The 56,362-nt window shown below is 63.6% G+C and carries 52 protein-coding genes and 2 pseudogenes; 20 read left to right on the forward strand and 34 right to left on the reverse strand.

Going from position 1 to position 56,362, the window contains the following annotated elements; all coding sequences use genetic code 11:
* Window positions 1–98: 98 nt before the first annotated feature.
* The 3 genes from CCR96_RS15610 to CCR96_RS25115 all read right to left on the reverse strand — a co-directional run bounded on the left by CCR96_RS15610 (window position 99) and on the right by CCR96_RS25115 (window position 2,778).
* The gene (locus CCR96_RS15610) at window positions 99–1,031 is read right to left on the reverse strand and encodes a hemolysin family protein (protein ID WP_201221052.1); all 933 of its coding nucleotides are present in this window, start codon (window positions 1,029–1,031) and stop codon (window positions 99–101) included.
* The gene (locus CCR96_RS15615; protein ID WP_201221053.1) at window positions 1,024–2,364 is read right to left on the reverse strand and encodes a hemolysin family protein; all 1,341 of its coding nucleotides are present in this window, start codon (window positions 2,362–2,364) and stop codon (window positions 1,024–1,026) included. The genes CCR96_RS15610 and CCR96_RS15615 overlap by 8 nt, the downstream gene beginning before the upstream one ends.
* Before the next feature lie 282 nt (window positions 2,365–2,646).
* A complete protein-coding gene (locus tag CCR96_RS25115; RefSeq protein WP_274601137.1) occupies window positions 2,647–2,778 on the reverse strand; it encodes a response regulator in 132 nt (43 codons plus the stop codon).
* A gap of 278 nt (window positions 2,779–3,056) precedes the next feature.
* Between CCR96_RS25115 and CCR96_RS15620 the strand changes: the two genes are divergently transcribed.
* Complete coding sequence (locus CCR96_RS15620; RefSeq protein ID WP_201221054.1) at window positions 3,057–3,368, forward strand: hypothetical protein; 312 nt, start codon at window positions 3,057–3,059, stop codon at window positions 3,366–3,368.
* Window positions 3,369–3,646: 278 nt separating this feature from the next.
* Here CCR96_RS15620 and CCR96_RS15625 read toward each other — a convergent pair whose 3' ends face one another.
* From CCR96_RS15625 to CCR96_RS15640, 4 genes are all read right to left on the reverse strand, one after another.
* Window positions 3,647–4,444, reverse strand: a complete 798-nt coding sequence (locus CCR96_RS15625) for a BON domain-containing protein (protein WP_201221055.1) — start codon at window positions 4,442–4,444, stop codon at window positions 3,647–3,649.
* Between the two features lie 226 nt (window positions 4,445–4,670).
* Window positions 4,671–5,132, reverse strand: coding sequence for a DUF4168 domain-containing protein (locus CCR96_RS15630; protein WP_201221056.1), 462 nt, complete (start codon window positions 5,130–5,132; stop codon window positions 4,671–4,673).
* 314 nt (window positions 5,133–5,446) lie between these two features.
* Window positions 5,447–6,940 carry a sigma-54-dependent transcriptional regulator gene (locus CCR96_RS15635; protein ID WP_201221057.1) on the reverse strand — a complete coding sequence of 498 codons (1,494 nt, stop codon included), beginning with the start codon at window positions 6,938–6,940 and terminating at the stop codon, window positions 5,447–5,449.
* A 22-nt stretch (window positions 6,941–6,962) separates the two neighbouring features.
* On the reverse strand, window positions 6,963–8,474 hold the full coding sequence (locus CCR96_RS15640; RefSeq protein ID WP_201221146.1) for an ATP-binding protein: 1,512 nt from the start codon (window positions 8,472–8,474) through the stop codon (window positions 6,963–6,965).
* Between the two features lie 190 nt (window positions 8,475–8,664).
* Here CCR96_RS15640 and CCR96_RS15645 point away from each other — a divergent pair, with 190 nt between their 5' ends.
* The 3 genes from CCR96_RS15645 (at window position 8,665) to CCR96_RS15655 (ending at window position 11,976) form a co-directional block, all read left to right on the forward strand.
* Window positions 8,665–10,794: a SulP family inorganic anion transporter gene (locus CCR96_RS15645; RefSeq protein WP_242519129.1), complete on the forward strand. Its 2,130-nt coding sequence runs from the start codon at window positions 8,665–8,667 to the stop codon at window positions 10,792–10,794.
* Window positions 10,795–10,801: 7 nt separating this feature from the next.
* On the forward strand, window positions 10,802–11,176 hold the full coding sequence (locus tag CCR96_RS15650) for an Mth938-like domain-containing protein (RefSeq protein WP_201221059.1): 375 nt from the start codon (window positions 10,802–10,804) through the stop codon (window positions 11,174–11,176).
* A gap of 86 nt (window positions 11,177–11,262) precedes the next feature.
* Window positions 11,263–11,976: a hypothetical protein gene (locus tag CCR96_RS15655; RefSeq protein WP_201221060.1), complete on the forward strand. Its 714-nt coding sequence runs from the start codon at window positions 11,263–11,265 to the stop codon at window positions 11,974–11,976.
* A 148-nt stretch (window positions 11,977–12,124) separates the two neighbouring features.
* Here CCR96_RS15655 and CCR96_RS15660 read toward each other — a convergent pair whose 3' ends face one another.
* Genes CCR96_RS15660 through rimI form a run of 3 tightly spaced genes read right to left on the reverse strand, consistent with a single transcriptional unit; the run spans window position 12,125 to window position 13,267 of the window.
* Complete coding sequence (locus CCR96_RS15660) at window positions 12,125–12,484, reverse strand: HVO_A0114 family putative DNA-binding protein (RefSeq protein ID WP_201221061.1); 360 nt, start codon at window positions 12,482–12,484, stop codon at window positions 12,125–12,127.
* Window positions 12,481–12,771, reverse strand: a complete 291-nt coding sequence (locus CCR96_RS24675) for a toxin-antitoxin system TumE family protein (protein ID WP_274601138.1) — start codon at window positions 12,769–12,771, stop codon at window positions 12,481–12,483. Before CCR96_RS24675 ends, CCR96_RS15660 begins: the two co-directional genes overlap by 4 nt.
* Before the next feature lie 4 nt (window positions 12,772–12,775).
* Window positions 12,776–13,267: a ribosomal protein S18-alanine N-acetyltransferase gene (gene rimI, locus CCR96_RS15665; protein ID WP_201221062.1), complete on the reverse strand. Its 492-nt coding sequence runs from the start codon at window positions 13,265–13,267 to the stop codon at window positions 12,776–12,778.
* 406 nt (window positions 13,268–13,673) lie between these two features.
* Between rimI and nifJ the strand changes: the two genes are divergently transcribed.
* A complete protein-coding gene (gene nifJ / locus CCR96_RS15670) occupies window positions 13,674–17,264 on the forward strand; it encodes a pyruvate:ferredoxin (flavodoxin) oxidoreductase (RefSeq protein WP_201221063.1) in 3,591 nt (1,196 codons plus the stop codon).
* A gap of 88 nt (window positions 17,265–17,352) precedes the next feature.
* Window positions 17,353–18,369, forward strand: coding sequence for a dihydroorotate dehydrogenase-like protein (locus CCR96_RS15675; protein WP_201221064.1), 1,017 nt, complete (start codon window positions 17,353–17,355; stop codon window positions 18,367–18,369).
* Between the two features lie 12 nt (window positions 18,370–18,381).
* Here CCR96_RS15675 and CCR96_RS15680 read toward each other — a convergent pair whose 3' ends face one another.
* The 9 genes from CCR96_RS15680 to CCR96_RS15720 all read right to left on the reverse strand — a co-directional run bounded on the left by CCR96_RS15680 (window position 18,382) and on the right by CCR96_RS15720 (window position 26,321).
* A complete protein-coding gene (locus CCR96_RS15680) occupies window positions 18,382–19,815 on the reverse strand; it encodes a hypothetical protein (RefSeq protein WP_201221065.1) in 1,434 nt (477 codons plus the stop codon).
* Window positions 19,812–21,338: a complex I subunit 5 family protein gene (locus CCR96_RS15685; RefSeq protein WP_201221066.1), complete on the reverse strand. Its 1,527-nt coding sequence runs from the start codon at window positions 21,336–21,338 to the stop codon at window positions 19,812–19,814. Before CCR96_RS15685 ends, CCR96_RS15680 begins: the two co-directional genes overlap by 4 nt.
* Window positions 21,335–22,828 (reverse strand): complex I subunit 5 family protein, encoded by a 1,494-nt coding sequence (locus tag CCR96_RS15690; RefSeq protein ID WP_338035893.1) that lies wholly within the window; start codon window positions 22,826–22,828, stop codon window positions 21,335–21,337. The genes CCR96_RS15685 and CCR96_RS15690 overlap by 4 nt, the downstream gene beginning before the upstream one ends.
* 122 nt (window positions 22,829–22,950) lie before the next feature.
* Complete coding sequence (locus CCR96_RS15695) at window positions 22,951–23,262, reverse strand: NADH-quinone oxidoreductase subunit K (protein WP_201221067.1); 312 nt, start codon at window positions 23,260–23,262, stop codon at window positions 22,951–22,953.
* Complete coding sequence (locus CCR96_RS15700) at window positions 23,259–24,224, reverse strand: hydrogenase subunit MbhD domain-containing protein (RefSeq protein WP_201221148.1); 966 nt, start codon at window positions 24,222–24,224, stop codon at window positions 23,259–23,261. The genes CCR96_RS15695 and CCR96_RS15700 overlap by 4 nt, the downstream gene beginning before the upstream one ends.
* The gene (gene mnhG, locus CCR96_RS15705; protein ID WP_201221068.1) at window positions 24,221–24,517 is read right to left on the reverse strand and encodes a monovalent cation/H(+) antiporter subunit G; all 297 of its coding nucleotides are present in this window, start codon (window positions 24,515–24,517) and stop codon (window positions 24,221–24,223) included. The genes CCR96_RS15700 and mnhG overlap by 4 nt, the downstream gene beginning before the upstream one ends.
* The gene (locus tag CCR96_RS15710; RefSeq protein ID WP_201221069.1) at window positions 24,507–24,854 is read right to left on the reverse strand and encodes an MrpF/PhaF family protein; all 348 of its coding nucleotides are present in this window, start codon (window positions 24,852–24,854) and stop codon (window positions 24,507–24,509) included. Before CCR96_RS15710 ends, mnhG begins: the two co-directional genes overlap by 11 nt.
* Before the next feature lie 70 nt (window positions 24,855–24,924).
* Window positions 24,925–25,467 carry a Na+/H+ antiporter subunit E gene (locus CCR96_RS15715; protein WP_201221070.1) on the reverse strand — a complete coding sequence of 181 codons (543 nt, stop codon included), beginning with the start codon at window positions 25,465–25,467 and terminating at the stop codon, window positions 24,925–24,927.
* A gap of 83 nt (window positions 25,468–25,550) precedes the next feature.
* Window positions 25,551–26,321 (reverse strand): spermidine synthase, encoded by a 771-nt coding sequence (locus CCR96_RS15720; protein ID WP_201221071.1) that lies wholly within the window; start codon window positions 26,319–26,321, stop codon window positions 25,551–25,553.
* A gap of 275 nt (window positions 26,322–26,596) precedes the next feature.
* On the opposite strand from CCR96_RS15720, the gene phbB reads away from it, so the two are divergent.
* The 6 genes from phbB to uvrA all read left to right on the forward strand — a co-directional run bounded on the left by phbB (window position 26,597) and on the right by uvrA (window position 34,193).
* Window positions 26,597–27,319 carry an acetoacetyl-CoA reductase gene (phbB, locus tag CCR96_RS15725; RefSeq protein WP_201221072.1) on the forward strand — a complete coding sequence of 241 codons (723 nt, stop codon included), beginning with the start codon at window positions 26,597–26,599 and terminating at the stop codon, window positions 27,317–27,319.
* Window positions 27,320–27,370: 51 nt separating this feature from the next.
* Window positions 27,371–27,997, forward strand: a complete 627-nt coding sequence (locus CCR96_RS15730) for a hypothetical protein (RefSeq protein WP_201221073.1) — start codon at window positions 27,371–27,373, stop codon at window positions 27,995–27,997.
* 88 nt (window positions 27,998–28,085) lie between these two features.
* Window positions 28,086–29,813 (forward strand): proline--tRNA ligase, encoded by a 1,728-nt coding sequence (locus tag CCR96_RS15735; protein WP_201221074.1) that lies wholly within the window; start codon window positions 28,086–28,088, stop codon window positions 29,811–29,813.
* A gap of 122 nt (window positions 29,814–29,935) precedes the next feature.
* The gene (gene fabA, locus CCR96_RS15740; protein WP_201221075.1) at window positions 29,936–30,451 is read left to right on the forward strand and encodes a 3-hydroxyacyl-[acyl-carrier-protein] dehydratase FabA; all 516 of its coding nucleotides are present in this window, start codon (window positions 29,936–29,938) and stop codon (window positions 30,449–30,451) included.
* On the forward strand, window positions 30,452–31,204 hold the full coding sequence (locus CCR96_RS15745; RefSeq protein ID WP_338035894.1) for a YceH family protein: 753 nt from the start codon (window positions 30,452–30,454) through the stop codon (window positions 31,202–31,204). It abuts the gene before it with no gap.
* A gap of 130 nt (window positions 31,205–31,334) precedes the next feature.
* Window positions 31,335–34,193 carry an excinuclease ABC subunit UvrA gene (uvrA, locus tag CCR96_RS15750; protein ID WP_201221076.1) on the forward strand — a complete coding sequence of 953 codons (2,859 nt, stop codon included), beginning with the start codon at window positions 31,335–31,337 and terminating at the stop codon, window positions 34,191–34,193.
* Between the two features lie 219 nt (window positions 34,194–34,412).
* Here uvrA and CCR96_RS15755 read toward each other — a convergent pair.
* Window positions 34,413–34,796 (reverse strand): annotated as a pseudogene (locus tag CCR96_RS15755) (MFS transporter); the annotation flags it as partial.
* A gap of 267 nt (window positions 34,797–35,063) precedes the next feature.
* On the opposite strand from CCR96_RS15755, the gene CCR96_RS15760 reads away from it, so the two are divergent.
* Window positions 35,064–35,549, forward strand: coding sequence for a DUF2919 family protein (locus CCR96_RS15760; RefSeq protein ID WP_201221078.1), 486 nt, complete (start codon window positions 35,064–35,066; stop codon window positions 35,547–35,549).
* 100 nt (window positions 35,550–35,649) lie between these two features.
* A complete protein-coding gene (locus tag CCR96_RS15765) occupies window positions 35,650–36,255 on the forward strand; it encodes a hypothetical protein (protein WP_201221079.1) in 606 nt (201 codons plus the stop codon).
* 143 nt (window positions 36,256–36,398) lie between these two features.
* Here the strand turns inward: CCR96_RS15765 and CCR96_RS15770 are convergent, their stop codons facing one another.
* The 10 genes from CCR96_RS15770 to CCR96_RS15815 form a co-directional block, all read right to left on the reverse strand.
* Entirely contained in the window at window positions 36,399–39,560 is a 3,162-nt protein-coding gene (locus tag CCR96_RS15770) for a type I restriction endonuclease subunit R (protein WP_201221080.1), read from the reverse strand.
* Window positions 39,557–40,681 carry a DUF4143 domain-containing protein gene (locus tag CCR96_RS15775; protein WP_201221081.1) on the reverse strand — a complete coding sequence of 375 codons (1,125 nt, stop codon included), beginning with the start codon at window positions 40,679–40,681 and terminating at the stop codon, window positions 39,557–39,559. Before CCR96_RS15775 ends, CCR96_RS15770 begins: the two co-directional genes overlap by 4 nt.
* 125 nt (window positions 40,682–40,806) lie before the next feature.
* Complete coding sequence (locus tag CCR96_RS15780) at window positions 40,807–41,424, reverse strand: DUF4276 family protein (RefSeq protein WP_201221082.1); 618 nt, start codon at window positions 41,422–41,424, stop codon at window positions 40,807–40,809.
* Complete coding sequence (locus tag CCR96_RS15785) at window positions 41,421–42,665, reverse strand: AAA family ATPase (RefSeq protein ID WP_201221083.1); 1,245 nt, start codon at window positions 42,663–42,665, stop codon at window positions 41,421–41,423. The genes CCR96_RS15780 and CCR96_RS15785 overlap by 4 nt, the downstream gene beginning before the upstream one ends.
* The gene (locus CCR96_RS15790) at window positions 42,662–44,437 is read right to left on the reverse strand and encodes a restriction endonuclease subunit S (RefSeq protein ID WP_201221084.1); all 1,776 of its coding nucleotides are present in this window, start codon (window positions 44,435–44,437) and stop codon (window positions 42,662–42,664) included. Before CCR96_RS15790 ends, CCR96_RS15785 begins: the two co-directional genes overlap by 4 nt.
* The gene (locus tag CCR96_RS15795; protein ID WP_201221085.1) at window positions 44,434–44,868 is read right to left on the reverse strand and encodes a nucleotidyltransferase substrate binding protein; all 435 of its coding nucleotides are present in this window, start codon (window positions 44,866–44,868) and stop codon (window positions 44,434–44,436) included. The genes CCR96_RS15790 and CCR96_RS15795 overlap by 4 nt, the downstream gene beginning before the upstream one ends.
* A 54-nt stretch (window positions 44,869–44,922) precedes the next feature.
* Window positions 44,923–46,629, reverse strand: coding sequence for a type I restriction-modification system subunit M (locus CCR96_RS15800; protein ID WP_201221086.1), 1,707 nt, complete (start codon window positions 46,627–46,629; stop codon window positions 44,923–44,925).
* A 384-nt stretch (window positions 46,630–47,013) separates the two neighbouring features.
* Window positions 47,014–48,495, reverse strand: a complete 1,482-nt coding sequence (locus CCR96_RS15805) for a RimK family protein (protein WP_201221087.1) — start codon at window positions 48,493–48,495, stop codon at window positions 47,014–47,016.
* A complete protein-coding gene (locus tag CCR96_RS15810; protein WP_242519130.1) occupies window positions 48,488–49,684 on the reverse strand; it encodes a peptidase C39 family protein in 1,197 nt (398 codons plus the stop codon). Before CCR96_RS15810 ends, CCR96_RS15805 begins: the two co-directional genes overlap by 8 nt.
* Window positions 49,685–49,693: 9 nt before the next feature.
* The gene (locus tag CCR96_RS15815) at window positions 49,694–50,410 is read right to left on the reverse strand and encodes a DUF2490 domain-containing protein (RefSeq protein WP_201221089.1); all 717 of its coding nucleotides are present in this window, start codon (window positions 50,408–50,410) and stop codon (window positions 49,694–49,696) included.
* A gap of 286 nt (window positions 50,411–50,696) precedes the next feature.
* On the opposite strand from CCR96_RS15815, the gene CCR96_RS15820 reads away from it, so the two are divergent.
* Window positions 50,697–51,572: a TauD/TfdA family dioxygenase gene (locus tag CCR96_RS15820; protein ID WP_201221090.1), complete on the forward strand. Its 876-nt coding sequence runs from the start codon at window positions 50,697–50,699 to the stop codon at window positions 51,570–51,572.
* 57 nt (window positions 51,573–51,629) lie between these two features.
* On the opposite strand, the gene CCR96_RS15825 is transcribed toward CCR96_RS15820, so the two are convergent.
* Window positions 51,630–52,622 (reverse strand): hypothetical protein, encoded by a 993-nt coding sequence (locus CCR96_RS15825; RefSeq protein WP_201221091.1) that lies wholly within the window; start codon window positions 52,620–52,622, stop codon window positions 51,630–51,632.
* Window positions 52,623–52,825: 203 nt separating this feature from the next.
* On the opposite strand from CCR96_RS15825, the gene CCR96_RS15830 reads away from it, so the two are divergent.
* Together CCR96_RS15830 and CCR96_RS15835 are read left to right on the forward strand one after the other, a co-directional pair.
* Window positions 52,826–53,125 (forward strand): DNA-binding protein, encoded by a 300-nt coding sequence (locus tag CCR96_RS15830; RefSeq protein WP_201221092.1) that lies wholly within the window; start codon window positions 52,826–52,828, stop codon window positions 53,123–53,125.
* Window positions 53,122–53,430, forward strand: a complete 309-nt coding sequence (locus CCR96_RS15835; RefSeq protein WP_201221093.1) for a helix-turn-helix domain-containing protein — start codon at window positions 53,122–53,124, stop codon at window positions 53,428–53,430. The genes CCR96_RS15830 and CCR96_RS15835 overlap by 4 nt, the downstream gene beginning before the upstream one ends.
* Before the next feature lie 105 nt (window positions 53,431–53,535).
* Here the strand turns inward: CCR96_RS15835 and CCR96_RS25610 are convergent, their stop codons facing one another.
* Window positions 53,536–53,634, reverse strand: a complete 99-nt coding sequence (locus CCR96_RS25610; RefSeq protein WP_420827275.1) for a BrnT family toxin — start codon at window positions 53,632–53,634, stop codon at window positions 53,536–53,538.
* A gap of 25 nt (window positions 53,635–53,659) precedes the next feature.
* Between CCR96_RS25610 and CCR96_RS15845 the strand changes: the two genes are divergently transcribed.
* Complete coding sequence (locus tag CCR96_RS15845; RefSeq protein ID WP_201221094.1) at window positions 53,660–53,995, forward strand: hypothetical protein; 336 nt, start codon at window positions 53,660–53,662, stop codon at window positions 53,993–53,995.
* Between the two features lie 916 nt (window positions 53,996–54,911).
* Here the strand turns inward: CCR96_RS15845 and CCR96_RS15850 are convergent.
* Window positions 54,912–55,064, reverse strand: coding sequence for a hypothetical protein (locus CCR96_RS15850; protein WP_201221153.1), 153 nt, complete (start codon window positions 55,062–55,064; stop codon window positions 54,912–54,914).
* Window positions 55,065–55,178: 114 nt separating this feature from the next.
* Here CCR96_RS15850 and CCR96_RS15855 point away from each other — a divergent pair, with 114 nt between their 5' ends.
* Complete coding sequence (locus CCR96_RS15855) at window positions 55,179–55,388, forward strand: hypothetical protein (protein WP_201221095.1); 210 nt, start codon at window positions 55,179–55,181, stop codon at window positions 55,386–55,388.
* A gap of 62 nt (window positions 55,389–55,450) precedes the next feature.
* Window positions 55,451–55,702 carry a type II toxin-antitoxin system PemK/MazF family toxin gene (locus CCR96_RS25620; protein WP_201221096.1) on the forward strand — a complete coding sequence of 84 codons (252 nt, stop codon included), beginning with the start codon at window positions 55,451–55,453 and terminating at the stop codon, window positions 55,700–55,702.
* A gap of 37 nt (window positions 55,703–55,739) precedes the next feature.
* Here CCR96_RS25620 and CCR96_RS15865 read toward each other — a convergent pair.
* Window positions 55,740–56,072 (reverse strand): annotated as a pseudogene (locus tag CCR96_RS15865) (efflux RND transporter permease subunit); the annotation flags it as partial.
* Window positions 56,073–56,362: the final 290 nt, after the last annotated feature.

The following is a 56,362-nucleotide window of genomic DNA, read 5'->3' on the forward strand; positions in this document are numbered from 1 at the left end:
CAGGTTCATCGCGCCGCCTCGCCAATCAACATTGCCCGGCAGTTTGAACCAGACGCGCGGAAATGTCCAGATCCGAGGGTAAGTGCTTCTAAGGTGCGTCAGTTAGGCGTAGAACGGTTTCGCCCTGTCTCGGGCAAATAGGCCGTCTCGCGCACCACGGCCGGGTCCAGACCACGGCCCTCGCGCAGCAGACCGAGCAGATCCTTGATATGCACAGTACCGAGGATATGATCCAGATCGCCGCGGTAGACGGGATAACGGGTGTGGCGGTGTTGCTTGAGGATCGCGCGCAACTGGGCATCAGTGGCCTCGATCGGGAGACCCTGGGTGAAGACCCGCGGCACCATCGCCTGCTCGGCGGTCACCTCGCTGAAGTCGGCCAGCTCGCGGAAGACCCGTCCGCTCTCCTCGCTGAGCAGTCCGCCGAGCTGACTTTCCCGCGCGATCAATTCCAGCTCATCGGGATCGAGGTAATGCTGGGCACTGTGAGCACGCTCGACGCCAACTAGACTCAGCAGCAGGATGCCGGCCCGATTGAGCCCATGCACCAGTGGGAAGAGCAGCAGGCCGATGACGCGCATCGGGGTGCTGACCCAGAGGGCAACCCGTTGCGCATGCCCCAGCGCCAGCGCCTTGGGGATCATCTCGCCGAGGACGATATGCAGGTAGGTGATGAGGCCGATGGCCAGCACCGACGCCAGGCCATGTGAGGTCAGGCTCGCGCCCGTTTCGCTCAGCCCGAGCGCGGCCAGCCAGCCGGCGAAGAGGTGCGCGAGCTGGTGCTCGCCATACATCCCCAGCCCCAGGCTGGCGAAGGTGATACCCAGCTGTGCCGTGGCCACATAGCGGTCGAGCCGGTTCGGGTCTTCGAGCGTGATCACCACCGCCTTGGCACGACGGTCGCCCGCCTCGACCCGCGCGACCATGGCCGTGCGCGGGCTGCTGATGATGGCAAATTCGGCGGCGACAAAGAGCCCATTGAGGGCGACCAGCGCAAGCACGATCAACAGGATCATCAGCAGCTCAGTCATGCGCGTCTCCGCCGACAGTCTCGGGTATCCAGACGATCACGGACTCGATGGCGGCACCGGTCATCCGCTCGATCTCCAGGGCCATCTCGTCGGTCTGCAGGCAGAGCGCGCCAGCGGGGACGGTCTCCAGTTGCTCAAGAATCCAGCCGGCCAGCGTCTCGGCATGGGTCGATTGGAAACGCGCGGCACCCAGGGACTGGGCCCATTCACTCGCCGCTTCGAGCGAGAGTCGGCCCGGCAAGCGCCAGCGCCCGTCCGAAACGGGCGTTGGTGTCTGCCCGGTCAAGGATTTGAATTCGTCGGAGAGTTCGCCGAGCAGCTCGCGGATGATGTCCTCCAGACTGATCAGCCCCTCGACATCACCATACTCATCGACCACCAGGGCGATGCGCGCATGCTCATCGCGCAGTTGGCTCAAGGCGCGGTCGATGCTCAGGCTGCTCGGCAGGATCAGCAACGGACGGACCAATGCCTGCAGGCTATCGAGCTGGCTTCCGCTTGCCATCGCGACCACCAGATCCTTGACGTGCAGATAGCCCAGCACCTCATCCAAGCCACCCCGGTGGACGACCAGTCGGGTATAGGGAGAGGCGTCGATGACGGCCAGCAGCTCCGGCAGCGGCGCGTCGAGATCGAGTCTGGCGATCTGACCGCGTGGCACCATGATGTGACGCACCCGATGCTGGGCGAGCTGAATCGCCTCGCGCAAACGCTCGCTCTCCTTGTCCTGCAGCAAGCCGCCTTGACGACTCTCGCGGATCAGGAATTCGATCTCCTCGGGCGCATGCACATGGCGGTGGCTCGACTCGGCGGAGACCCCGAGCCGGCGCAGGATCAGCGTGCCGCTGCCGTTGAGCAACCGGATAAAGGGGGCGAACAGCCGCTGCGACCAGCGCATGGGCGGATAGGTGAGCAGCGCGGTCCCCACCGGATACTGCAGCGCCAAGCTCTTAGGAATGAGCTCGCCAAAGATGACCTGGAGCGAGGTGAGCAGGACCAAGGTCACCGTCGCGGACAGGGCATAGGCGCTGACCGGCTCTAGGAGCCCATGCTCGGCCAACAGCCGGCCCAGGGCGAGGCCGATTGTGGCCTGCCCGAAGGCGCCCAGCACCAGACTCGAGAGGGTGATGCCGATTTGGCAGCCGGCGATGTACCGATCCAGTTGCCCCGCATCGCGCAGGATCGGCAGCAATCCGGCGGCCAGGCGTCGACCCTGCGCGGCCAATTGCTCGACGCGCGTGATGCGCACGCTGATCGCGCCAAATTCGGCCGCGACATAGAGTGCATTGATAAGGATGAGTAGGAGGACCAAGAACGGCGTCCAGAGGCTCATCGATCAGCCCTCCGCCCAACTTTCCAGCGGCGAGCACCTGAATGGGCGAGCGCCTGTATGGGCGAGCACCTGAAACATCTGCTTGGCCAAATAGGCCGAGTGCGGGAAGCAACTGTGGGGCTCGTCGGCATCCTCGGACACCGGAGTAGGAGAGCCATGCGGCTGTGGATGAGCGTTCATCAGGCGGAAGTATGCCAGAGAAGCCCTAGGCTGACGACATGATGCCGTGGCTTTGCGAGGCCCGTAATCACTGTTTGCGGGCCGCGATATCGTCGAGCAGCACTACGCCGTTGAGGCGAGGACCGCCTTCAGCTCCGCGGCACCCACCGGCTTCAGCAGGAACTGGTCGAAGCCCGCCTCTTGGGCCCGCCGGCGATCCTCATCCTGGCCCCAGCCGGTGGTCGCTGTCTGCAATCACCCAGGTCGCCGTGGTTGCCGATCAGGGCTGGATTGGCGCCGCTGTGATCAGGCTCAACCCGCTGATGAGCGGGCCGACCTCAAGCTTGCTCATCAGGTGTCGATTTGACACGGGTCGGATCGACACATGTATCCAATCAACACGCCCGCCTCTCGCGCGGGTGCGACTGCTCGGCCTGTACAGTGCAGCCTGTTGGACCCTGCGATGATCCCAAGGCTTGGCATGTCATCTGCATTGCGCTTGGTTCACTGAAAAACCACGGAGCATGATGACGATGAATGATGAACGGCATTCGACGGCGCGCCCGTTTGCGACCTTGACGAAGATCAGCATTGGGCTCTCAGCGGGCGCCGCCTTGGCGCTCGCCGTCGGCTGCAACGGGACCGATATGGGCACGCTGGAAGAGCAGGGTCTCCAGGAGCCGAAGCAGCCGGAGTGGAATTACAAACAGCCCCAGACATCGCAAGCACCCAACCCGAACCCAAGCGCGGGTGGCACGATGGGCAACCCGAATGATGGCGCACTGTACGGTGCCCCGGGTGATGAGCCAGTAGGGAATCTCAGCGACGGCCAGAGCCAACGCTGACCCTCGCTCGTCCGCGCCGGGGCGAAGATCAGGAGGTTTCTGATGCGCTCCCGAGCGCCCGAACACGAGCGCTGGTCCAGATTTAAAATTCCAGAAGGGCCAGATTGTGGATTGTCAAATACGCACTACGCAGAGGCTGCTACCTTAGCTCCCGGAACCATCCACTCCTCCTTATAAACACCGCTCGCGCTGCAGTCAGCTCGGGCGGTTTTTTTTGTCCGGCTGGCGCGAACCTGTCACAACAGGACCGTCACAACAGGACTGTCACAACAGGACTGTCACAATAGCCGCTCAATGATCAGGCGCGAATCGACCTCGCGCACCCCGGGGATCTCGCTCGCAATGGTCTCGGCAACGCTACGCTCGGCCGCGGAGGTGACCGAGCCGCTCAGTGTCACCACCGACTCGCTCACCTTGATCTCAATAGCACGGTCGCTCACCGTCGTATCGGACTGCAGTAAGGCCCGCAAACGGCTGCTGATCCAATCATCGCCTCGCTCCAACTGCTCGGCACGTCCTTGCTGCTCGCGCTCGTCGGCGATCAGGCCGGGATCGACACTGATGTAATTGAAGACCTCGTTGACGCCTTCGGTGCTTTCCGCCATCGCGGCGATCCGATCCTTGGTGGCCGAGGTGCCGACTTGGCCGTTCAATCGCACCACGCCACGCTCGACCTCAATCTGGATATCCAGAGGTAGATTGCTGACCTGCCAGCGCAGACGTTGGTGCAACCGGGCAGCAGTGGTTCGATCCTGAACCTCGCTGATCAAGCCGCTGTTGACCTCCGGCATCGGCGCATCCAACGCCAACGCCGATTCAACCTCGGCGTCATTCCCAGCGATCAGCCGCGCGAGCTGCATCGCCAGATTGGCTTCGATCTCATTGGCCACAGCACCGTCGAGACGCAATCCGGCATCGCTTGATCGCACGTCGATGGCATAACCGCCAAGCAGCGGGTTCATGTCGATCAGCACCTGCGCCTTGGCCGCGGTCTCGGCAGGCAGAGCCGTCTCGGCGCTCGCTGGTAGGCTGATAACCCCAAACAGGACGGCGGTCAGGATAAAGCCCTGATGCATATCGATCTCCTCTCTACTCGAGCAACCATCGCCAAAAATCAGAAAGCCGCCGGCCAGGATGGCCGGCGGCTTGTTCGAGGGACGCTCACACAGTGCGCGGCTAGGCTCAGGCCCTGTGCGGCTCAGGCTCTGCAGCTCAATCGGCGTTACTCAAGCACTGGGCGAGCGCTTGCCCGGCCCGAGCGCTTCAGCATCCGAGTGCAGACTGCAGGTTTTTGACGGGTCATTAACGCGCCTGATCAACGGCCGTCTTGACCCGCTCGGCCAGTTTCGGATCACGGCGTATACTGATGGCAATCTCGTTGTATTGCTCAACCGAAATACCGGCCTCTTCGACCTTCTGCGCCATCTCATCTTGGGCCTCGCGCTGCAGACTCTGCGCGGCCTCGGCACTCGGGGCGTTCGATAACTTATCGGTGAGATCCTCGCTGATCTCCTGAACACTCAGGAAGGCATCGGCAAAGTTCGAGACGGTTGAATCATCGACCGTCATCGGCGCACTCGTCGGTGCTTGAAAGCCCGCGCCCGGAGCACCGCCTGCGCCCTGGCCAGCCGGGCCTTGGCCAGTCGGAGCCTGACCAGCTGGAGCTTGGCCGGCTGTGTTCGACTGAGACCAGGCCGTGCCGGTCACGGCAAGCAGTGCAGTGAGTGCCAGTGCGGGAGCGAGCGGTTGGCGTGTCATCATCATCTGAAACCTCCAGGTGAACCTGTTGTGAATGGCATCAAGCCTCTTTCACCTGCCGTGCCAACCTGGATAAAAAAGATGATTCGCTCTTCAGGATCAGAGTGTTAGAAACACAGTCCTCCGCTTGAGCGCCAGCGCCAGCGGGCTCGCCAAGCGAGTCAAAAAGACACATGTGTCATTCGGCTACGTGGCACAGTGACCCGGCTCAGCGCCGAGCTGGCTCGAAGCTCCTGCCTGCACATCGCCAAGGGACATCGTGCGTCGCCACCCGGACAATGAAGCGTTTGTTTAACGCTGACCTGCTCACGGTTACCTGCTCATGATCCAGCCTGCTCATCATCGAGCTTGCGATACAGGGTCTTGCGCCCGATGCCTAAAATCTTGGCGGCGCGCTGCTTGTTGCCCTGGGTCCACTCCAGCACCGAGCGGATGTAACGCGCCTCAACCTCGGCCAGGGTTTGCCAGTCTTCATCGGCTTGCGGTGCTGAGGCTCGCTGCGCCAGGGCTCCCGCCATCGAGGCCGGCGCAGAAGCTAAAATCAAAGCCGAATCCAAGGCCGCTGCAGACTGATCCAGCCCCTCGCTCAGGCTAGCTTCGGCGCGCACGCACTCCGGCAGATCCTCCAAGCCGATCAGCACATCCGGCGCCAGGGTCACAGCGCGCTCGACCAGATTCTCCAGTTCACGCACGTTGCCGGGGTAGCGGTAGCGCAGCAAGGCGCGCCAGGCCTCGGGCGCGAAACGCCGCGCCGGCCGTTCGCGCGCCACCGTCTGCGACTCCAAGAAACGCTGTAATAAGGCGGCAATGTCATCACCCCGATCGCGCAACGGCGGCACCTGGATGCGGAAGGTCTCCAGACGGTAGAACAGATCCTCGCGGAACTGCCCCTCGGCGATGCGCGCGCCGATATCGCGATGGGTGGCGGCAACAATGCGAACATCGGTGCTGATCTCACGATTGGCACCCACCGGTCGCACGCGGCCATCCTGCAGCAGCCGCAGCAGCTTGGTCTGCATCGCCGTCGGCATCTCGGCGATCTCGTCGAGGAACAGGGTGCCCCCGTCGGCCTCGACGAAGAGCCCCTGACGCGCGCCTCGCGCGCCGCTGAAGGCCCCCGCAGCATGACCGAGCAGCTCGGATTCGAGCAAGCTCTCCGGGATGCCGGCACAGTTGAGCGCGACGAACGGTGCCGCAGCGCGCGGACTCTCGGCATGCAGCGCCCGCGCGACCAGTTCCTTGCCGGTGCCGGACTCGCCGGTGATCAGCACACTGCTATCAGACTGCGCGATCCGACGGATCAGGTCATAGAGCGCGCGCATCGCCGGACTCTTGCCGAGCATGCCGTGGAACTCGCCGCCCGCAAGCACCTGCCGGTAGCGCGCCACTTCGGCCTGTAGCTGTCGGTTTTCCAGTACCCGCGCCACCGCCAAGCGCAGATGCTCGAGGTCGACCGGCTTGGTGAGGAAATCATCGGCCCCGGCCTTGAGCGCCGCCACCGCTTGGTCGATGGTGCCAAAGCCGGTGAGCATGATGAAGCCGGGGCGCGGGGTCAGCGCGCGGGTCGCCTGCAACACCGCGAGCCCATCCTCACCTGGTAGCTGCAGATCGCTCAGGACCAGCGCCACCGCTTGGTTGGCAAGGACCGCTTGTGCCGCACATGCATCCGCTACTCCGGTCAGCGCATAGCCTGCCTCTTCCAGCTCCTCAAGCAACAACTGGCGATAGCCGCGATCGTCCTCGACCACCAGGATCAGTGGGCGCTCGGCTGCAGGGGTTGCGGGGGTTTCTGGACGCGCAGGCTCAGCGGACATGATTGGGATTTTGACTCATGACTCAGTGCGGTCTGGCTGCTGGCGCAAGACGCTCGGGCGGGCTCAAGGCCGCCCGCGTATCGCCAGACAGCGGTAAGGCGATCAAGAAGCAGGCACCCTGCTCCGCCGCTGAGGCAAGCCAGAGATGACCTCCATGCTCGGCGATGGCGGCTCGGGCCACCGCCAGCCCGAGCCCGGTGCCCTGGCCGGCCGGCTTGGTGGTAAAGAAGGGCTCGAACAGTCGTTCAACGGCCTCGGGCGCGACCCCAGGACCATCATCCGCGACCCGCAGCAGGAGCTGGAGCTGATCTTCAGTCAGCTCGGCGCTGATCCACACCTGATGCGTCGCCGCCTGTAGGGCATTATCCAAGAGGTTGCCGAGCGCCTGCTCCAACCGCAATGGGTCGACATCGAGCTTCAGCCCGGCCAGCTGCTCGGCCAATGCGACCTCGACCTGCAGGTCGTCGCGCGGCGCGGCCTGGCGAGAACGCGCCACAACCCCCTTGATCAAGGGCGCCAGCTCGACCAAGCGCCGATTCAACCCCCCTTGACGGGCGAAATCGAGCAGCTCACGCACAATGCGCTCCACGCGCCCCAGCTCGGCGAGCAACTGGGTCAGCTCGCCCTGCGCGGGTGACTCCGGGGGCAGCTGACGGGCGGCGCGCTGGGCGCGCCCCGCAACACTACCGAGCGGGGTGCCAAGCTCATGCGCCAAGCCCGCGGCGAGTCGCCCGATCGCGGCCAACTTCTCCGATTGGCGCAACTCACGCTCGAGCTGCGCCTCACGCGCGCGTTGATCGCGCAGGCGCTGCTCAGAGGCCTCCCAGCGCGCGATCATGGCGTTGATGCTGGCGCCGAGACGGCGTAATTCATCGGGACCACGTTCTGGCACCCGTAGTCCGGCCTCGCCGGTCCCGATCGGCTCCATCGCGCCGGTGAGTCCGCGCACATGGCGACCGACGGCGCGATGATGGCCGATCAGCACCACCAGCACGAAGACCACGGCGAGCAGACCCAGCGCGCTACTTCCGAGCCATCGCAGACGTTCCAGATAGTCTTGAAAGCGGGACAGATCGCGCGTCACCTGCAGCAGCCCAACCACCTGGCCGGCCCCGTCGAACAGCGGCAGGAAGAACGAGAACACCTCGCGACCGCGGCGCTCCTCGAAGCTCCCCTGGGTGCCCTCGGCGGTGAGCGCGCGCGCATCGCGACGCCGCTCCAGCAAGGGGCTGCGCGGACCGCTGGTGGCCACCCGCGCGCCGGCGCGGTCATAGACATAGGCGCCGAACACCTGATCGATCTGAAACACCGAATCCAGCGCCTCCTGCACCGCATCGGTATCGCCACGCACCATCGCGGCCGCGATCGGCAGACGGATCGAGCGCGCCACCAGCTCGATATCATCCTGCAGTCGCCGCGTCATCTGCCCCTCGAGCTCGCGCAGGCCCAGCATGCCCACCACCACCAGGATGCCGAGCAGTGGCAGCAAGACGAACAGCAGAACGGCGTTGCGCAGTGAGCCTAAGCGTTGCATCGAGCCATTGTGCCGCAGGCCAACCTCGATTGTCGTCTCAACGACCGCAAGGGATTCAAATTGATAGCATTGATGCACTCCACACCGAACATCAATGCTCAATAGGGGACGGGCAGGCTAGAATAGCCCCTCAGAAAAGCCGGTAAAGCCGACCTATCGAGTTTCGAGACGCCCTATGCGCCCTGCCCCCATGCTGAAGACTGTCTTTCCGTTCCTGAACTGGTTCCCGCTCTCTGGCGACCGACTGCGCGGCGATCTGATCGCTGGCATCACCGTCGCGTTGGTCCTGGTACCGCAGAGTATGGCCTACGCCCAGCTCGCCGGACTGCCGGTGGTCTACGGGCTCTATGCCTCGTTCATGCCGGTGATCATCGCCTCGCTCTGGGGCTCACTGCCGCAGCTGCATACCGGCCCGGTGGCGATGCTGTCGCTGATGTCGGCGGCGGCGGTGCTACCGCTGGCGGCGCTTGGCAGCGAGGACTTCATCGTGCTCTCGGTGATGCTGGCGCTGATGGTCGGCGTGCTGCGCCTCGCGCTCGGACTGCTGCGCATGGGCATCCTGGTCAATTTTCTGTCCAGTCCCGTCATCGTCGGCTTCACCAATGCCGCGGCGCTGATCATCGGCCTGTCGCAACTGAGCAAGATTCTCAACGTGCCCTTCCCGCGCACCGACAACTTCGTGCTCGACCTCTGGACCGTGATCGTGCAGTTACCGCAGACCCATCTGCCGACGCTGCTGTTCGCCGCCGCGACCTTCGTCATCATCATCGGCGCGCGCCGGGTGATGCCGAAGATCCCCGGGGTGCTGCTGGCGGTGGTGTTGCTGACGCTGTTGAGCTGGTGGATCGGCTTCGAGCGCAACCAGTCGGTTCCCCTCGACGCCATCCAAGACCAAGAGGCGCGCACCCTGGCGGCGGGCTTCGCCTCAACCGCACGCGCGATCGACTCGCTCGGCACCACCACCGCCCGCATCAATCAAGACATGCGCGAGCTGATCAGCGCCGATGACGCAGACCGGTTCGCCGAGGTGGCACTGCTGGAAGCCGATCTCCGCGTGCTGACCCGCGAGATGAATCAGCGCAAGCTGGCCAACAACGAGCGCCAGGTCGCGCTGCACAACCTGCGCTTCGAGCATGTGCTGACCGAGGATGGCCGTGATCTGTTCTACCGCCACGGCACCGTACCCGCCGATGCCCAGGCCGACGGCCATACCTGGCGCATCAACAAGGTCGATGGCGATCAGATCAAGATGATGGGCGGCGGTGCGGTGGTCGGCGCCATCCCAGCGGGCTTGCCCAGCTTCCAGGTACCGGAGATGCGCATGGACTTCTTCTGGACCCTGTTCCCCTCGGCGCTGGTCATGGCGCTGATCGGCTTCATGGAGGCGACCTCGATCTCCAAGGCCATCGCCGCGCAGACCCGTGAGCGCGTCGATACCAGCAAGGAGCTGGTCGGTCAGGGCCTGGCCAACATCGTCGGCAGCTTCTTCAGCTCTTATACCGTCAGCGGCTCCTTCTCGCGCTCGGCGGTCGCGGCCAAGAACGGCGCCAAGACCGGTCTGTTCGCGATCATCAGTGCCATCGCCGTGATGTTGGTGCTGCTGTTCCTGACACCGCTGCTCTACCATCTGCCGCAGGCGGTGCTGGCGGTGATCGTGATGATGGCGGTGTTCGGACTGATCAACATCCGCTCACTGGTGCGCGCCTGGAAGATCGAGCGTCAGGAGGCCCTCGTTGGCCTGATCACCTTCATCGCCACCCTGGCCATGGCGCCGCAGCTCGCCAACGGCATCCTGCTCGGCGCCGGACTCGCCATCGTGCTGTTCCTGGTCCGCACCATGCAGCCGCGCACCGACATCCTTGGCCGCCGGCCTGACGGCAGCCTGGCTGGCGTCAGCACCAATGAGGTCGAGCCGCTCGGCAATCGCTTCATCGTCGTGCGCTTCGATGGCTCGCTCAACTTTGTCAATGCCTCACGCTTCGAGGATGTCTTGCTTGAGGCGCGCGCCAAAAACCCCCAGGCACGCGCAGTCTTGATCGATGGCAGCGGCATCAACGACATCGATGTCACCGGCGAGGAGCGCTTGCGTGATGTGATCGAGACCTTCCGCGACAACGGGGTTGAGCTCTACTTCTCGAGCCTCAAGTCTCAGGTCTACGAGACGCTAAGCCGCGGCAAACTCTTCAATCTGCTCGATGAGACCCACTTCATACGCACCAAGCGGACCGCCATCGACTTCATGGAGGAGACCTTTGATACCGGTGAAGCACCGCGGCCAGCGCCTCCAGCGGTTGGACCGAGCACGCCGGTGCTAGGCTAGGCCAGCGATGAAATTCTCCGAATTCGAGACCGACGTGGGGCCACTGATCGAGGCCCATGAGCCAGGCCAAGTTCGGATTCAAGGCCAGCACTATAGCGGCACGCTCGCGCTCACCGCTGGGCGTATCCTGACCGATTGGGGGCCGGCCCAGTTCGAGCAGCTCGCAGCAGCGCACTTCGAGGCCATTGCCGCGTTGGCGCCGCAGGTCGTGGTGCTTGGTACCGGCGCGCGCCAGCGCTTCCCAGACCCGGCCCTCTATGCCTGCCTGCTCGCGCAAGGCATTGGTATTGAGATCATGGACACCGGCGCCGCCTGCCGTACCTACAACATCCTCGCGGGTGAGGGCCGGCGCGTGGTTGCCGCCCTGATCAGCGACGCCTGAGCCAGCAATGAGCGCATGGGCCAAGATCAAAGGCCTGAGCAAACGCGAAACACATGAGTCACCGCTAAACAGATGAGCCATCGCTAATGGACCGCAAGATCCTGCTCTCGGTGCTGACCGGCGCCCTCCTCGCCTTCATCGGCATCTGGATGCTGCTGTCCGCCTTCCCGGATGAGCGCGCCGGGATTCGGCTCTATCCCTGGGATGTCAGCCGCGCGCCGAACGGTCAGCTGCAGGCGTTTGGTCTGACGCTCGGCGAGAGCACCCTGACTGATCTGCGCGCGCTGCTCGGCGAAGATGGCAAGCTCAATCTGTTTGCCGAGACCAGGCGCGACGCCCCCGACACCGATTTCACCGTCGAGGCCTACTTCGACAACATCCTGCTCAGCAATCTGAAGGCCGATTGGGTGGTCTCGCTCGCGGTCCCGCAGGATCAGCTCGCTGGCATGTACGACCGTGGTCTTCGCGCAAGCAAGCTCTCCAGCGGCAGCCGCAAGGTCGTGCTCGACCCCGAGGATGCCGCACCGCTCGCCGAGGCGCCGATCCGCTCGATCACCTATCTCCCCTGGAAGAGCCTCCGCCCGGAGGATATTGTCGGCCGTTTCGGCGAGCCCGAGCGCCAGCTCACCGAGAAGCGCGGCGTGGTGCACTGGCTCTATCCGGATCAGGGTCTTGATATCGCGCGCGATACTGACGGCGGCGTGGTCATTCAGTATCTGAACCCAGCAGACTTCGAGCGTGCGCTCAAACCGCTACTCAATGCAGACGACAGCGCAAACCCCGACGGGTTCACGCCCTAGCGCTCACGCACCAACGCGATGCCACACCAGATCTATCGTCATTAGCCCTGACTCGCGGACCAGCGGCTCTATGCTCTGCCGTTCTCCTCCAGTCATTTCTGTCCGGTGGATTAGTTCAGATGGCTATAGTGCGGCCAACCCCAGACACTCAAGCAGCATCGCGAATCCCGGCGTGGATCAGGATCTCGTCATAAGGGGTTGACAAGGCACCCTGCTGATCTCGCTCCAAGAGTCCGAGATCAGCAAGCTCGGCCACATCCGCTTGCAGATCGCTGCCATCCCAATTCAAGGCCTGCGCAAGTTGCCGAAGGCTTAACCCCTCATGTGCTGCAACATAACGCAGCAGCTCCAGCCGCTGCTCGGTAATCGCCAAAAACAGCTCTCGCAGGCTGCCGAAGGCAAGCCTGGGCGTCATGTCACGGGAAGAAGATTGCGCTGCAGTCCAAGTCTTGGCGAACTCGCCAAGCGCGGCTTCTGGCGAGAGTACGCTGATCTCGATCGTCTTCATGTCCACCTCCAAGCTGCGAGCCTAGCGCAATCCGCACGAAAGTCAGCAAGAAGTTGCTCCACGGATGAAAACGGATAAGGCTCTTCTTGATCTCCGTCGTGACGATGATCGCCCTTGCCCAACTCATTGTCATAGCGCACCAGACACTGCCCAGGAACGCCGCAAAACAGCCGGTATTTGAGTCCATGTGGCCGCTCCCTGGTTGCTGCAGGAAGCGCCCAGATCACCATCTCGCAGATGGTCTCGCCCTGACGGGCCTTGTAGCGGAAGAGCTGGCGCGCTTTCATCGAATCATAAGGCCCGCGCCATCAGCACCGCGTCTTCGCGACTGGAGCGACCTGAAGTGGCGCTCGCTTCAGCAGCCGGATAATAGCCCTTGCGCAGACCGATCTCATCGAACCCCTCGGCCTGATAGAGCCGGATCGCGCCCCGGTTCGATGCCCGTACCTCGAGAAAGGCCGTGTCTGCCTCGCGCTGACGCGCCAGCGCGAGCACGCGCCGCAGCAGTTGCCGTCCAAGACCACGGCCTTGGTGGCTCGGCGCCACACAGAGATTGAGGATGTGGCACTCGCCCGCGGCCACCGACATCACCGCATGCCCGATCAAGCGTCCCGCCCGATCGGCAACCAGACAGTAATAGCTCGCACGCAAACAGTCGCGAAAGATGCCCTCGGTCCAGGGCACCGCATAGGCCGCGCACTCAACTTGCATGACCTCGCTGAGATCAGCCTCGGTCATGCGCCGCAAGGCAATCGCGCGCGCCGGTGTCAGGGGGACGGTCATTGGCCGATTATAGCCCGCTGCGTGTTCGCCAACAGCCCGAGGCCAACCCCGTCTGGCGCCAGAAACCACGGATGATCGACACCTAAAACCCTACTGCCAAGATGTTAAGCAATAATCAGATTTGACCTAAACCGAAAGGGACAGAGAGCATCCTTGAGCACGTCAGGAGTAACCGACTCAATTTCCTGACCCGGATCATGCGCGAGGTGATTTCCTTGTTGTTCTTGGACCGAGATCAGCCGGCGCAGGCAAGAATCTCGTTATAGTTTCGCCGAGTTCTCCACCTCCGACCGAGCCGGTGTCCAGGTTGCCCGGGAGACATCGCCGATGTCGCCTCGGAAACCGCGCCGGCGGCTCATAGGCCCTCGGTCGGAGCACCCATCACCCAATCCAACGTGGTAACACGATGTCGCAAGAGCACATGGTCACCATCGACGGCAACGAAGCCGCCGCCTACGTCGCGCATTTGACCAACGAGGTCATCGCCATCTATCCGATCACGCCCTCCTCCAATATGGGTGAGTGGGCCGATGAATGGTCCTCGCTGGGCGTCAAGAACCTCTGGGGCACGGTCCCCAGCGTCATCGAGATGCAGTCCGAGGCCGGCGCCGCTGGCGCCATCCATGGCGCGCTGCAGGGTGGATCGCTGTCGACCACCTTCACCGCCTCGCAAGGCCTGCTGCTGATGATCCCGAACATGTACAAGATCGCCGGCGAACTGACCCCGGCGGTGTTCCATGTCTCGGCGCGCTCGCTGGCCGCCCAGGGCCTGTCGATCTTCGGCGACCATTCCGATGTGATGGCCTGCCGCGCCACCGGCTATGCGATGTTCTGCTCGGCCTCGGTGCAAGAGGTGATGGACTTCTCCCTGATCGCGCAGGCCTCGACGCTCGAGTCGCGGGTGCCCTTCCTGCACTTCTTCGATGGCTTCCGCAGCTCGCACGAGGTCAACAAGATCTCAAAGCTCTCGCATGAGCAGATCCGCGCGCTGATCGATGAGGATCTGGTCAAGGCGCATCGCGAGCGGGCGATGAACCCGGACCATCCGATCATCCGCGGCACCAGCCAGAACCCGGATGTCTATTTCCAGGGTCGTGAGACGGTGAATCCGTTCTATGCCGCGGTACCGGGGATCGTGCAACGGCGCATGGACCAGCTCGCGGCGCTGACCGGTCGCCACTACAAGCTGTTCGAGTACGTCGGCGCCGAGGACGCCGAGCAGGTGATCCTGTTGATGGGCTCGAGCATCGGCGCCGCGCAGGAGGCGGTCGAGCACCTCGCCGCCGAGGGCAAGAAGGTCGGCCTGATCAAGGTCCGCCTGTTCCGGCCGTTCAGCAAGGCGCATCTGCTCGAGGCGCTGCCGGTGACGGTGAAGACCGTTGGCGTGCTCGATCGCTGCAAGGAGCCCGGCTCCAACGGCGAGCCGCTCTATCTGGACGTGGTCACGGCACTGGCCGAGGCCGTCGCCGAGGGCAACATGGCTCGGATGCCGCGCGTGGTCGGCGGCCGTTATGGGCTGTCGTCGAAGGAGTTCACCCCGGCGATGGTCAAGTCGGTCTTCGACGAGTTGGCCAAGGACCAGCCAAAGAACAAGTTCACCGTCGGCATCATCGACGATGTCAGCCACTCGAGCCTGGACTGGCAGCCTGGCTTCAAGCCGAATGCGACCCAGGGCGTTACCGAGTGCGTGTTCTATGGCTTGGGCTCGGACGGCACCGTCTCGGCGAACAAGAACTCGATCAAGATCATCGCCGAGGAAACGCCGAACTTCGGTCAGGGCTACTTCGAGTACGACTCCAAGAAGGCCGGCGCGGTGACCATCTCGCACCTGCGCTTCGGCCCCAACCCGATCAACAGCACCTATCTGATCGGTGACGGCGAGGCCAGCTTCGTCGTCTGCCATCAACCGACCTTCCTGACCCGTTACGACATGCTCGCCAAGGCCAAGGACGGCGCGACCTTCCTGCTCAACTCGCCGACCCCGGCGGATCGGGTCTGGGATGACCTGCCCAAATCGATGCAGCAGCAGATCATCGACAAGGGCCTCAAGTTCTATGTCGTCGACGCCTATGACATCGCCGAGAAGACCGGCATGGGGCGACGCATCAACACCATCATGCAGACCTGCTTCTTCGCCATCTCCGGCATCCTGCCCAAGGACGAGGCGATCGCCAAGATCAAGGACGCGGTGAAGAAGACCTATGGCAAGAAGGGTCAGCGTCTGCTCGATCGCAACTATGCCGCCATCGATGCCACCCTCGAAGGCCTGCATCAGGTGCAGATCCCCGGCGCCGCGAGCAGCGCGTTCGAGCGCCCGCCGGTGGTCCCGGCCCATGCCCCGGATTTCGTCCAGCGCGTCACCGCGACCCTGATCGCCAACCAGGGCAACAGCCTGCCGGTGAGCCTGATGCCGGCCGATGGCACCTGGCCGACCGGCACCACCCGTTACGAGAAGCGCAACATCGCCCTCGAGCTACCGCAGTGGGAAGACGACCTCTGCACCCAATGCGGCAAGTGCCCGCTGGTCTGCCCGCACGCGGCGATCCGCTCCAAGATCTTCTCGGAGGAGGCGATCGCGCAGGCGCCCGAGGGCTTCCAGAGCGCCAAGCTCAAGGGTAAGGATTTCCCCGAGGGCTACCGGATCAGCTATCAGGTCGCGCCCGATGATTGCACCGGTTGTGGACTCTGTGTCGAGGTCTGCCCGATCCGCGACCGCAAGGACCCCAAGCGCAAGGCGCTGAACATGCGCCCGGCCGAGGAGCGCCACGACCTCGAGGTGCCGCGCTGGGATTTCTTCCTGTCGCTGCCCGAGTACGATCGCACCCAGCTCGATGCCAGCAAGATCAAGCACGCGATGATGCTGCAGCCGCTGTTCGAGTTCTCCGGCGCCTGCGTCGGCTGCGGCGAGACGCCCTACATCAAGCTCGCCACCCAACTGTTCGGCGACCGCATGCTGATGGGCAACGCCACCGGCTGCTCGTCGATCTACGGCGGCAACCTGCCAACCACACCCTACACCACTAACCCCGATGGCCGCGGCCCGACCTGGAACAACTCGCTGTTCGAGGACACCGCCGAGTTCGGCCTCGGGCTGCGGCTGGCGGTCGACAAGCAGACCGACCAGGCCCGTGAATATGTCGCCCTGCTCGCCGACAAGATCGGCACTGATCTCGCCGACGGCCTGCTCAACGCCGATCAGAGCACCGAGGCCGGGATCTTCGAGCAGCGCCAACGGGTCGCCGCGCTCAAGGACAAGCTCGCCGCGATGGACAGCCGCGAGGCCAAGGTCTTGCTCAGCGTCTGCGAGAACCTGGTCAAGCGCAGCGTCTGGATCGTCGGCGGTGACGGCTGGGCCTACGACATCGGCTATGGCGGCGTCGACCATGTGCTCTCCACCGGCCGCGATGTCAACCTGCTGGTGCTCGACACCGAGGTCTACTCCAACACCGGTGGCCAGACCTCGAAGGCGACGCCGATGGGCGCGGTGGCCAAGTTCTCCGCCGGCGGCAAGCCGACCTTCAAGAAGGATCTGGCGATGATGGCGATGGCCTACGAGAACGTCTATGTCGCGCAGATCGCCTTCGGCGCCAAGGACGTGCAGACCATCCGCGCCTTCATGGAGGCCGAGTCCTACCCCGGCCCCTCGGTGCTGATCTGCTACTCGCCCTGCATCGCCCACGGCGTTGACATGTCCAATAACCTGCGCCAGCAAGACATGGCGGTCAACTCCGGCCACTGGCCGCTGTTCCGCTATGATCCGCGCAAGATCGAACAGGGCGAGAATCCGCTGCACATGGACAGCAAGGCGCCAAGCATCCCCTACCGGGATTATCTGGCCAGCGAGACCCGCTTCAGCGTGCTCAACCGCACCCATCCGGATGATGCCGAGCGCTTCCTGAAGCTGGCGCAGAAGCACGTCGAGAGCAAGTACTCGCTCTATGAGCAACTGGCCCATCTGGCCTGGCAGAAGGCGGAGAAGCCCGCGAACGCCGAGTGAGACCTTAAACGCCGACAGCGCTCGCGAGGGGCTATGGCACACTCGCGAGCGCGCTCGCCCGACTACGACCTTCGCCCCGGAGATCCCCATGGACCTGACCACCAACTACCTTGGCTTCGAGCTCAAGAACCCGATCGTTCCCTCTTCATCGCCGCTGTCCAAGAGCATCGCGCAAGCGAAAGAGCTCGAGGATCAGGGCGCCTCGGCGCTGATCATGTACTCGCTGTTCGAGGAGGCCGTGACCACCGAGACCGAGACCATGAACCGCTTCCTGCACCAGCAGGACACTGGCTTCGCTGAGATCGGCGAGGGCTTCATCCCGGACTGGAATGACTTCAGTACCGGGCTCGACAACTACCTGGACAATGTTCGCAAGCTCAAGGAAGCGCTCGATATCCCGATCATCGCCAGCCTCAACGGCGTCACCCCGGGCGGCTGGATCGCGCACGCCAAGGAGCTCGAGCAGGCTGGTGCCGACGCGCTCGAGCTCAACGTCTACTATGTCGCCGCCGATATCAGCCTCGATGGCAGCCAGGTCGAGGAGCGCTATCTCGAGATCCTGCGGCTGCTCAAGAGCCAGATCAGCATCCCGATCAACATGAAGCTCTCGCCGAGCTTCAGCTCGGTCGGCAACATGGTGCGACGTCTGGCCGAGGCCGGCGCCGATGGCGTCTCGCTGTTCAACCGCTTCTATCAGCCCGACATCAATATCGACAGCCTGCGTCTGCAGCCGAGCCTGCATCCCTCGACCTCGGCCGAGGCGCTGCTGGCCATGCGCTGGATCGCGATCCTCTACGGTCGTATCGATGGGCTTTCGATCGGTGCCACTGGCGGCATCCATACCGCCGAGGATGCCATCAAGCTGCTGCTCGCCGGTACCGATGCGGTCCATCTGTGCAGTACCTTGCTCAAGAATGGCGCCCCGCAGATCGCGCGTATCCTGGAAGGGATCACGCACTGGATGGAAGAGCAGAGCTTCGAGTCGATTGCCGATGTTCGCGGTCGTGTCAGCGCGCTTGCGGTACCGAATCCGGCGGACTTCGAGCGCGCCAACTACGTCAACATCATCGACAGCTATAGCTTCTCGCCTGGCGTGCTGGTCTAGCCGACCAGAAGCCTAGGCTCGCGCTGGTCTTGCCAGCGCGAGCAAGGCGCTGAGGGTCGTCACGCCGATCAAGGCCAGGGCCGCCAGTGGCGCCGAGACCGGAGCGGATAATGACGCGGCCAACGGCCAGCCTGAGGGCGCGATCATCGCGCCACCAGCCATCAGCAGGGCCCACCCGGCTGCCAGCAGGCTCAGCGATAACGGCCGGCTTGGTCCAATCACCTGCAACGTCTCAGTGCCATGCCGCGCGCAGAGCAACTGGCCCATGAGTCCGCCAAAAAGGCCACAGGCGGCGATCATGAAGCCGTTTTCGCGGTCGAACGCCAACACCCCAGCCATGCCTAGTAGCGCATCGGCAAACAACAGCACCGCAAACCCGTTCAGCATCCAGTCAAGCCAGGATTGTCGCGCCCAGCGCCGCGCGCCCTGCACCAGCAGTGCCGCCAGCGCCAGCCCGGCCTGGCACAAGGCCAGCGCCATCGCCAGTGCACGCGCCTCGGTCTCGGCTACCGGCATCAGTGCGCCAAGCTCACCACCGGAAACACTCAGCAACAGCAGCCAGAATCCACTGAGGGCGCTGATCGCATAACCGAGCAAGGCCTGCTGCCCGCCTTGCAGCATACCCAAGATGACCGCCAGCCCCATGCTGGTCAGCGCCATCCAGGACAGCAGCGTTGCCGCATCACCCGACAATGCCCCCGGCGCCAGCAGCCGCAGCCAGGGCAGCAGGCCGGCAGCGAGTACGAAGCCGATCAGGATCGGGAGCAGCTCAACGGCCCTCCCCGAGAGCATCCGCGGCAGCCAGAGATGCAGGCCGAAGACCGCCGCCTTAGCGCCAAAGCCCAGCACGCTGAGCACAAGCAAGGCCAAGCTGCCGCCAATCGCGGCACTGGGTGCAACCGCCGGCGCCAGACTCAGCCCAATACCGCTCTTCACCAGCAGCAACAGCAGCTCAAACAACAGCAGATCGCTGAGCACCAACAACACCACGAAGGCACGCGCGCCAGACTGCCGAGCGGCGAGGCCATAGAGCGCATAGCCGCTGACCGTCGAGGCGAGCAGGAACACCACCAGGTTGCCCGCCACCACCAAGCCAAGGCTACCGGTCATCGCCAACAAGAACAGCAACACCGGCCCTCGGCGGCGCAGCCGTTCACCCGCGAGCCAGCCAGCGACCAGCCATAACAGCCCCAATAGCAGCAGAAACGGCCGCCCGATGGGGTCGATCATCAGGCTACTACCGAGCAGCAGCTCTGGCAGTAACAGCTCTGTCTGTGGCGCCAACAGCCCGGCCAGCAGGGCTGGTAGCATCGCCCAGGGCGCCAGCCGGCCAACGGCGCCAACCAGCCGCGGAAACGCCAGCAGGCCGGCTAAGGCCAAGGGCACCACCAGCACCAGCAACGGCGCCCACTGCCCTAGGGTCGCCAGGAGTGAGGCGACGTTCATGGCTGATAGAACTCGCGCTCGGCGATCAGCCGCGCCCATTCCAAAGGCGTAAAGGGCATCGACGCGAACAGGCCGATCAGCAGCGACAGCGCGGCGGTGACCAACGGCGGCAACAGCAGCAGCCAGGCGGTCTCCTTGTTGCCGCCGAAATCACGCTCCTCCGGCCAGGCCTCAGGCGGCTCACAGAACCAGGCGCGATGCAGGATCGGCAGGAAATAGGCGGCATTTAGCAGGCTACTGCCAGCGAGCACGAACAAGGGCCAATGCAGACCGGCCTCGAGCCCGCCCAAGCCCAGATACCATTTACTGATGAAGCCGGCCACCGGCGGCAGCCCGATCATGCCGAACACGCCGATACTGAAGGCGAGCATGGTCCAGGGCATGCGCCGGCCGACACCATTCATCTCACTGACCTTGTGGATGCCCAGGGTCTCGGCGAGGTTGCCGGCGCAGAAGAACAGCGTGATCTTCATCACCCCCTGATGCACCAGATGCACCAGACCGCCGACCGTCGCCAAGGGGCCGACGATGGCGACCCCGAGCACGATGTAGGAGACCTGGCTGACCGTGGAGAAGGCCAAGCGCCGCTTGAGGTTGTCCTGAAACAGCGCGCGCACTGAGCCATAGAGGATGGTGAACGCCGCCACCAGCGCCAGCGGCTTGGTCACCCCCAGCTCGGCCGCGACCTCGACGCCGAAGACATCATAGACGATCAGCACGATGCCAAAGGCGCCCGCCTTCACCACCGCCACCGCATGCAAAAGCGCGCTCACCGGCGCCGGCGCCACCATCGCCCGCGGCAGCCAGCTTTGCAAGGGCACCAGTGCCGCCTTGACGCCAACACCAATGATCAGCAGCACGAAGATGGCGATCAGCGACCAACGATGGCGCTCAACCAGATCAGCGACGAAGCCCTGGGTGGTGAACGTCAGCGTGCCGGCAAGCGTATACAGCCAGACGGTACCGGCCAGCAACAGCGCACCGGCAATCACCGTATGAGCGAGATAGATCTGGCCGGCGCGGCGCGCCTCCTCGGTGCCACGATGGACCACCAGCGGATAGGTGGTCAGCGTCAGCAGCTCGAAGAAGATCAGAAAGGTGAGTAGATTGCCGGCCATCGCCACGCCAACGGTGGCGGTGACACAGAGGCTGAAGAAACCGAAGAAACGACTGCGATTCGGCGAATCTTCCAGGTAGCCGATCGCATACAGCGTGGTCAGCAGCCAGAGTCCGGCCGAAAGCGACAAGAACAGCAACGACAGCGGCCGCACCCGCAACACCAGATCTAGCCCCGGCAGCAGCGGCAGGCTGGCCGCGTACTGCTGCTGATGGAACACGCCCCAGAGCATGGCGCCGACCAACAGCAACTTGACCAGGGAGCCGGCGAGATTGAGCAGCGTGCGCGTCCAGTAACGCTGCTCGGCAAGAAAAAAGATGACCAGGCCCGGTAGCAGTGAGCTGGCCAACACCAGCAGCGGCAACCAGGCATTCGGTGGCAACGCGGCATCAATGGCTGGAATCATCGCGCGGCTCCAACCTCGGCAATAGGCAGGCCGAAGGGATCGCCAACCCCGAGCAGCGGCCACAGCCAGGGCGCCGAGAAGCCGAGCAGGATGGCGCCAAAGGCCAGCAGCAAGGCACTCCATTGCATCCTCAGCGGCACCGCCTCGCCCTCTTGGGCGATCTCGGTCGGGGTGAAGGCATAACCGACCACCTTGAACACATAGCCAGCCGCCAGCACCCCGCCCAACAGCACGACGATCGCGAACCCCCAGCGGCCCTGGGTAAAGGCACTCTCGAGCAACAGCCACTTGCCGACGAAACCGCCGCTTGGCGGCAGCCCCATGATGCTGATGCCGCCCAGTACGAAGGCGGTCAGGGTCAATGGCAGCCGCTGCACCGCACGATCGAGATCGGCGATGCGATCATGGCCGGCAAATTGGAGCAGGTTGCCCGCGCTGAGGAACATCGCCGCCTTGGCCAAGCCGTGCGCCAGCGCCAGATAGAGCACCGCGCGCCAGGCGACCTCCTCGGCCTGAACGCCGGCCAATGGGAAGCCCAAAAACAAGTAGCCAATCTGAGCGACGGTCGAATAGGCGATCAGTAGCTTCAGTCGTCGTTGGCGCAAGGCCTGCACCGAGCCCCAGAGCACGGCGGCGGCGCCGAGTAGTCCAAGCAATTCCGGCAACAGCGCCGCGAGCAACCCACCGAGTCCGCTGAACAGATCCAGCCACAGGCGCAACAGCAGATAGAATGAGGCCTTGATCACCAACGCCGAGAGCAAGGCGCTCACTGGCGCTGGGGCGCTGCCGTGCGCGGGCGGCAGCCAGAAGTGAAAGGGCAACAGGGCCGTTTTCAGCAACAAGCCCGCAGCCATCACCAGCAGCGCAGTCGTGGCGACAGCACCGGCTTCGATGCGCTGGCCAAGCAGGGCGATGTCGACCGTCCCATATCCGTGATAAAGCAAGGCCACGCCGAGCAGATAGGCCGCCGAGCCGAGCAGACTCACCAGCAGATAGCGCATGGCCGCGTTCAGCCCAGTCGCACTACCGCTAAGGGCGGTCAACGCTGCCGCCGACAGCCCCAGCACCTCGAGCATCACATAGAGGTTGAACAGATCCGCCGACAGATACAGCCCGTTCAGCGCCGTCCACAGCAGCAGCCAGAGCGGCCAGAACCAGCGCTGCTGCTGCGGATGCGCGGCAAAATATCCCGGCGCATAGACACTGACGCCAAGCCCGACCAAGGCCGTCATCAGTAGCAAGGCCGCGCTCAACCCATCGGCCCAGAGATCGATGCCGAGCGGCGCTCCCCAACCGCCGACCGCCACCCGCAGCGGCCCGTCGCTGAGCAGATCCTGCACCAAGCCCAGGGTCGCGAGCAGGATCAGCAGGGCCGCCAACACTCCCAGCCAGTCGGCAGCACGAGGCACAAGAAAGCAGGCCAAGGCCGCCAGCAATGGCACGAACACCAGCGCGGTAGCCCAATCCGCACCGTTCAACAGCATGGGCATCGCACTCGTCCTCGCCCGCGAGTCGGCATCGGCGTCGGCATTCGTATCGCACTCGCTTTCATGCCTATGCTCGCCCTCGCCCTCGCCCTCGCCCTCGCCCTCGCCACAGCATCGGCAACGCGCTAGTCCTCATCGCCATGGTCCTCGAGTCGGGTCCGGCCGGTTGCCGAGCGCAGCGCCAACATCATCGCCAACGCGAGCGCGGTCGCCGCCACTGCCACCACGATCCCAGTCAACACCATCGCCTGTGGCACCGGGTCCGGCTCAGCACCAGGCGCTCGTCGCGCCAACCCGGCCAAGAGCAGAAAGATGCCGCTACTGATGACATTGAAGGCCAGCACCTTGCGCAGCAGATGCCGCTGTACCAAGAGCCCATAGAGCCCGAGCCCGATCAGCCCGAGCCCAGCCAGGGCAAACACCAGCACCGAGCTCATGGCCGCCCACCGATGAATAGGGCCGCGAGGATGGCTCCGATCGACAGCGTGGCCGCCAGCTCAATGGCCAGGATCGCCGGCTTCGCCCAGCCCGGCGGATAGCCAAGCAGCGGCTGGTCGAAGCCGATTACGGCCAGACCAATGAACGCGAACACCGCCACCCCGAGCACGAGCACCAGCCGCAGTGGCCAGCCGGTCGCGCTTAGCGACAGCCGCCAGCCGCTCAGACGCAGCAACACCCCGGCAGCGCCGAGCACCGAGCCGGCCTGAAACGCGCCACCGGGCGCATAGGCACCAACCCAGACCAGATAGGCTGCGACCAGGATCATCAGCGGCGCCAGCAGTCGACTGAGCGCGGCAAGCGCCGGCTCCGGCTCCTCGTCGCCCAGATGCGGCGCCGTCGATAACGACCAGACCCCGATCAGCGCCAGCAGCAGCACCGCCAACTCAAGCAAGGTATCGTAACCGCGAAAATTGAGCAGCACAGCGGTCACGGGATAAGCAACGCCGGATTCGTCAAGCCGCGCTTCGACCAGGTTGCTGAGTCCCGGTGCCGGCACCCACAGCTGCCAGACCGCGAAGCCGAGCCCCGCCAGGAACGCAAGCAGCAGCAAGGCGATGAAAAGTCGCAGCGCGATCGGCGCCATCACCGCGGCTTGATCCGTTTGCAACTCGGCCGTTTGCAACTCGGCCGTTTGCAACTCATCCGTTTGAGACGCGGCGGGCTGCAGTTTTGCCAAGGCTGCGAGCAGCAAGGCGCCGGTCACTCCAGCCCCAAGTGCGATCTCGGCGAGCGCGATATCGACCGCATCCAACCGCACCCAGACCAAGCCCAAAACAAGCCCGAGGGCGATGAACAGCACCACTGCACGAAACAGATCTGGGCTATTGAGCGCCCGCCAGGCCAGCCACAGCAGCGTCAGCGCCAACACCAGATCGATCGCTAGCGGCAGCAGGCTCAACCACGCCAAGGTGCGATCCCCTTGCCTTGCGCCCAGCTCGCGACCAACTGTCCGGCAGTGGCCGAGGCGGCGAGCAACAGCAGCCAGATGAACAACAGCTTGCCGGCCGCGGCCAGCGATTCCGCTTGCACCATGAGCCCCAGTACCATCAGCCCCAGGCCCAGATTATCGGCCTTGGTCAAGGCATGCAGCCGCGTGTAGACATCCGGGAAGCGCAACAGCCCCAGCGTGCCGGCCAGGAAGAAGACGGCACCGGCGACCAAAAGGGCCACCGACATCAGGCTAACGAACATGCCGATCTCCAGCTGAGTGTCTCGCCGAATCAGACGGCAAGTCTCGCAACGAGCCGTCCGTGTCTACCGGGTCTTCCGCGAACGCCATCTTCCGCACCCGGCGCGTAAAGGCCGTCACCGTGATCGCCGCTAACAGCGCTAGCACCAGCGCGACATCACGCAACGCTGGCGTTGCCGAGGCCTCGGCCATCAACAGCAGGATGGCGGTCGCGGTGGTGCCGAACAGCTGTGCTGCCAACATGCGATCAGCAGCGGTCGGCCCACGCCGAATCCGCCACAGCCCTGCCACCAGCGTGAGCAGCAGAAACAGGATCAGGGCGTAGTAGAGGGTCTGCATCGAGCCGTTCCTTAACGTGAATCTCACGCGATTCATTTTCCGGGAGTGGCGCCGCGCCATGGGCATTAGATCAAAAGCCAGCGAGGCGATAGACTGCGCCAATGCGCTGCTCCAGCCGCTCCAGGTCCTCATGCCATTGGCCACGTCGGTCGAGCACATGCACCCGCAGGTGATCCTCGCAGATCACTGACAGCGTGCCCGGCATCAAACTCACCAGGCCCGACATCAGCACCGTCGCCGGACCCGGTGGCAGACGCAGAGGATAGTCGATCAGATCGGGCTGCAGCGGTAATGGCTGTCGAAACGCACGCAGCGCCACATCAACCCCGCCCAGCAACGAATGCCAGAGGAAAAAGCCGATCAATCGCAGCAGCGCCAATGGTGCGATCGGGCTCAGTTTAGCGAAGCCTGCCCGCGTGCTGAACCGAGCCAGGGTACTGAGCACGGCCGCGGCGACAACGAAGGGCGCGCCAAATAGCGCTGCAGCCTGCTGCCCGCTGGTCAAGAGCCACCAAAGCAAAGCGAAGACGAACAGCCGCCAAGCGAGCGCCGCAGCGAATGCGCCAGCTGCAAAAAGCGTCTCACCTGTTGTCTGTTGTTGTCCTGTTGACATGCAACTCACATCAACCGGAGCGCTGTCGATCGGAGCGCTGTCGATCGGAGTTTCCACCAGACCACAGCCAGGGGCCCAAGCCGTTAGACAACATCATGATCTTCCAATCGAAAGCCCATCAGCTCGAGGATCAGACCGGTGGCGGCGCCGCCGAGCATTCCCCCGAGCGCACCCGTGGGCACCTCCCGTAAGACCTGATCGATCAGCGAGCGCTCGCTGCCAAACAGCATCGGCGTCGTCATCCCGGCCATCAGCCACACCGCCGCACCAACCACCGAGGCGATCAAACCCGCAACCAAGGGCGCTGCTAGGCTATCCGGGAGCCAGCCGTGGCAGGCCTGCACGATCCAATGTTCATTGAGCTGAAATAAGGTGCCCACGATCGCGACGACGCCAGCCGCCATCACGAAGGGCCCAACGGCAAGATCCATCGTGGTGAGTACAACGACCATCGCCAAGCCGGCCCCAAAACCAGCGAGCATTCCGGTCAGCGTCTCCGCCAGTGGGCGCGCATTTTGCCGTCCAGTCCAGGCAAAAAAGGCCCCCGCCGCAAGGCCACTACCGGCCGCGACGAGCGTGATCATGGTCAAGCTGATGGTCTGCCCTGAGATCACCAGATACGCAATTGACGCCAAGACGCCGGCTGTGGCACCGACCAAGGCCAGCGGCATCGCGCTATAGAAGGCAGCCGTGGTCATCGCGGCAGTCACGGCGCCAACCACCAACGGCTGCCAACCGCTGAGTCCGAGCAAGACCAGCACCTCATACAGGCCAATAAACAAGCCGCCGAATAGCGCACCGGCTAAGCACCATACCAACAGCGACACGGCGATCGCGAAAAAGCGGTCTCTCAAAGCAGCAACTCCTCCAAGCTTGTATCGTTATTCTCGTGCCATTCTAGCCCGACGCGACCATCGCGTCGCCGCGAAACGCTGCCGAGGTCTGCGGTACCATGTCGATGTGGGCGATTATTTCATGAGCGCACGGCAGTCAAGAGCGCGGCCGTCGCTCTGGGCGAGCTGTCTAGACGTTTCTGTCTAGACGCTTCTGTCTAGACGCTTCTGTCTAGACGCTTCTGTCTAGACGCTCGCTAAACAACAGCGCACTGAATCAGAGGAGCGACACTAAGATGACAAGAACAGCACTCGTCACCGGCGGTACCCGTGGCATCGGCGAGGCGATCTGCATCGCCCTGAAGGACGCCGGCTATCAGGTCGCGGCCAACTATGGCGGCAATGATCAGGCTGCCCAGGCCTTTACCGAGCGCACCGGTATCCCAGCCTACAAGTTCGATGTCGCCGATTTCGACGCCGTCGCCGATGGCATCAAGCGTATCGAGCAGGACGTTGGCCCCATCGATGTGCTGGTGAACAACGCCGGCATCACCCGCGACACCACCCTACACAAGATGCGCCCTGATCAATGGCAGCAGGTCATCGATACCAATCTGGGCTCCTGCTTCAACTGCGCACACGCCGTCATCGACGGCATGCGCGAGCGCAGTTTCGGGCGTATCGTCAACATCGGCTCCATCAATGGCCAGGCTGGCCAATATGGCCAGGTCAACTACGCCGCGGCCAAGTCCGGCATCCACGGATTCACCAAGGCGCTCGCCCAAGAAGGCGCTGCCAAGGGCATCACCGTCAACGCCGTCGCCCCTGGCTATGTCGATACCGATATGGTGCGCGCGGTCCCAGCCAACGTGCTCGAGAAGATCATTGCCCGCATCCCGGTCGGCCGTCTCGGCAAGCCGGAGGACATCGCACGCGCGGTGTTGTTCTTAGTCGCCGATGAGGCCAGCTTCGTCACCGGAACGACGCTCTCCGTCAACGGCGGGCAGCATATGTACTGAATGGCAAGCCGCACATTCTAGACCCTTTGGCCCGGCAACCGAGGTATCAACATGCAAGCCTGTTCGCCTGTTCGTTGCGCCACCGCGGCGTTCCTGCTCGCCGCCAGCGCGGTGCTGTCACCAATCGCCGCGCAAGCGGATGCGGTGCTGGATCAGATCGACGCTGCGCGGCGCGCCTATCAGGCCGGCGAGCCAGGGGTCGCCACCGAGGCGTTGAACGTCGCCATTGTCCAAATCCAGCAGCAGCAAACCGAGAAGCAGCTGCAATTGTTTCCGGAGCCGCTGCCGGGTTGGACCGCTGACGACGCAACTGCCGAGGCCACCGGCTTCATGGCCGCGCTGACAGGGAAGATCCTCAGTCGCACCTACCGGCAGACCGAGACCGGCGCTGAGCTGATGATGACGCTCAGTGCAAACTCCCCGTTCTTGGGCTTCATCAGCGGCCTCATGCAGACGCCGTTCTTCACCCAAGGCGCGGAAGGGCTTGGTGCCTATGTGCATCAGGGCTATCGCGGGCTCCTAGAACCGCAGGAGAATGGCTCCGCGAAGCTCTCGTTGGTGATCGGCAATAGCATCCTGCTGCAGCTCGAGGGCCGCCAAGGCACAGACGCCGAGATCCTAGAGGCGTACCTGAGCGCCATGGACCTCAAGGCCCTCGAGCAGGCCTTCGACAACTAAGGCCGTCCGAAACAGACTCAGGCAGTTGTTGTCCAACCTCCGCTGCGCCGATAGACTTCGGCGCTTTGCCCCCAGAGTCCCGCCGCCCATGCGTACCTCAGATTTCCCGCTGAACACCGTCAAGGAGACGCCGGCCGACGCCGAGATCGCCAGCCACCAGCTGATGCTGCGTGCCGGCATGATCCGTAAGCTCGCAGCCGGGCTCTATACCTGGCTACCGCTGGGCCTGCGGGTACTGCGCAAGGTCGAGCGCATCGTCCGTGAGGAGATGGACCGCGCCGGCGCGCTCGAGGTGGCGATGCCGGCGGTGCAGCCGGCCGAGCTGTGGCAAGAATCCGGCCGCTGGGCGCACTACGGCCCCGAGCTGCTGCGCCTGAAAGACCGCCATCAGCGCGAGTTCTGCTTCGGCCCGACCCACGAGGAGATCATCACCGAGCTGGCGCGCAACGAGCTGCGCAGCTACAAGCAGCTGCCGATCAATTACTATCAGATCCAGACCAAGTTCCGCGACGAGATCCGCCCTCGTTTTGGCGTCATGCGGGCGCGCGAGTTCCTGATGAAGGATGCCTACTCCTTCCACACCAATCAGGAGTCATTGGCTGATACCTATGCGCTGATGTACGAGACCTACAGCCGCATCTTCAAGCGCTGCGGGCTCGATTTCCGTGCCGTACAGGCCGATACCGGCTCGATCGGCGGCAACGCCTCGCACGAATTCCACGTCTTGGCCGACTCCGGCGAAGACGCCATCGCCTTCTCCACTGCCAGCGACTATGCCGCCAACGTCGAGCTAGCCGAAGCCTTGGCTCTAGCAGAAGCTGCTGCGGCTCCGACCGAAGCCCTGCGTCTCGTCGACACCCCCGATGCCAAGACCATCGCCGACCTGGTCGAGGGCTTTGACCAGCCGATCGAGCGCACGGTCAAGACATTAGTCGTTGCCGGCGCCAATCCCGAGACCGGCGAAGAACAAGGCCTGATCGCCTTGCTCGTGCGCGGTGATCATGAGCTGAACCCGATCAAGGCCGAGAAGCTGCCACAGGTCGCCAGCCCACTGCGCATGGCTAACGAAGAGGAGATCCGCGCTGCCATCGGTGCCGGCCCCGGCTCACTTGGCCCTAAGGATCTGCCGATCCCTTGTCTGGTCGATCGCAGCGTTGCTGTCACCGCTGACTTCAGCGCCGGCGCCAACCAAGACGGCAAGCACTGGTTCGGCCTGAATTGGGATCGCGATCTGCCGCTGCCCGAGGTCGCCGATCTGCGCAGCGTGGTCGAAGGCGACCCCAGCCCCGACGGCCAAGGCCAGCTCACCATCGCCCGCGGTATCGAGGTCGGCCACATCTTCCAGCTCGGGCGCAAGTACAGCGAGGCGATGAAGGCCGTGGTGCTCGATGAATCCGGCAAGGCCGTAACCATGACCATGGGCTGCTACGGCATCGGCGTCTCCCGCGTGGTCGCCGCCGCGATCGAGCAGCACCACGACGAGCGCGGCATCTGCTGGCCGGCTAGCATCGCACCGTTCGAGGTCGCGCTGCTGCCGATGAAGCTCGGCAAGTCGTTCCGTGTACGCGAGGCGGTCGACGATCTCTACGCGCGCCTGAAGGCCGTCGGCATCGAGGTCCTGCTCGACGATCGCGACGCCCGCCCCGGCTTCATGTTCGCCGATATGGAACTCATCGGCATTCCACACCGCGTCGTCATCGGCGATAAGCACCTTGATGACGGCAAGGTCGAGTACAAGGGCCGGCGCGATGCCGAGATGCAGCTGATCGCGCTCGACGAGATCGTGCCCTTCCTCGAGCGAATACTGGCCCGATGAGCCGCAAGCGCTCCTGTCCTCGATGACCTACCCGCGTCATCCACGGTTGATCATTGCGTGCAATCTCGCCCTATCAAGGCGCCCTATTCAGACGCCCCACTGAGACGGAATCCAAATCGATCATGAGCAGAACCGAATCCTTCGATCGCGAGCAGTTACTCGCCTGTGGCCACGGCGAGATGTTCGGGCCGGGCAACGCCCAGCTTCCCGTACCGAACATGCTGATGATGGATCGCGTGATCCGCATCGCCGACTATGGCGGTGAATACGGTAAGGGCGAGATCATCGCCGAACTCGACATCAAGCCCGAACTCTGGTTCTTCGGCTGCCATTTCCCTGGCGATCCGGTGATGCCCGGCTGTCTCGGCCTCGACGCCATGTGGCAGATCGTCGGCTTCTATCTGGCCTGGATCGGCAACCCTGGCCATGGCCGCGCGCTCGGCGTCGGCGAGGTCAAGTTCACTGGTCAGGTGCTGCCGAGTGCCGAGAAGGTCACCTACCGCGTCTGCATGAAGCGGGTGATCTCGCGCAAGCTGGTGCTTGGCATCGGCGACGGCACCATGGATGTCGACGGACGCGTCATCTACACCGCCAAGGACCTGCGCGTCGGCCTGTTCACCTCCACCGAGGGCTTCTGAGTGAGCGACGCGCCGGACTTCGACACCGAAAACGACCAACCGGAAGCGGCTGCAGCAGCGACTGAGCGGACGCCCGACGAGGCCGCTTCCCCCGAGGCGATGCTCACGCCAGTCGAGGCGCGCGTGCTCGGCTGCCTGATGGAGAAGCAGCGCACCACGCCAGATCAATATCCGCTGACGCTGAACAGCTTGGTGACAGCCTGTAACCAGAAGAGCGCCCGTGATCCGGTGATGAAGCTCACGCCCGGCGAGGTTGGTCACTGCGTCGGCCAGCTGCGCGACCGGGGTCTGGTTCACGCCGGCTTCACCGGCCGCAGCGAGCGCTTCGACCACAAGCTGACAGGGCATTTCATGCTCGACCGCCAGCAGCAGGCGCTGCTCTGTGTGCTCATGCTGCGCGGCCCGCAGACCACCGGCGAGCTGCGCACCCATTGCGCGCGGCTCGCCGATTTCGACAGCCTGGCCGTGGTCCAGACCTCGCTCGATCAGCTCGCGCATCACAACCCACCGCTGGTGCGCGAGCTGCCACGCCAGCCCGGCATGCGCGAGCAGCGCTTCGTCCATCTGCTGTGCGGCGAGCCCTCTACCGAGTCGATTGCCATCGCATCGAGCGCCCGCCAGCCTTCAAGACCAGTCGCCAACGCAGAGCAGGAAGCACTCGCCCAGCGCGTCGAGCAGCTCGAGACCGAGGTCGCCGCCTTACGCGCCGAGCTGGATGCACTCAAGGCAGAGCTGAAACGGATGAGACCTTGACTGACGACGAACGCGTCAAGATGGACAAGATCGACATCCCACCCAGGGATGAGGGCCATGTCCGGCGCTGAACTCATCGACCCTTTCAAAGGATGAATGAGATTGGTAACCACTCAGGACGGACGCTTTGATGCCGGGTGACCCATCATCGGTTGAGCAGATCCGCATCCGCGGTGCGCGCACCCATAACCTCAAGAACATCGATGTCGATCTGCCGCGCAATCGGCTGCTGGTGATCACCGGCCTGTCCGGCTCGGGCAAGTCGTCACTCGCCTTCGATACGATCTACGCCGAGGGTCAGCGCCGCTATGTCGAGTCGCTGTCGGCCTATGCGCGGCAGTTCCTGTCGATGATGGACAAGCCCGATGTCGATCACATCGAAGGCCTGTCACCGGCGATCTCAATCGAGCAGAAGACCACCTCGCACAACCCGCGCTCGACCGTCGGTACCATCACCGAGATCCACGACTATCTGCGCCTGCTGTTCGCGCGCGTGGGCATTCCGCACTGCCCAACCCATGCCGAGCCGCTGGCGGCGCAGACCATCAGCCAGATGGTCGATCAGATCCTGGCGCTACCCGCGGGCGAGCGGCTGATGCTGCTCGCGCCGGTGGTGGTCGACCGCAAAGGGGATCAGCAGTCGCTGTTCGCCGAGCTGAATGCCCAAGGCTTCGTTCGTGCCCGGGTCGATGGCCAGCTCTGTGAGCTGGACAGCCCGCCCACGCTGGACGCGAAGCGCAAGCACAGCGTCGAGGTCGTCGTCGACCGGTTCCGCGTGCGTGAGGATCTGCAGCTGCGACTGGCCGAATCGATCGAGACCGCCCTCGCCCTGTCCAAGGGTATCCTGCGAGTCGCCTGGATGGACCCAGACAAGGACGGCCATGAGCGTCCTCCGCTGACCTTTTCGGCCAATTACGCCTGCCCGCTTTGCGGCTGGAGCCTCAGCGAACTCGAGCCGCGGTTGTTCTCGTTCAATAACCCAGCCGGGGCCTGTCCGACTTGCGATGGCCTTGGCGTCGAGCAGTTCTTCGATCCGGCCAAGGTCATCTCGCACCCGGAGCTGAGCCTGGGCACGGGCGCCATCCGCGGCTGGGATCGGCGCAATGGCTATTATTTCCAGATGCTCGCCAGCGTCGCCGAGCATCTTGGCTTCGACATTGAAACGGCCTGGTGTGACCTCCCCGAACAGGCACAGCAGGTGGTCCTCTTTGGCAGCGGCAAGGAGAAGCTCAAACTGAAACTGCCGCACGAGCGCGGCAGCGGCAAGCTACGGACCTTCGAGGGTATCATCCCGAACATGGAGCGCCGCTATCGCGAGACCGACTCAGCCACGGTGCGCGAGGAGCTGGTCAAGGTCATCTCGGCGCGCCCCTGCCCAAGCTGCGCCGGTGGCCGGCTCAATGAGGCGGCCAGGCAGGTGCTGATCGACGGCCGCAACCTGCCGGCCCTCTCCAGCCTACCGGTCGGCGAATCGCTGCGCTGGTTCCAGGCGCTCGAGCTGCCCGGCGCACGCGGCGAGATCGGCGCTAAGATCACCAAGGAGATCGCCCAGCGCCTTCGCTTCCTGGTCGATGTCGGGCTCGACTACCTCACCCTCGCGCGCAGCGCCGAGACCCTCTCCGGCGGCGAGGCGCAACGCATCCGGCTCGCCAGTCAGATCGGCGCCGGGCTGGTCGGCGTCATGTACATCCTCGACGAGCCCTCGATCGGCCTGCATCAGCGCGACAACGCCCGCCTGCTTGGCACCCTGAGCCGACTGCGCGATCTCGGCAACACCGTCATCGTCGTCGAGCACGATGAGGATGCCATCCGCGGCGCCGATCATGTGCTCGATCTCGGCCCTGGCGCGGGGGTCCATGGCGGCGAGATCGTCGCCCAAGGGACAGCCGAGGCGATCGCCGCCGAGCCTGCATCGTTGACCGGCCAGTATCTCAGCGGCACCCGCCGCATCGAGATCCCCAGCGAGCGCCGCTCTGGACGCACCGATCAACCGCTCATCATCCGCGGCGCCAGTGGCAACAACCTGCACGGCATCGATGCCGAGATCCCGATCGGCACCTTCTGCGTGGTCACCGGCGTCTCCGGCTCCGGCAAGTCGACCCTGATCAACGACACCCTGTATCCGCTCGCCGCGCGCCTGCTCAACAACGCCTCATTGCGCCCGGCGCCACACCTCGGCATCGAGGGCCTGGAGCAATTCGACAAGGTGGTCGACATCGACCAGTCCGCGATCGGCCGCACCCCGCGCTCCAACCCAGCCACCTACACCGGGCTGTTCAATCTCATCCGCGACCTGTTCGCCAATGTTCCCGAGGCGCGCTCACGCGGCTATGGCCCCGGCCGTTTCAGCTTCAACGTCAAGGGCGGGCGCTGCGAGGCCTGCAAAGGCGACGGGCTGATCCGCGTTGAGATGCACTTCCTGCCCGATGTCTATGTCCAATGCGATGTCTGCGGCGGCCGACGCTACAACCGCGAGACGCTCGAGGTGCGCTATAAGGGCAAGACCATCGACGAGGTGCTCAACCTCACCGTTGAGGACGCCCTCGCCTTCTTCGGCCCGGTCCAGGTGATCCGTCGCAAGCTCAAGACCTTGGAAGACGTCGGCCTCGGCTATCTACGCCTGGGACAGGCCGCAACGACCCTCTCCGGCGGCGAGGCACAGCGGGTCAAGCTCAGCCGCGAGCTGTCCAAGCGCGGCACCGGGCGCACCCTCTACATCCTCGACGAGCCCACCACCGGCCTGCACTTCGAGGACGTCAAGCACCTATTGCAGGTGCTGCACTGGCTGCGCGATGCCGGTAACACGGTGGTGGTGATCGAGCACAACCTGGACGTGATCAAGACCGCCGACTGGATCATCGACCTCGGCCCGGAGGGTGGTGACAAGGGCGGACAGATCATCGCCACCGGCACCCCGGAGCAGATCGCCGCCTGTGAGGCGTCCTACACCGGCCAGTTCTTGCAGCCGCTGCTGGCACGGGGTTGGTAGCCAGCGGCATGCCGCAATGCGCCAGCCAGAACATCATGAGAAGGAGCGGAGCCGATCGATGCACATCATAGCGACCAACGTCACCGCCCAAGCATCCGCTCTAGGCGCTCCAGCATCGCGTCGACCTTCTCATCGGTGATCGGCGTGCTTACGCCATCGTCTTTCCAGCATGCTCCCGCATGGTGATCAGAGTAAGAAGCGAGATAATGGCGGCGATGGTCAAGTAGATCGCAGCCGACTCGTGGTTGCCGGTGAGATGCACGAGCAATGCCGCCAAGGCCGGAGTGGTGCCGCCAAAGAGAGCGCGTAGGCGAGGCTGAAGGAGAGGGAGAACGCCGTTAGCCGGCTCTGTGGGTGCTGGAACTGCTCGGCCAGAAAGGCCGGGTTGATGCCCTGCTGAGCGGCGACGATGACGGCAAACGCAAGCTGGGCACCAAGCACAGTGAGCATGGTCGGCTGCTCAAACAGCAGAAACACCGGCCAGAAGCCAACCACGATGGCGATCAGCGTCATGAAGGCGATGCGCTTGCGCCCAATGCGGTCAGACAGCCAGCCAAACAGCGGAATCAACAAGGTAATCACAACCAAGGCGGCAGTGTTGACCCAGAGCGCCTGCTCGCGCCCATCAGCGGCAGCGCGGCCAAGGCCAAGAGGGTCAACAGCAGAAAATACAGCGGAACTCGATGCACAGAGAGATCAACTATAGGGGTTAACTAAGGGACTCAACTAAGGGCTCAACAACGACACCATCGACGTCGATGGTTTGACCATGAAAACAAGCGCTTGATCGTCCTGAGCGGCGACGCGCTATCTAAACCAGCGCAGATGTTTCTGCATGAGAACCGACGCCGGCGACAGGATCGCTTAACGATGACCCTGAAATATGCCCCGGAACGCTACGACGACCACCTCTGCCTTCGGGTCCCGGTGACGCTCTGGCTCTGCCTGGCCTTGTTGGTTCGCCATCTGCTGCTGCTCGGGATCACCTTCTTGCCAACCACCGGTGAAGAGATCACAGTGCTGCGCGAGCTGATCCGCCCCGAATATCTGCTCGCCGATCTCATCGCGCTACCAGTCCTCCTCGCTGGCGTTCGCCGCCGTCCGCGGTCTCCGCGCTGGATGCCAGCGTTGTGGCGTCTTGGGCGCGGGCTGCTGTTGGCCTCGGCAGGGCTCTATCTGTTGTTGCTGGGAGCCAACCTGCTGGCGTCGGCACACCCGCTCACCGCGACCCTGAACGAGGCATCCCTGATCTCCATGCTGCTTAACCTAGCCATCATCGCCTATCTGCTTCGCAGCCCGCTGCTTCGGGATCTTTTCGCGCAGTGGCCGACTGCGCCTTCTCAAGGCTCAGCGTAGGAGGTTTTCAATCCTGCGCCTGAGCTGGCATAGAATCCATTGCGGTCGATGCTGACCTTCTTCATCGTCATCTCCCTGATCATCAAGAGAACCTATCGCCATGAACAGCAAACGCATCATCCAGCCACTCGTCGCCGGCGGTCTTGCGCTTGGACTCTGCCTCCCAGGCGCCGCCTTCGCCTATGGCGAGAAAGACGCGATCCGCGATTGCAATGAGCGCATGCGAAACAACTACAATCTGAGCGACTTCCGCAGCGAGTCGGCCGAAAAGATCCCCGGTGGCGGCCACCGCTACAAGGTGGTCGGCAAGACCAAGGTCGACGGCAAGAAATACGACTATTCCTGCGAGATAAAGGACCGTCGGGTGGTGAAGATGGAATACAACGGCAAGCAGCCAAAGGGCCTTGGCACTGCCGAGTCGCTCGCAATCGGTGCCGCCGCAGCCATCGCCGCTGGCGCCGCAATCTCGGCGATGTCCAAGGACAAGGCTCAACCCGCAGCCGAGATTAAGCCCGCACCCGCGCCAGCACCCGAGATCAAGGTTCGATCCAACGGCGAGATGGAGGTCATGATGGGCAACGGCTGCACCGTGCTCTACAACGACATCGGTCTACGTAAGCGCTACGGCAACAGCTGTAGCCAAACACAGCTCAACACCGCCAAGCAGGCGATGACCAACTACCTGGCGAAGCAGAGCAGGAACTGACGCTGCGCGAGCCGACTAGACAACGCAGCCTTATCGGCTGCATGGTCAGCAACGCCCGGCACTAGGCCGACGCGTCCACCCGGTGCTGTCGCCACTGCGGCTCAGACTCATCGGGGCAGCGTGGACGTTATGGTGATCCTCGGCTACGACACCGAGCGCTCCGTCGACAACTCAGCTTGTCGCAACACGAGCTGAGTCGCGCCCTCGGCGAGGTCCGGCGGGTAGCCGTACTTGGCCAACAGCCGCCGCACATTGCGCCGCAGGCTCGCCCGGACCGACTCGCGCTGAGTCCAGTCGAGCTTGGGCATCTTCTTGACCATCTCGGTCAGCTCGCGGGCCATGAGTCGAAGCGTATCGCTCTGCATCGCCTCGCGGGCCGACGCGTTCTCTGCCAGCGCGTCGTAGAACGCGGTTTCCTCGCTGCTCAGCCCGAGCGCCTCGCCGTGCTTCTGCGCCTCGCGCAGGTGCTTGGCCAGGTCGATCAGGCGCGCGATCATCTCAGCGGTGGAAATCGCCTTGTTCGTGTAACGCAGCATGGCGTCTTCAAGCGCTTCGCGGAACCTCTTGCTCTGAACCAGGTTCGTGCGCTCGGTGATGCGGATCTGGTCGTTCAGCAGCTTGCGCAGGGTTTCGAGGGCGAGATTCTTCTGCTCCAGCGCCGCCACCCGGCCAAGGAACTCGTCGCTGAGGATATCGAGCCGGGCTTGGTCCAGGCCAGCGACCGCGAACAGATCGATCACCTCATCGGCATCGACCGCACCGCCGATCACCTGGCGCACGGCGGCGTCGATGTCGCGCTGGCGCGCCTGGCCCGCACCACCGCCACCATCATCAGCTAGCCGCTTGCGGATCATGGCCACGAGGCGCTGGAAGAAGGCCAGATGCGGCGTGATGACTTCGGTTTCCGGACGCGGCACCGCCAGTGCGAAGGCCGCTGAGAGCTCCTTGACCAGCGTGCGCAGGCGTATCCAGCCGTCGTTCTGGCCGAACACATGATCGATCGCGCGCAGGTACAGCGGCAGGACGGCTTCGGGCTTCGCGTCGAGCGCCTGCTCGTAGTCGCAGCCGTGGAAGAAGTCGCGCAGCTTCTCGAACGCGGCCTGCATCGCCGGCACCGCCTCGTCCTGCACCTTGCGGACGGCCTCGCCAGTGCCACCGGCCTGGGTATAGGTGGCCAGCGCATCAGCCAACTGGTCGGCCAGCCCCAGCAGGTCCACGATCAAGCCGCCCGGCTTGTCGCCATAGACGCGGTTCACCCGCGCGATCGCCTGCATCAGGTTGTGCCCGGCCAGTGGCTTGTCCAGGTACATCGTGTGCGCGGGCGGACAGTCGAAACCGGTCAGCCACATGTCGCAGACCATCACCAGCCGCAGGTCGTCGTCCGGGGCCTTGAAGCGCTCGGCCAGCCGCTTGCGCACCGCCTTTGTGCGCAGGTGGCTGCGCAGCGGCTCCGGGTCGTCGGCCGTTCCGGTCACCACCACCTTCATCGCACCGCGTTCGTCGTCGGGGTCGTGCCAGGCCGGACGCAGCACGCGGATTGCCTCGTACAATCGCGCGGCGATATCGCGGCTCATGGTGACGACCATCGCCTTGCCTTCCATGGCAGCGCGGCGCTTCTCCCAGTGCTCGACGACAAAGGCCGCCAGGCGTTCGATACGCTCCGGGGCGCCGACCAGCGACTCCAACGGCACGCGGATGCGGTCCTCGGCCGACTCCCCGCTGCGCTCGGCGTTGACGAGGTACTCGATCTCGTCCTCGGCGACGCGTGCGCCCTCCTCGTCCACCTTCAGCTTGATGATGCGCGATTCATAGTAGAGCGGCTTGGTCGCGCCATCCTCAACGGCCTGGCGGATGTCGTAGATGTCCGCGTATTCACCGAAGACCTGGATCGTATTCTTGTCGTCGCGCTCCAGCGGCGTGCCGGTGAAGCCGACGAAGGTGGCATTGGGCAGCGCCTCGCGCATCCAGCGCGCGCCGCCCTCGACGAAGCCGTACTGGCTGCGGTGCGCCTCGTCGGCCATGACGACCAGGTTGGAGCGCTCCGAGATCACGCCATGCGCCTCGGCGAACTTCTGAATGGTCGTGAACAGCACGCCGCCCGCCGCGCGGTCGAGCAGCGCTTTGAGTTGCTCACGGCTCTCGGCCTGCACAGGCGCCTGCCGCAGCAGTGCGCGCCCAGCGGCGAAGGTGTCGAAGAGCTGATCGTCGAGATCATTGCGGTCGGTGATCATGACGATCGTTGGATTGTTCAGGCGTGGCTCGCGGATCAACGCACCGGCCAGCATCAGCATGGTCAGCGACTTGCCCGAGCCTTGGGTGTGCCAGATCACGCCGCCGCGACCGTCGCCGCCACTCTCTCCCGCTCCGGCTTCCGCTTCCGCTTCCGCTTCCGCTTCCGCTTCCGCTGGGAGAGGGTCGGGGGCAGGATGGCGCTGCTTCAACGCCTTGAGCACGCTGGCTCGTGCCTTGCGCACTGCCCGGAACTGGTGATAACCGGCGATCTTCTTGACGATCTCGCCGCGCTCGTCCTCCTCGAAGGCGACGCATGTCTGCAGGTAGTCCACCAGCGCCCGCGGCTCGAACAACCCGCGGATCAGCGCCTCCAGCGTCGGCGCGCCGCCGCCCTCGTCGTCCAGCGGCCGCCAGGGCATGAAGCGGCTGCGCCCGCTGGTGATCGAACCGACTCGGGTCAGCATGCCGTCGGACACTGCCAGCAGCAGGTTCGGTACGAACAGGTCCGGCGCGGTCCGTATGTAGCGACCGAGCTGATCGATCGCGACGCCGAGGTCGGCTTGGGTGTCGGTCGGGTCCTTCAGCTCGATGACCGCGATGGGCAGACCGTTCAGGAACAGCGTCAGGTCCGGGCGGATGGTCTTGCCCGATGCCCCTGCGATGCTGAGCTGGCGCACCACCAACAGCTCATTCGCCACCGGCTTGTTGAAGTCGACGATGCGCGCGCGTCCACCGCGCGTCTCGCCGCTCCCATCACAAACGCGGGCGTCGCGGTATTCGATCTCGACGCCATCGGTGAGCTGCTCGTGCAACCAGCGATTGTTCTGGATGAGCGTCGGATGCGGCGGGCGCGACAGGATGCGCACCACCTCCTCAACGGTCTCGTGCGGCAGAGCCGGGTTGAGACGATGCAGTGCCGCACCAAGGCGGCCCTTCAGCACAACCTCGCTCGCATCGCCGCGTTCGCCCGCGTCGTCGATCTCAACGCCGCGCTTGGTGGCCGCGCCGATCGCCGCGAGATGGATGGCCGCGACATCCTCGACGAGCTCCTCGGTAGGCTGAGAAGGGCTCATGGCTGCAACCATTCCATCACCGGGCGCGACAGGAAGGTCTCCAGCTCGATCCCGTCTCCGCCGACCAGCAGGGTGCGATCGGGCGCGAACGCCGCGACGAAGGCGGCCATGCCGGGCAGGGCATCGCGCCGGCGGCCGCTCTTCACCTCGATCGCCAACAGACGCTTGCCGTCGCGAACCACGAAGTCCACTTCCCGATTCTTTTCGCGCCAGTAGAACAACTCGCAGTCGCCGCGCTGGGCGGCGTTGGCCAAGTGCGCGCCGACCGCCGATTCCACCAACCGGCCATAGAAGGAGGGGTCGGCTCGGGCCTCTTCGGGAGACAGTCCTGCCACTGCGGTCATCAGGGCGTTGTTCAGAACTTGCAGCTTGGGACTGGACGCGCGCTGGCGCACGGCCTGGCCGGCAAACTTCTGCAGGCCGGTCAGCATCCCCGCCGCCGCCAGCAGATCGAGATAGTGGGCCAGCGTGGTCGTGTTACCGGCATCCTGCAACTGGCCGAGCATCTTGGTGAAGGACAGGACCTGTCCGGAGTAGCGGCAGCCCAGCTCAAACAGACGACGTAGCAGTGCCGGCTTGTCCACGCGGGTCAGCAGCAGCACGTCACGCGAGATGCTGGTTTCCACGAGCGAATCCAGCACGTAACGCCGCCAGCGTGCGGCTTCCACAACCAGTGGCGCGGCGCCAGGGTAACCGCCGAAATACAGATAGTCCTCAAGCGAGAACTCAAAGGCCGCGCGCATTTCGTCTAACGACCAATGCGGCAGATGCAGGGTCTCGAAGCGGCCGGCGAGGCTCTCGCTGAGCCCGCGCTGGATCAGCAACGGCGACGAGCCCAGCAGCACCACCTGCAATGGCCGACGGCGGCGCGTGTCCTCGTCCCACAGGTGCTTGACGGATTCCGACCACTGCTCGACCTTCTGCACCTCGTCGATCACCAGCAACCCGCCATCCGCGCCGGCTTCCAACCGCGCCGCCTCCCACTGCTGCCGCAGCCAAGCACCATCGCGAAGCATCGGCTCATCGGCACTGACAAAGCGGACTAGGCGCTGCAACGTCTCGGTCACCTGCTGCACCAGCGTGGTCTTGCCAACCTGGCGAGCACCGGTCACCACCTGCACATGACGCCGAGGCTCTGCCAGCCTTCGGGCCAGTTCGGCTGCCTGGGGGCGTTGGTAGTCGTTTTCCATGTTTACGCTTTTCATTGAGTAATTTTACTCAATGCAATGCGTAGTGCAAGCGACGATCAAGCGACCGCCTCCAGCAGTGCATCCCGAAAATGGCAAAAACTCTGTGAGCGATTGCGCTCCGGCTCGATCACCCCGCCGAGCGTCCGCGCCGCCTCGATCTTGCGCAGGCCGCCCTTGAAATAACCACGCCGCTGCATGATTCGCTCGAAGACTTCCCAGGTGCCGCCGGCAATGGCGTCAGGATTTCGATAACCCTGCTGGTTCGGAACTGTCGCAGAGAGGCGCGGGTACGCCAAACGCACTGCCGTCCAATCGCCGAAATACCAGGCCTCCAGTTCCTCGATGGCAATACGATTCACGAGTTGCCAAGGCAGACCGCCAGCGCGGCTCCTGGAACAGAGGCAGGACCGGTGCGCAACGGCTTCCAGCCGTTGCTTCAGGCCCAGGCAATCCTCGTCGTCACGATCCACCACGACCAAGATGCGCCAGTCGGCGGGGAGCCAGGTCGCGTAGCCGCGCAGCCGTGCCTCCAACTTTCCCAGCAGGTCAGTCTTGCCTTGGAAGGCGTGCACCTCGAAGGTCCTGTCCTGCGGCAACAGACGCGGCAGCAGGGCGCGCAGAAAAGCCTCCATCGAAGGCTCCTCGACCAATAGCTCGAGATGCGAAGCCCTCATGCGGAGCGTCCGCCTTTCAGCGGCCGGGTCGGCGCGCCTTGGTTAACAAGTGGATCTCCGACACCAAGCTGGCCCTCCATCCACAGATGGCCGAGCAGTGCCCCCTGCTCGGTGAATGCGCGCACACCCGTCAAGTCCTCGGCACGCCGCGTCTGGGTATAACCCTGCTCATCGCGCCAGAGCACCCGCACCTCTTGCGGTCGCAGCGCGTTGAGAAAAAACGGCGAATGGGTGGTGACGAGCAACTGCGTCGCGGCCGTGGCCGCGCGACACTCCTCGGCCAGCTCCGGCAGCAGCCTTGGGTGCAGGAAGTTCTCCGGCTCCTCGATGCCAATGAACGGCGGTGGGCTGGGATCGTAGAGCAGGACCAGATAGGCCAGCATCTTTAGCGTACCGTCCGAGGCAAAGCGGGCCAAAACCGGGTGACTGAACGGCGCATCCTTGATCTGCAACAGCAATCGGCCATCCGGCATGGTGTCGGCCAAGACGCGCTCGATGCGCGGCACCCGTTGGCGCAATACCTCGAAGATGCGCTCCAGCCGGTCGCCGTGCCGCTCTACCAGGTGCTGGATCACATTGGCCAGATTGTCTCCGGTTCGCGACAGCCGCTCCTGCGGCCCCGCCTCGGGCTGGCCCCGTGCGCTATCGGCCGAGAGGTACGAGACATACCAGCCGGTGATGAACTCCCGCAGTGCCGCCGCGCGCGGATGGTCCGCGAATTGCCCGAGCGCGTTGACCGCCAGAAGATCGGGCGACTTAAGCGGGATCTCGATGCGCTGGTCCTGTTCGTCCGGCGCCTCGCCGCTTGCGGCACGGCCCAGTCCCTCCCGATAGTCTAGGAAGCGGAAGGGCCTCCCCCGCTGACCGCGACGCCATTGCAGCCACTCCTCGACCACCAGCGGTGCGCCGTCGCGCTCATCCACCGCCAGGTGATAGGTGATCAGCGGATAGCCCGGCTCCTTGTACTTGACCTCGATCACCACCGGCCCGTCGCTTCCGCGCGTCTTCAGCTCCTTTGACCGCCCGCGCTTGTCCCAGGCGCGGCGCAGTCCCAGCTCGAAGCACTCGGAGAGGAACGCAAAGATGTCGAACACCGTGGACTTGCCACTGCCGTTGGGGCCGAGCAGCACCGTCAGCGGCGTCAGCTCCTTGAATTCCACCTCGCGCAGGGCGCGGAAGTTCTGCACCTTTAGGTATTCAATGCGCGCTGGGATGGGCGCAGTGACGTTGGCGGGGCTCATGGCGTCGTCTCGAGGACTCGTTCCGCTTCCTTCACGCGCAACTCGCCGGAGAGGAGTTTGGGGAGGAGGTAGTCGCGGAGATCGGCGATTTTCGAGGATTCCTGCAATGATGCCAGCAACAGATCAAAAATTGGCGCAACAACGGCCTCAAACGCTGACACAATCTCGCCTGCCGGCTTTGCCACCAGCAACCCGTCAAAAGTGGCGCGTGTGATGGTATCGAACACTGATCCGTGAGTCCGCTGCTTCAGATTGGCAACGGCCGTCTGCATGAGAAGGTACAAATGGCAAAAGGAGGCATCGTCGCCGGGCAACAGTCCGTAGCAGGATTGATTGAAAGCCATCGGAGAACCTGCCATTGCCAGTTTCCCAACAGTCCCTCGCGCAGAGATGATCGTGCATCCTTTGGGGACCATTCTCGCCGCACTATTGAGCAAACCATCGTCGGTGATGCGCTCGGAGGTGTCGAATACCCATATCTCACCGTCGCTCGGCGCGTCTTTGACGGAGTACCAGGGGACGTCGCCACCCCAGTAGGCTGGCTCAGATCGCTTCGGGGTTCCGCCGCTTACAAGCGTGCTAACGCTGGATAGCGCCGCTGCCTCCAACCCCTCTGGCACGGGGCCGATGTCGGAATCGACGAAGCAGGTGGGCAGGGCGTCGAAGACGGGCTGGGGCATGGAGGGGAAGGCTGTGCTGCCTGCGGCCTTGGCCTTGACCGGCTCGAAGTCCACGAACCAAGCACGGAAGATGGCCCGCGCCAGCCGCTCCAGCGCTTGGGCCGTCCGCCGGTTCTGCTCGATCTTGTCGTCGAGCGCGCCGAGAACGGCGGCGATGGCGCGTTGTTCTCGAAGCGGTGGAATATGAAACTCAAATTGAGGAACGTCGCGACATTTGAGGCTATCGAACACAGCCCCTACGTTCAGATACGTTCTGATCTGCTCCCACCATTGCGGGCCGCGAACAAGCCAGCGCAAGAATGGGGGGTAAACAGAACTGCCGTCCGCCCTTAAAAGAACTAAGTTTTGTCCGAGCGCGAAGGTTTCTCCTGGGGAGACGTAGCTGGTTTCTCCCGGATTACAGCGCCGTGAGAGCACTACATCGTGCGCCTGAGGATTGGCCTTTAATGTCCACTCTAGGAAATCAGACTCCGAAATTCGACGTGCTGAAGAAAAGTCTAAACGCCCACGACTCATTTGCGGAATTGCGATGTAGCGATAGGCACCGTCCTGAACCTCGGCCGGGGTCTTGTGTAAACAATCGTGCAATCTGACACCGGCTTCTTCCAGGGTCATCGTTTTCCAATCATCAGTTGCCGCGCGCTTTTTCCTCGTTGTGCCTGCGCGGGATATCGCGCTTCCTGAGCCGAGTTCCCAAACGGGGTTCGGGAGCAAGTTGGGATGTGAGCCCACATCCTCATCCTCGGGTGCGGCAGGGGCGCTATCTGCGTGCCGTATTACCACATACCCCGCTTCAATCTCCTCCCGAAACGCCTCAGGAATACGCGCCCAATCAACGATCTGCACCAGGATCGGCAGGTCGCTGTCAGAGAAAGCGGCGGCGATCTCATCCAGGTCGGGCTGCCGGCGGCTGAGGTCATCGGGCTGACGCACGACCAAATCCAGATCGCTGGCGTCGTAATGATCGCCGTTGACGCGGCTACCGTAGGCCCAGACCTCAGCGTGAGGCAGATAACGGCGCAGGATGTCCTGAACGATCGCCAGGTAACGCGTGGGCAGGTGCAGAGCCGGGCGGTCGGAGTCGCTGCTCATGTCGCCTCCTTGCCGAGCTTGGCGTCCAACCGATCCGCCAGTCGCGAGACATCCTCTAGGAATCCGGGGATCAGCGTCAGTGTCTCCCTGGCGAAGGCCTCGCCATAATCGTGGGCGGTATCGTTGCGATTGTCGCGGTACTGAAACCAGCGCTCGACCTCCTCCAAGGTCAGCAGGTCATGCACCGCAGCGAGGCGGAGAATGTCCTTGATGGGCGTGGATTCGAGCTTTCGGGCGCCGTGACCGAACGCCTTCAGGGCCTTCTTGAGCAGCTTGAAGGCGATTTCCTGCGTCAGTTCATAACCCTTGACGATGGCGTTGCGAAACACCTCCTGCTCGATGCTGTCGGGCTCGGCGCTTTGGTACAGCCGCAACGACTGCTGCAGGGTCTCGATGCAGCGGCGTAGATGATCGAGATTCAGATAACGCATGGCATCTGCTCCCGGTCGGGTGCGCCTGACGGCGACCAGCGCGGGCCTGTTGACTCAGCCATGACCCACCCCGTTCAGCCGCTCGCGCACCACGCCCATCAACCGCTCTCCTTCCACGAAGCAGGCCTCCAGCTCCGCTAACAGGCGCGGGTATTTCTCCTCAAAAGGCTCGCCGTCGTCCTCCTGCGCCTCGGCGCCGACATAGCGGCCGGGGGTGAGCACGAAGCCGTGCTTGGCGATGCCCTCGATGGTCTCGGCCTTGCAGAAGCCGGGGATGTCGCGGTATTCCCAGCTGCCGTGCCCGCCTTCAGCAACAGAGGCCTCGTCCCACCAATCGGGCGCCGGCTCGCCGCGCCACTGGCGGAAGGCGTAAACGATGCGGCCGATGTCGGAATCGGCGTTCGGGTCGCCCATGCCGTCGGCCAGCAGGGTCTCGCCGTCGTCGCCGCCGGTGAGCACGCGCAGGGTGCGGGTGCGCAGGGTACCGAGCTTGCGCGCATCGATGAACAGGGTTTCGCCGCTGCGGTCGCGGCCGCCATGGGGCAGGTTCTTGCCGGTCTTGTCGCGGGTCAGGAACCAGAGGCAGGCAGGGATGCCGGTGGTAAGGAAGAGCTGCGCTGGCAGCGCGACGATGCAGTCCACCAGGTCGGCCTCGACGATGCGCTGGCGGATCGCGCCCTCGCCGCCGGCACCGCTGGAGAGCGAGCCATTGGCCATGACGAAGCCGGCCACCCCGCCGCCTTTGCCCCCGTTTGAGATAGGCGGCGGCGAGAGATGGTGGACGAAGTGCTGAATCCAGGCGTAGTTGGCATTGCCGACCGGCGGCGTGCCAAAGCGCCAGCGCACATCCTCGGCCAGCAGCCTCCCCGACCAGTCCGAGATGTTGAACGGCGGATTGGCGAGGATGTAGTCGGCCTTGAGGTCCGGATGCAAGTTGCGCAGGAAGCTGTCGGCGGGCTGCGCGCCAAGGTTGGCCTCGATGCCGCGGATGGCGAGGTTCATGTGCGCCAGCCGCCAGGTGGTGGGGTTCGACTCCTGGCCGAAGATCGAGATGTCAGTCTTCTGCCCGCCGTGGGCCTCGACGAAGCGCTCCGACTGCACGAACATACCGGCCGAGCCGCAGCAGGGGTCGTAGACGCGGCCCTCGTAGGGCTCGAGCATCTCGACCAGGAGCCGCACGATGCAGCGCGGGGTGAAGAACTCACCGCCGAGCTTGCCCTCGGCCTGGGCGAACTTGCCGAGGAAGTATTCGTAGACGCGACCCAGCGTGTCACGGGCCTTGGCGCGGTCGCCCTTGAAGCCGATATCGGCGATCAGGTCGATCAGCCCCTTCATCTTCTCCGGTGCGATGCCGCGGCGTGCGTAGTCGCGCGGCAGCTTGCCCTTGAGGTTTGGGTTGTCGCGCTCGACGGCGAGGATGGCGTCGTCGATCAGCGTGGCGATGTCGGGCCGTGCGGCCTGGTTCTGCAGGTTCTGCCAGCGTGCCTCGGGCGGCACCCAGAAGACCCGCTCGGCGGTGTATTCGTCGCGGTTCTCCAGCAGGCCTTCGAGCTGCGGCCCGGTGATGCCGTCGGCTGTGAGTTCCGCCTCAAGCTCGTCGCGGCGGGCCTCGAAGGCGTCGGCGATGTACTTCAGGAACAGCAGTCCGAGCACGACGTGCTTGTATTCGGCGGCGTCGATCTGGCCGCGCAGCGTATCCGCCGCCTTCCAGAGGATCTCGGCGCGGGCCAGATCGGTGTTGTTGGTCTCTGGGCTCGCCATCAGGGCTCCATCTCGAACTCGGCGCGATGCAGTCCAGGCTGGCCAATGATCACCGGTCAAGTCCTGTCCGCTCGCTAAACCATCATATTAACGCGTCGCCGCAGGTTCCCCCAAGATGTCCCGGCTCCTCGCACTCGGGCGCGGTGCAATTGATGCAGGCATAGCTGCTGCGCGGGTGCAGCTAATCCCGTTCCAGAAGCGGATGTTGCAATCGGCATGGGCTTGGGTACCAAGACAACCAAGATGCTCCAGTAGGCAGCCCAGGTCTGACGGCAACCACCGCGCCGGGCCTGCTTGCCGTCGCGCTACCGCAGTTGCAGAGCAGCTAGGCTGCGCTAGCACAGGCACCGGATATCCTGCGCCTCTGCGAGGCCGGCGCCTCTGCTACGGGCGCTGGCCGCGTCGCCGATCAAGACGGGCGACAAACTCGCCAATCAGCCTTGTATAGAGCTGATCGCCAAGCACCTTGTCCTCGACATCGGCATCCAGACTCGGGTTGTCGTTGACCTCGATCACCACCGGCCCCGTTGGCGTCTCCTTGAGATCGACACCATAGAGCCCATCGCCAATCAGGTCGGCGGCCTTGAGCGCGGTCTTCAGCACCGCCGCCGGCACCACTTCTAGCGCCAAGGTCTCGTAGCCACCCTGCTCGTGGCGACCGTCTTGCTCATGCTTGACGATCTGCCAGTGCCCGCGGCTCATCAGATACTTGCAGGCATAGAACGGCTGGCGGCCGAGCACACCGATGCGCCAATCGAAGGGTGTGTAGAGATATTCCTGCGCCAAGATCAGGTCCGATTGCTTGAACAGCTTGGTCGCGATGCGGGTCAGCTCGGCGCGCGTCTCGGCACGGAAGACACCCCGCGAGAACGAGCCTTCGGGGATCTTCAGCACCACCGGATAGCCGATCTGCTGCTCGGCCTCGAGCAGCGTTTCACGGCGCAGCACCAGGGTCTTGGGTCGCGGTATCCGATGCGCCGCGAGCAGCTCGGCAAGATAGACCTTGTTGGTGCAGCGCAGGATCGAGTCCGGATCATCGATCACCACCATCCCTTCCCGATCGGCCTTCTTAGCGAAGCGGAAGGTGTGATGACCAATGCGCGTGGTCTCGCGAATGAAGAGCGCGTCGTACTCGGCGAGTCGGCTGTAATCCTTACGCTGGATCAGCTCGACATTGACCCCGAGCGCCTTGCCAGCCTTGATCAGCAACTGCAGCGCCTTGCCGTCCGATGGCGGCAGATCTTCGTTTGGATCATGCAGTACCGCGAGATCGTAGCGATAGGATAGTCGCGCGCGCGGCTGCCGCCAGCGCCGCGACAGATAGCCTTCCAGCGCGGTAAACAACGCCGCCTCGCCCTCGGCCGGCACCGCCGCCAGTGGCAGGGCCTTGATGGCACCGATCCGCCAGGTGCCGTTGCGCTTGAACTCGACGCGCAGGATCGGACAACGAAACACCTCGAAGATCTCGCGCGCCAGCGGCTGCAATTCTTTGACGTCGCATTGACCGAAACAGAGGGTCAGCTCGTAAGCGGTTGGCGCCAGCGCCGAGGTCTTACGCCGGCCGAGCAGACGCTGCACCAGGCCATCGAGCTCTTCGGTCGAGAGGCTATAGAGCGAACGGCTGGACAGCTCCTGGATGGTGCGCACATCCGGGATCACCTTCTGCCCGCGCGCTTCGGCCAGCAGCGAGCAGTAATAGCCCACCGAGAGGTAGCGATAGCTGCGGCAGAGGTTGATCACTCGCAGGCCGCGCTTGGCGGCGAGCTCGCCACCGCTCAGGTATTCGCGCGCGCTCACCACGGGCAAGCGGGGAAAACCGGCCTTCCAATCGTCCGGTTGCTCGACCAGCAACAGATGCTCAGCCATGGGCGATGTTGTCCTGTGCCGAGATCTGGGCTTCCTGCTCGCCCACCGAGCCATGAGCTCGCAGCCCGCCTAGAGCCGGATCATTCGCTTGTGGCTGATCCTGCGATGCTGAGATCAACACCACCGCTTGCAGCCCAACGCGACCATAACGGGCCATGCGGCTGAAGTCCTCGCGGCGAATGGGCATATCGATCGAGTCCAGTGTCGTCTCTCCGTTGTCCAGATCAACATAGGGGTCGTGGCAATAGACGAAATGGGCATCGAACCCCGTCACCACGACCCAGTGCGGGAATTTCTCGCGATAGATGCGGTACGAGCTGATCAGCACCAGCGGCACCGCGCCACGATCCCAGCGCCCCTGTAGGTCTTCCATGCCGAGCGTGCCCTGCTGCACGGGGATACCCCGGCGCTCGCTCTCAGCGCACATATCCTCATGCACCAAACGCATCACCTCTTTCTTCTCCGGGCTGCGCACCGAATCGATCAATGGCACGCCAGGGTCATTGACGAAGACCTCAACCGAAAACCCGCGCCGCTGCGCCGCCAGCGCCAAGCCGAGCGGCCCGCAGCCACCATGCCCGGAGGTCATGAAGATGGTGGTCGACTCGCGCCAGATGCGCAGCTCCAGGGTGCGCGTTAGCTCGATCTCTGGTCGCAGCGCCTGCATCGCCATCATCAGCGACGAGGGCCCGCAGGTGAAGTCGAGGGTCTGCGCATAGAACGGCACGCGCTTGAGCACTGGCTTGCGTTCCGGCGAGAGCCGCTTCTCGTAGCGCAGCGCCTCCTCGTGGTCGGCATAGTAGTCCGAAAGCACCCCGAAGCGACGATAGCCAGCGGCTTCGAACAGCGCCTGCGAGGCCCTGTTATCACGTCGGATCTCGAGCCGCATGAAGGCGCGCTCCTCAGCCCAGGCGGCCTGCTCGGCAGCGCCCACCAGCGCTCGGCCCACACCCTGGCCGCGCGCCTGCTCGGCAACGGCGATCGAGTACAGCCGCGCCACCGAGGTCGCACGGCTGAACAACACGAGCACATAGCCGAGCAGACGCTGGTCATCCTCAGCGACCAGCGTTTGTGCATGAGCCCGCGTGAGCATGTAGCGAAACTGCCTGCGGCTGAGCCGATCACTAGCGAAGCTCGCCCGCTCCAACTCGAGCAATGCGTCGATATCCGCTACCGCGGCCGATCGCATGCGCATCGCTTAAAAGAAGACATTGATGCCGGTGACCAAGATATTGCGGTTGGACCAGTCGTCGCCCGAGCGGAACCGGTTCCAACGATAACCCAGCTTGAGCTTGACGCCTTTCGCCGGACGCCAGGCGAGCCCTCCGCCGAGCCAATTGGCCTCGATCCACTCGTTTCGCGTGCTGTAGAAGAGCTCCTCTTCCAGATAGGGCGTCAGCCGCAGCGGCGTCAGCTCCCAAGGTGCCTCCAGGGTGATCTCGTTGCGCAGCCGTACATCGTCGCTGCGCCAATCGAAGCGTCGCAGCTCGATTCGGGCGCGATTGGTCAGGCGAAAACCACCGAGGCGCTCGGCGAAATAGCCCTCCAGATAGCCCCGATTCTCGGGCTGCCAGTCGTCAGTGAAGCGAAACCAGGCACGCCGATAACCGAGCCGCAGGCTGAAGCTCGGGGTCAGCTGATAGCCGATCCCGAGCCCCGTATAGGCGAGGAAGTTGTCCTCAAAATTGTTCCGCGAGGCTAGGTTTGAGCGCGAGATAAGGAACCAGTCATCGCTCAGCGAGGCCTTCAAGAGCAGGTTGTAGCTGGCACCGGCATCCTGCTCAGCCATCAGCGGCGGCGCCACCGGGAGCAGCGCCGAGCTTGTAACGACTGCGGCCAACAATCGTCGCATCCCAATGATGTCGAGTTGTCGGATAAAGGGTCGGGGCCGTAGCGTCGGATTGGGTTCAAGCATTCGCAACTGGACTGAGCCAAGAGGGTTCGTGAGGATTGACAAGTCGAGTCTATACCCGAGCCAGCTCAGCATCTAGCCAGGCAACGGGTGCGTCCTCCGCATCATGTCAATCAGAGGGGCCATGTCGCGTAGACGACACGAGAAAAGAGATCTCGCGAGCCTCTTCTTGCCACGTCACAACATCACGCGACACCATGTCGAGGCTACACCCCAGGCAACCTCAGCCAAAACCCTGCTGACCGTGAGAGAATAGGCATCACTGACTCGCTGACCGGAAGGATCACCCATGCCCCCATCGCCATTCGATCTCGCTGCCGAGCGCGCCTATCAGCGCTGGCGCGAGCGCAAGCTCGCCGAAGCACCCACTCGGCTTGAGGATCTCGTGGTCGAGATCAACGACCCGCGCCAGCTCAAGCCAGCTGAGCAGTCAGCCATCCTCGAGCGCTGCCAGCGCGCCAACATGGCCATCTACATCGGCAAGACCGGCGATGATCCCGACAAGGCGATCCCCACCCAACTTGGTGCAGCGTTCGGGCTGCAGCGGCTCGACCACAACCGCGGCGCCGATGAGGACGCCATCACCTCACTGACGGTACAAACCGACGCCCGGCATCGCGACTATATCCCCTATTCCAACCGCCCCATCGCCTGGCACACCGACGGCTACTACAACGCGCCCGAGCAGCGCATCGACAGCCTGCTGCTGCACTGCGTCCACCCCGCCGAGCAGGGCGGCACCAACGATCTGCTCGATCACGAGATCGTCTACATCCTGGTGCGCGATCAATCACCCGAGTACATCCGCGCCCTGATGCACCCCGACTGCATGACCATCCCAGCGAGCTATGTCGACGGCGAGCAGGTGCGCCCGGATCGAACCGGGCCGGTGTTCTCGATCCGCCCTGACGGCCAGTTGCACATGCGCTACACCCATCGAGCGCGCAATATCAGCTGGCGCGACGACCCGCTGACGCAAGAGGCCGTGGCCTACCTGAAAGCCACACTCGAGCGCGACACGGACTGGCATTTGCAAGGCCGTCTGGAATCCGGCTGGGGACTGATCAGCAACAATGTGCTGCATACCCGCACCGGCTTCAGCGATGGGGACACACCAAGACTGCTCTATCGGGCGCGCTACTACGATCGCATTCAAGGCACCTGAGCCTGGTGTAATCCATTTGACGCATCTGCATCACTTTTCCGGCGTCAAGATGGCTCTTTAATGATCCTTGCGCTGCTTAGCTAGCCAGGCTTCGATGAAGGCTGGATCAAGCCCCTTGAGTCGCTCCTCGGGATCGAGCCCCTTGAGTCGCTCTTCGGGATCAAGCCCCTTGAGTCGCTCTTCGGGATCAAGCCCCTTGAGTCGCTCCTCGGGATCGAGCCCCTTGAGTCGATCCTCGGGATCGAGCCCCTTGAGCCGATCCTCGGGATCAAGCTGATCAAGATAGTGCTTGACGAGCCACTCACGGGCTTCGCGTTTCATATCTTCTGTGGTGTGCGCCATGTTGCCCTCTCCGAACCTATAGTGCGCGAGTAGATTATGCAGGTGAACACCGATCTCGCTGCGCGGGCAGTACTGTTCAAGCGCCGCGCGTCGGTGCCGCTCATCACTGGAGAATAGCCCCCAAGGGGCATTATGCGGCAGCCGGCGGAGCTGGTTGATGACGACGAGGCGTACTTCACGCATGCCGGCCTGGAGCCGATAGATGCCCGGTGTTTGACTCCTTTGACAACTCCCAGCGGGCAGTTGTTTGATCAGCTTGCGTGGAAAGTGGGTCGCGATGGCGTAGCTGCGAAAGTCTGCCGCCGGTAGCAGCGGGTAAGCTCTGCGCGGCTCGACGACGGGCGTGCCAGGGTCTTGATCAGCGGCCGGCAACGGGCGCAGCGCGCGGATGGAGGCGAGCTTGCGGTAGGTGACGTAGTGGCTGTTGAGCTCTTCGAGCGCCCAGGCGTCGAAGACGGCGCCGCTGGCCTTGAAGCTGAGCAGATTATGCGCGACGAGCTCTTCCAGTCCGTCGGGGCGCTGTTCCGGGGAGCGAACGCGCTGAATGTCTTGCGGCGCTGGGCGCTGCTCGATGATGAGCACGTCGAGCCTCTGGCTGCGCAGGGCCAGTTCCTCTTCGGTGCTGACGTTGTAGGGTAGCCCGTTAAGGGCATCAGCGAGGGCTTGGCCAAGCAGTGCGCGCCAGGGGATGCGTTGATCGCGACTCATCGCGGTAGTTTAGCCGATTGGCAGGCAGTGTATCGAGAACGGGCGACGGCCTTCACTGGCGATCAGGCAAGCTTAGGGGACATAGGGCTGTTGACCCAGATCCCTTTCCCCAACCCCAGCAGCAGCCCTCGTCATTGCGTTCGATGCAGCGAGGCTCCCGTAAGTCGTTGTCGACATGACGGGTTTCCCGTATCGTTAGACACATGCTCACCGTGATCGAAACACCCACGTTTCAGAGACTTGCTGACAATATCTGGTCAGAGGATGAGCGATTGGAGTTTGTCACGTGGCTGTCACAACATCCGCTTGCCGGTGATGTCATTCCCGGCGCAGAGGGTGCACGCAAGGTGCGCTGGACTTGCTCCGGCCAAGGCAAGCGTGGCGGCGTTCGGGTCATCTACTTTAACCTGTCGTCAGAAGGCGTGCTGACGCTCATCACGCTCTATCGCAAATCAGATCAGGACAACATCACGACTGACGCTGTCAAGAGGGCGATTGAATGAACATTGACAGGATCGCCAACGCCATCGAGGCCGATGCCGGCGAAGAGATCCCGGGGCTGCGCGAGGGCTTGGCGGAGATGCAAGCCGAGCAGGTCGGGCGTCGCACGACAGCCGAGCAACTCCTGGTCCGCTCTGCACGCATCAAGCTTGGCTTATCGCAACAGGCGTTTGCCGAGCTGATCCGCACCCCTGTGGCGACCATCCGCGACTGGGAGCAAGGTCGCGACATCCCGCCAGGTGCCGCACTGCGCCTCATGGAGATCGCGCTGACACACCCTGATGTGATGCGCGACGAAGCGGCATGAGCGCTTAGCCTGTCTTGATGCCCAATTCGCTGGCTGCGCAGGATGACTGCTGACCCGCGCTGCGTTCTGACAAGACTCGGGGTGCCCTCGTCGTGGTCGTTGTCATCAGCCATCTTCGTCGAGCCGTCTTTCAGATCGGGCTGCAGGCCTGGCACGGATGATACGCATCGCTCCGTCGCGCTCGCCGTGCGCAACGGCCAACAATCGCCCAACGACGGAGACGCCGAACGTGATCCAGCGGGCCTCGCCCGTTGTCTCGCGGCAGATGACTCACCTTTCCTACCCAATCAGCGCTGTAGCGCCATGCAATATCAGTGAGGGCGTTAATGCGGATACCGCCGGCGCGCCAGGCAGCGGCAGGCGCAACCGCATGGATCGTTCCCGTGTTGATGGTTGGGGTCGCATCGACCGCGCCGCTGTCATCGGGATCAATGTCAAGGCCGCCGGTCGCAGTGACCAGAACCCACTCATCGTCAGGAACACCGGGCAAACTGAGTCGCCGCGTCTGTCGGCCTCAAACATCGCGGCGACTGTGCAGTCGTTTGTGATCGGGGCAGTGTTGTAGGTCTTGCCCGAAAGCGTCCCTGTACCGCAGCCGTTCACGGAGGCGATAATGAAGCCGCTAGCGGGTGCGACGCTGCAGGTACTCTGTTCACCATCCACCACCGAACGGGGGCTGCAACTGAGGGTGCCACTGCTAGCGGGGCTGACTTCGGTCGCGATGCTGTGCTGCTGTGAGGCCCCACCAATACGTGCTGTGAGCCGAGCACCTGGCTACAATCTGAAGGGGGCCTGAAAAACGATCCGCTGCCCCGCCTCAAGATCCAGCACAGCAGCTGCTGAGACATTCAGATTGGGACCAACCGTCAAAGACTGACAGGTCTGGTAGCGTGCTTGCCCAGTGACGACCTGATCCTTGAGCTGAAAATGGTCGCCGTGTGTGCCCCCCAATTGGTAGCGGGGAGTTCGATGGTGATGATGGTAAGCAGCTGTGGCTGCATCCAGGGCGTCGCTAAGCGTGCGTCCATCGGTAAGTTCGCGGTCACAATGCTTGCTCCGTATCAGCCAATCGGCGTCGTGCCCGGGGATGGGCGCTTCAACGAACGGGTCAAAGATATCGCTCTCGCGAGCACCAATGTAGGTCAGGCGCGTGTCGGTGAGGGCCGGGTGGTTGCGGGTGAGTAATCACCCGCAACCACCCGGCCTCTGCATGATGGCAACCACGCTGACCTGGATCTATGCCGAGCGCCTGCTACAGACACCGCAGCGCCGACATCAGATCCGCGGCCGATCGGCTTTCGCCTTCTCCGATGTGCGCAGGCTCTTGCGAAGCGGCGCTGCATCCGGATTTTCAATCGCTTTGCCCCCGACCATCCCAAAGCCCGCAAAATCCTTTTGTCCAGATGCTCTTACGCATGGTGGCTTGAGCTTCAATGAATCGAGCGGCGTAAGATCTCAGGAAACTTCAGTTCCCTATACTGTCACCCAAATCCCTCGATGATGAGCACGTCGAGCCTCTGGCTGCGCAGGGCCAGTTCCTCTTCGGTGCTGACGTTGTAGGGTAGCCCGTTGAGCGCATCGGCGAGGGCTTGGCCAAGCAGTGCGTGCCAGGGGATGCGTTGATCACGACTCATCGCCGCAGTTTAGCCGATTGGCCGACACCGTATCGAGAGCGGGCAACGGCCTTCTTGTCCCCAATTCCCTATACTGTTACCCAAATCCCACATCATCCAAATTCCAGAACCAAAATGACGATCGTACAGGCCGACATCCCCGACGACCTTTCCCGACAGGCCCACGCACTTGCGCAGACCCGCAGCGTACCCTTTGATCGATTGGTCGAAGAAGCCTTACGAAGCCTCGTTGCACCGGAGCCGTTCCATGACGAAGCTTCGACACTCAAGGCCGTAGAGTCCTATGAGGCGGACACACTCCGTGATGGACCTTGGCAACCGTAAGCCGCGGCGATGTCGTCCTCGCAGTGACGCCGGGAGACTACGCTGGCTCGTCGTGCAGGCGGATGCATACCGCAGCGGCACGACCGGGCTCAATCTTGGCTTGTCCGTTCACCACGTATGAAGAGGCGGCACCTTATCGAGCACGCTTCGATCTTCCCGCTGGCGAGGCCGTGCGCCGTTCCTACGTGATGGTAGACAAACTCACGGCCGTTCGGCGCGACAGGCTCGGGGCGCAGATTGGCCGTGCCTCTTCGCAGCAAATGCAGCAGGTCGCGTCGGCGATGAGAGGCATACTGGGACTCATCGAACCGTAACGATCTTCGGCATGACTGCGCGAGTGCAGTGGTCCCTCTAGCCCTTACTAAGCCCCCGCTGCCGCCACAACAGATAGATCGCCGGGATCACGAACAGACTCAGCAGCGGCGCGGTGATCATGCCGCCGACCATCGGTGCGGCAATGCGACGCATGACCTCGGAGCCAATACCCCCAAGCAGCATGATCGGCAACAGGCCCGCAAAGATGGTCGCCACCGTCATCGCCTTGGGCCTGATACGCAGCACCGCGCCCTCCTCGATCGCGCCCTTGAGTTCCTCGACGCTCGTCAGCCGGCCCTCCTGCGCCTGCAGCGTAAATACCGGCAGAAAGCTCAGTGTGATGATCAGCAGCGAGAAGAACAGCGCCGGGCTGAAGCAATCAAAAACTACTTCCGGCCTGATGGGAGCCCCGAAGGTGTCGAAAAATTTTACAGTAGCAAAACACCGCGAGAAGAAACCAAAAAGCGGTTAGATAAATCAGTAACTTGCCGATTTTTAGACATTTAGTTTATCTTGCGAGCGTAACCATATCGTCACATAACACATTCAGTGCGAATTTTTCTGCATTTTGCCCCGTTTTACCGGCCTTCAGGTGTCAGGATTTTTTACACCTCAAACCAAGGTGCCTGGACACCACGAAGATCGACTAAAAGCACCCT

Origin of the sequence: Halochromatium roseum (assembly GCF_016653315.1) — a bacterium.
Lineage (GTDB): Bacteria > Pseudomonadota > Gammaproteobacteria > Chromatiales > Chromatiaceae > Lamprobacter > Lamprobacter roseus.

Excerpts from the sequence above, each read along its gene's own strand:
- CCR96_RS15610 (WP_201221052.1), bottom strand. The coding sequence starts at position 1,031 with ATGACTGAGCTGCTGATGATCCTGTTGATCGTGCTTGCGCTGGTCGCC.
- CCR96_RS15615 (WP_201221053.1), bottom strand. The coding sequence starts at position 2,364 with ATGAGCCTCTGGACGCCGTTCTTGGTCCTCCTACTCATCCTTATCAAT.
- CCR96_RS15620 (WP_201221054.1), top strand. The coding sequence starts at position 3,057 with ATGAATGATGAACGGCATTCGACGGCGCGCCCGTTTGCGACCTTGACG.
- CCR96_RS15625 (WP_201221055.1), bottom strand. The coding sequence starts at position 4,444 with ATGCATCAGGGCTTTATCCTGACCGCCGTCCTGTTTGGGGTTATCAGC.
- CCR96_RS15630 (WP_201221056.1), bottom strand. The coding sequence starts at position 5,132 with ATGATGATGACACGCCAACCGCTCGCTCCCGCACTGGCACTCACTGCA.
- CCR96_RS15635 (WP_201221057.1), bottom strand. The coding sequence starts at position 6,940 with ATGTCCGCTGAGCCTGCGCGTCCAGAAACCCCCGCAACCCCTGCAGCC.
- CCR96_RS15640 (WP_201221146.1), bottom strand. The coding sequence starts at position 8,474 with ATGCAACGCTTAGGCTCACTGCGCAACGCCGTTCTGCTGTTCGTCTTG.
- CCR96_RS15645 (WP_242519129.1), top strand. The coding sequence starts at position 8,665 with ATGCTGAAGACTGTCTTTCCGTTCCTGAACTGGTTCCCGCTCTCTGGC.
- CCR96_RS15650 (WP_201221059.1), top strand. The coding sequence starts at position 10,802 with ATGAAATTCTCCGAATTCGAGACCGACGTGGGGCCACTGATCGAGGCC.
- CCR96_RS15655 (WP_201221060.1), top strand. The coding sequence starts at position 11,263 with ATGGACCGCAAGATCCTGCTCTCGGTGCTGACCGGCGCCCTCCTCGCC.
- CCR96_RS15660 (WP_201221061.1), bottom strand. The coding sequence starts at position 12,484 with ATGAAGACGATCGAGATCAGCGTACTCTCGCCAGAAGCCGCGCTTGGC.
- CCR96_RS24675 (WP_274601138.1), bottom strand. The coding sequence starts at position 12,771 with ATGAAAGCGCGCCAGCTCTTCCGCTACAAGGCCCGTCAGGGCGAGACC.
- rimI (WP_201221062.1), bottom strand. The coding sequence starts at position 13,267 with ATGACCGTCCCCCTGACACCGGCGCGCGCGATTGCCTTGCGGCGCATG.
- nifJ (WP_201221063.1), top strand. The coding sequence starts at position 13,674 with ATGTCGCAAGAGCACATGGTCACCATCGACGGCAACGAAGCCGCCGCC.
- CCR96_RS15675 (WP_201221064.1), top strand. The coding sequence starts at position 17,353 with ATGGACCTGACCACCAACTACCTTGGCTTCGAGCTCAAGAACCCGATC.
- CCR96_RS15680 (WP_201221065.1), bottom strand. The coding sequence starts at position 19,815 with ATGAACGTCGCCTCACTCCTGGCGACCCTAGGGCAGTGGGCGCCGTTG.
- CCR96_RS15685 (WP_201221066.1), bottom strand. The coding sequence starts at position 21,338 with ATGATTCCAGCCATTGATGCCGCGTTGCCACCGAATGCCTGGTTGCCG.
- CCR96_RS15690 (WP_338035893.1), bottom strand. The coding sequence starts at position 22,828 with ATGCCCATGCTGTTGAACGGTGCGGATTGGGCTACCGCGCTGGTGTTC.
- CCR96_RS15695 (WP_201221067.1), bottom strand. The coding sequence starts at position 23,262 with ATGAGCTCGGTGCTGGTGTTTGCCCTGGCTGGGCTCGGGCTGATCGGG.
- mnhG (WP_201221068.1), bottom strand. The coding sequence starts at position 24,517 with ATGTTCGTTAGCCTGATGTCGGTGGCCCTTTTGGTCGCCGGTGCCGTC.
- CCR96_RS15710 (WP_201221069.1), bottom strand. The coding sequence starts at position 24,854 with ATGCAGACCCTCTACTACGCCCTGATCCTGTTTCTGCTGCTCACGCTG.
- CCR96_RS15715 (WP_201221070.1), bottom strand. The coding sequence starts at position 25,467 with ATGTCAACAGGACAACAACAGACAACAGGTGAGACGCTTTTTGCAGCT.
- phbB (WP_201221072.1), top strand. The coding sequence starts at position 26,597 with ATGACAAGAACAGCACTCGTCACCGGCGGTACCCGTGGCATCGGCGAG.
- CCR96_RS15730 (WP_201221073.1), top strand. The coding sequence starts at position 27,371 with ATGCAAGCCTGTTCGCCTGTTCGTTGCGCCACCGCGGCGTTCCTGCTC.
- CCR96_RS15735 (WP_201221074.1), top strand. The coding sequence starts at position 28,086 with ATGCGTACCTCAGATTTCCCGCTGAACACCGTCAAGGAGACGCCGGCC.
- fabA (WP_201221075.1), top strand. The coding sequence starts at position 29,936 with ATGAGCAGAACCGAATCCTTCGATCGCGAGCAGTTACTCGCCTGTGGC.
- uvrA (WP_201221076.1), top strand. The coding sequence starts at position 31,335 with ATGCCGGGTGACCCATCATCGGTTGAGCAGATCCGCATCCGCGGTGCG.
- CCR96_RS15760 (WP_201221078.1), top strand. The coding sequence starts at position 35,064 with ATGACCCTGAAATATGCCCCGGAACGCTACGACGACCACCTCTGCCTT.
- CCR96_RS15765 (WP_201221079.1), top strand. The coding sequence starts at position 35,650 with ATGAACAGCAAACGCATCATCCAGCCACTCGTCGCCGGCGGTCTTGCG.
- CCR96_RS15770 (WP_201221080.1), bottom strand. The coding sequence starts at position 39,560 with ATGAGCCCTTCTCAGCCTACCGAGGAGCTCGTCGAGGATGTCGCGGCC.
- CCR96_RS15780 (WP_201221082.1), bottom strand. The coding sequence starts at position 41,424 with ATGAGGGCTTCGCATCTCGAGCTATTGGTCGAGGAGCCTTCGATGGAG.
- CCR96_RS15785 (WP_201221083.1), bottom strand. The coding sequence starts at position 42,665 with ATGAGCCCCGCCAACGTCACTGCGCCCATCCCAGCGCGCATTGAATAC.
- CCR96_RS15790 (WP_201221084.1), bottom strand. The coding sequence starts at position 44,437 with ATGAGCAGCGACTCCGACCGCCCGGCTCTGCACCTGCCCACGCGTTAC.
- CCR96_RS15795 (WP_201221085.1), bottom strand. The coding sequence starts at position 44,868 with ATGCGTTATCTGAATCTCGATCATCTACGCCGCTGCATCGAGACCCTG.
- CCR96_RS15800 (WP_201221086.1), bottom strand. The coding sequence starts at position 46,629 with ATGGCGAGCCCAGAGACCAACAACACCGATCTGGCCCGCGCCGAGATC.
- CCR96_RS15805 (WP_201221087.1), bottom strand. The coding sequence starts at position 48,495 with ATGGCTGAGCATCTGTTGCTGGTCGAGCAACCGGACGATTGGAAGGCC.
- CCR96_RS15810 (WP_242519130.1), bottom strand. The coding sequence starts at position 49,684 with ATGCGATCGGCCGCGGTAGCGGATATCGACGCATTGCTCGAGTTGGAG.
- CCR96_RS15815 (WP_201221089.1), bottom strand. The coding sequence starts at position 50,410 with ATGCTTGAACCCAATCCGACGCTACGGCCCCGACCCTTTATCCGACAA.
- CCR96_RS15820 (WP_201221090.1), top strand. The coding sequence starts at position 50,697 with ATGCCCCCATCGCCATTCGATCTCGCTGCCGAGCGCGCCTATCAGCGC.
- CCR96_RS15825 (WP_201221091.1), bottom strand. The coding sequence starts at position 52,622 with ATGAGTCGCGATCAACGCATCCCCTGGCGCGCACTGCTTGGCCAAGCC.
- CCR96_RS15830 (WP_201221092.1), top strand. The coding sequence starts at position 52,826 with ATGCTCACCGTGATCGAAACACCCACGTTTCAGAGACTTGCTGACAAT.
- CCR96_RS15835 (WP_201221093.1), top strand. The coding sequence starts at position 53,122 with ATGAACATTGACAGGATCGCCAACGCCATCGAGGCCGATGCCGGCGAA.
- CCR96_RS15850 (WP_201221153.1), bottom strand. The coding sequence starts at position 55,064 with ATGAGTCGTGATCAACGCATCCCCTGGCACGCACTGCTTGGCCAAGCC.
- CCR96_RS15855 (WP_201221095.1), top strand. The coding sequence starts at position 55,179 with ATGACGATCGTACAGGCCGACATCCCCGACGACCTTTCCCGACAGGCC.
- CCR96_RS25620 (WP_201221096.1), top strand. The coding sequence starts at position 55,451 with ATGCATACCGCAGCGGCACGACCGGGCTCAATCTTGGCTTGTCCGTTC.